Below are 57,671 nucleotides of genomic sequence, written 5' to 3' on the forward strand. Positions count from 1 at the left end.
AGCCCAGGCCGCCGCTGCGGCTCAGGCCGCCGCTGCGGCTCAGGCCGCCGCTGCGGCTCAGGCTGCCGCTGACGCGCAGGCCGAGGTCGAGGCCGAGGCCGAGGCTGCGGCGAACGCTCCCGCTCCCGCTCCCGCACCCGCCCCGGCACCGTCAGCGCCGGCCAACCCCAGCGGAGCCCAGGCGATCGCCCGCGATCTGATGGCCGCGCAGTACGGCTGGGGCGCCGACCAGTTCGGTTGCCTCGTGAGCCTGTGGCAACGGGAATCAGGCTGGAACCTGAACGCCTACAACTCCTCGAGCGGTGCCACCGGCATCCCGCAGGCACTGCCCGGCAGCAAGATGGCCACGGCGGGCGCCGCTGGCAGACCAACCCAGCCACGCAGATCACCTGGGGCCTGAGCTACATCGCGGGCCGCTACGGCACACCGTGCGCCGCCTGGAACCATTCCGAATCCTCAGGCTGGTACTGACACCGGTTGGGGAGACTCAGAAGATGTTCAGACCCCGGGCGCGGAACCGATTCCGCACCCGGGCCTGACGTTCGTCCTGGATGGCGGTCGGGTCAGTGCTGGTGGAACGTGCGGCTGATGACGTCCATCTGCTGCTCGCGGGTGAGCCGCACGAAGTTCACCGCGTAGCCGGAGACGCGAATCGTCAGCTGCGGATAGTTCTCCGGGTGCGCCATGGCGTCTTCAAGCGTGTCGCGGTTGAGCACGTTCACGTTGATGTGGTAGCCGGTCGCCGACGTGTACGCGTCGATCAGGCCGACCAAGCTCGTGATCTGCTCCTCCTCGTTGTGGCCGAGCCCGCTCGGCACGACCGTACTGGTCAGCGAGATGCCGTCCTGCGCGTCACTGAACGGCAGCTTGGCGACGCTGAGCGCGGACGCGAGGAGCCCATGCGTGTCGCGAGCATTCATCGGGTTGGCCCCCGGCGCGAACGGCTCGCCGGCCCGACGGCCGTCGGGCGTGTTGCCGGTGGTCTTGCCGTAGACCACGTTGGACGTGATCGTCAGGATCGACTGGGTGGGGATCGCGTCGCGGTAGGTCGGGTGGCTGCGGATCATATTCATGAACCGCTCGACGATGTCCACCGCGATGGAGTCGACCCGATCGTCATCGTTGCCGAAGAGCGGGAACTCGCCCTCGACGTCGTAGTCCACGACCAGGCCGGTCTCGTCGCGCACCGGGCGGACCGTGGCGTACTTGATGGCCGACAGGGAGTCGGCGACCACGCTCAGGCCGGCGATGCCGCAGGCCATGGTGCGGATGACGTCCTTGTCGTGCAAGGCCATCTCCAGACGCTCGTAGGCGTACTTGTCGTGCATGTAGTGGATGCAGTTCAGCGCGTTGATGTAGGTCTCGGCGAGCCACTCGAGCGTTTCCAGGTAGGCCGGGAAGACGGTGTCGTACGAGAGCACCTCTTCGGCGTTCGGCATGGTCTCCGGAGCGACCTGCTTGCCCGACACCTCGTCTTTTCCGCCGTTGATCGAGTACAGCAGCGCCTTGACGGCGTTGACGCGTGCACCGAAGAACTGCATCTGCTTGCCCACGCGCATCGGCGAGACACAACAGGCGATCGCGACGTCATCACCCATCGCGGCCCGGAGGATCTCGTCGGACTCGAACTGGATCGCCGAGGTATCGATCGAGACCTGGGCGCAGAAACGCTTGAAGCCCTCGGGCAATGACCTGCTCCACAGCACGGTCAGGTTCGGCTCCGGTGCGGCGCCGATGTTGTACAGCGTCTGCAGGAACCGGAACGTGGTCTTGGTGACGAGGGGACGGCCGTCTTCACCGATGCCGGCGAGGGATTCGGTCACCCACGTCGGGTCGCCGGCGAAGATCTCGTCGTATTCCGGGGTGCGCAGGAAGCGCACGATCCGGAGCTTGATCACGAGGTCGTCGATGAGTTCCTGGGCGCTTTCTTCGGTCAGCACTCCGGCGGCCAGGTCGCGTTCCAGGTACGCGTCGAGGAACGCCGCGTTGCGGCCGAACGACATGGCAGCGCCGTTCTGTTCCTTGACCGCCCCGAGGTAGGCGAAATACAGCCATTGCACGGCCTCCTTCGCCGTCACGGCCGGCTTCGAAATGTCGAATCCGTAGCTCGCGGCCATCTGGACGAGTTCCTTCAGGGCCCGGATCTGCTCGGAGTTCTCCTCGCGGGCGCGGATGATGTCCTCGGTCGAGGGCTCCATGTCGAGTTCGGCGCGGTCGTTCTTCTTGCTTGCGATCAGGGCGTCGACGCCGTACAACGGAACCCGGCGGTAGTCGCCGATGATCCGGCCACGGCCGTACGCGTCGGGCAGACCCGTGATCAGGTGGCTGTTACGCGCACGGCGCACCGCCGGCGGGTAGACGTCGAAGACGGCGGTGTTGTGCGTCTTGCGGTAGTCGGTGAAGATCTTCTCCAGCTCGGGAGACACGGGATAACCGTAGGTCTCGAGCGAGGTGGCGACCATGCGCCAGCCGCCGAAGGGCATGATCGCGCGCTTGAGCGGGGCATCCGTCTGCAGGCCCACGATGACCTCGTTGGGCCGGTCGATGTAACCCGGTGCGTGAGCGGTGATGGAGGCCGGGGTGGTCGCGTCGACGTCGTAGACGCCCTTGCGGCGTTCCTCGGGGAACATCTCGGACAGCTTGGCCCAGATCCCCTTCGTGCGCTCCGTCGCTCCCGCGAGGAAGCTTGCATCGCCCAGATACGGCGTGTAATTGCGTTGGATGAAATCGCGTAGGTCGATCGAATCCTGCCAGGGGCCGGAAACAAAATCCGGTCGAACGGGCTGGGGCCCGTTGTCGTTGCGGCGGACTTCTTCTGTACTGGTCATCTGGATTGCTCTCCTCGGGGGATCGAGTTCCCCGCCGCGAAAGTCCCTTCCGCAGTCGGGCCGTGAGAGCCGATCGCGGGCCGCCGACAGTACTCGTGCGCGCCCGGATCTCCTCTCTGCCTGCCACGGTACTCGCCTTGGAAGCTGCAAAACAGGTGGACTTTCGGTGCGGCCGGGGGGAGTGTCCACGAGGCCCAGAGGTCGAAGGAGCCCGGCGTAACACGGGAAACGGCAGCCTGCCCCGCCTCTAAACTGGCCGGATGACCGAACCCCGTGCACACGACGCCGTCACACGCCCCGAAGCCGGACGGCCGCCGGCCGACGCGGATGGCGCGGGGGCCACGGATGCGGTGACGCCGGCCCGGGCGCAGGCGCTGATCGATGCCCTGACGGAGCGCGTCGTCATCGCCGACGGCGCCATGGGCACGATGCTGCAGGAGCACAACCCCACCCTCGAGGACTACCAGCAGCTCGAGGGCTGCAATGAGATCCTCAACGTCAGCCGCCCCGACATGATCGAGGCCATCCACGGTGCCTACCTCGACACCGGCGTCGACGCGGTGGAGAGCAACACCTTCGGCGCGAACTGGTCGAACCTCTCCGACTACGGAATCGAAGACCGGATCGAGGAGCTCGCGCGTCTGGGAGCGGAAATCGCCCGTCGGAGCGTCGAGGCCTACGAGGCCCGCGACGGACGGATGCGCTGGGTCCTCGGTTCGATGGGCCCCGGCACCAAACTGCCCAGCCTCGGCCACACCACCTACTCCCACCTCAAGGCGACCTTCGCCGAGCAGGCGATCGGCCTCATCCGCGGCGGCGCCGACGCCTTCCTGATCGAGACCTCGCAGGACCTGCTGCAGACCAAATCCGCGGTGAACGGATGCAAGCAGGCGATCAGTGAGACGGGCATCCGTCTGCCGATCTTCGTGGAGGTGACGGTCGAGACGACGGGAACCATGCTGATGGGCAGCGAGATCGGCGCCGCCCTCACCGCCCTCGAACCGCTCGGCATCGACGCCATCGGCCTCAACTGCGCCACCGGCCCGACCGAGATGAGCGAGCACCTCCGTCACCTCTCCCGGTACTCGCACGTGCCCGTGATGTGTATGCCCAACGCGGGCCTGCCGATGCTGACCGCCACCGGTGCGAGCTACCCGCTCACCCCGGAGCAGCTGGCCACCGCACACGAACAGTTCGTGAAGGAGTTCGGCCTGGGCCTGGTCGGCGGATGCTGCGGCACCACCCCCGCGCACATGAAGGCCGTCGTCGACCGGTTGCGCGGCACCCCCGTGCCCGCCCGCAAGGTCGAGGAGGATCCCGGCGTCGCCAGCCTCTACCAGCACGTCAGCTTCGATCAGGACAGCGCCTTCCTCGCGATCGGGGAACGCACCAACGCCAACGGGTCGCGGGCGTTCCGGGACGCCATGCTCGAGGAGCGCTGGGACGACTGCGTCGACATCGCCCGGGCCCAGGTGCGCGACGGCGCCCACCTGCTCGACGTATGCATCGACTACGTCGGCCGAGACGGCGTCGCCGACATCCGCCAGGTCGTGTCCCGGCTTGCCAGCGCGTCCACCCTCCCGCTCGTGGTCGACTCCACCGAGCCCGCGGTGCTGCAGGCCGGGATGGAGTTGATCGGCGGCCGCCCGGTCGTCAACTCCGTCAACTTTGAGGACGGCGAGGGCATAGGCTCACGCTTCGGCCGGATCATGCCGCTGGTCAAGGAGCACGGCGCGGCCGTGATCGCACTGACCATCGACGAGGAGGGACAGGCCCGCACCGCGGAGCACAAGGTGCGCATCGCCACCCGGCTGGTCGAGACCCTCGTCACCGAGTGGGGGATGCGGGTCGAGGACATCATCGTCGACGCCCTCACCTTCCCGATCGCCACCGGCCAGGAGGAGACCCGCCGGGACGGGATCGAGACGATCGAGGCGATCCGCCGGATCAAGGCCCTCTATCCCGGCATCCACACCACGCTTGGCGTCTCGAACGTGTCCTTCGGGCTGAACCCCGCGGCCCGGTCGGTGCTCAACTCGGTGTTCCTGCACGAGGCCGCCGAGGCCGGACTCGACTCCGCGATCGTCAACTCCGCCAAGATCGTGCCCCTGGCCTCCGTGCCGGACGACCGGCGCAAGGTGGCGCTCGACCTCGTCTGGGACCGCCGCGAGTACGACGCCGAGGGCAACCTCACCTACGACCCGCTGGCCGCCCTGCTCGACCTGTTCGCCGGGGTCGACTCCGCCGCGCTGAAGGACGAGCGCGCCGCCGAGCTCGCGGCCCTGCCGGTGGGCGAACGCCTCGAACGCCGCATCATCGACGGCGAAGCTAAGGGGCTGGAGGGTGACCTCGACCTGGCGCGGGCCGGCGGCCTCAGCGCCCTCGACATCGTCAACGTGCACCTGCTGGCGGGCATGCAGGTGGTGGGCGCCCGGTTCGGCAGCGGCGAGATGCAGCTGCCGTTCGTGCTGCAGTCCGCCGAGGTGATGAAGACCGCGGTCGCGCTGCTGGAACCCCACATGGAGAAGACCGAGGCAGCCGGCAAAGGCACGATGGTTTTGGCCACGGTGCGCGGCGACGTGCACGACATCGGCAAGAACCTCGTCGACATCATCCTCACCAACAACGGCTACGACGTGATCAACATCGGCATCAAGAAGACCATCAACGAGATCATCCAGGCCGCTGAGGAGCGCAATGCAGACGTGATCGGCATGAGCGGGCTGCTGGTCAAGTCCACCGTGGTGATGAAGGAGAACCTGCTCGAGCTCAATTCCCGCGGCCTGGCCGGCAAGTGGCCCGTGATCCTCGGCGGCGCGGCCCTCACCCGGGCCTACGTCGAGGAAGACCTCGCGGGACTGTTCGAGGGCACCGTGCGCTACGCGCGGGACGCCTTTGAGGGCCTGGCCCTGATGGAACCGCTGGTCGCCGTCGCACGCGGCGCCGACCCGGCATCCGTCGGCCTGCCGCCCCTGAAGAAACGCATCCACAAGCGCAGCCTGCTGACCGTGACCGAGCCGGACGCGATGCCGGCCCGCTCCGACGTGGCCGCCGACAACCCGGTGCCCGTGCCGCCGTTCTGGGGCACCCGCATCGTCAAGGGGATCGCGCTGGCCGAGTACTCCGCGTTCCTCGACGAGCGGGCGACGTTCATGGGGCAGTGGGGCCTGAAGCCCAGCCGCGGGGAAGACGGCGCGAGCTACCAGCACCTGGTCGACACCGAGGGCCGGCCCCGGCTGCGCTACTGGCTCGATCGCATCCTCGCCGAGGGGATCCTCGACGCCTCCGTCGCCTACGGCTACTTCCCCGCCTTCAGCGAGGGCAACGACCTGGTCGTGCTGCACCACGGCGACGACCCGTCCGGCGTGCTGGGCGTGCCCGGTCTGCTCGCGCCCGACGGCGGCTCCGGCGGCCCGGTGGGCTCCGAGCGACTGCGCTTCGCCTTCCCCCGCCAGCGCCGCGACCGGCACCTGTGCCTGGCCGACTTCGTGCGCCCGCAGGGTTCCGGGCAGACGGATGTCGTCGCCCTCCAGCTGGTCACGGCCGGCGCGAACGTCGACACGGTCACCGCGAAGCTGTTCGCCGAGAACAAATACCGCGACTACATGGAACTCAACGGCCTGACCATGCAGCTGACCGAGGCCCTCGCCGAGTACTGGCACTCCCGGGTGCGGGGCGAACTCGGCCTGGGCGCCGAAGACCCGGCCGAGCTGGCCGGTATGTTCAAGCTCGAGTACCGCGGCGCCCGCTTCTCGCTGGGCTACCCGGCCTGCCCCGAGATGGAGGACCGCCGCAAGGTGGTCCAGTTGCTCAGGCCCGAGCGGATGGGCGTGGTGCTGTCGGAGGAGCTGCAGCTGCACCCGGAGCAGTCGACGGATGCGTTCGTGTTCCACCACCCGGAAGCGAAGTACTTCTCGGTGTGACGAGCCTGCCGGGCCTGCCCGGCTTGCCCAGCTTCGCCCGGCGCAGGGCGGCCAGTGCGGCCGGGCCCACCAGCACGATGCCGATCGTGGTGGTGATGGCACGAACGGTGTCCCAGGTGAGCGTCGAGGTCACCAGCGTGTAGAGCGCGAAGGAGGCGAGGTTCTCGCCGAGCGGGGCATCCGCCGCATAGGAGATGTCGGTGCCCGAGCCCACGGCGAAGGGCCAGAACCAGAGGTTCATCACCAGCCCGAACAGGTACGACGAGGCGATGCCGTAGGCCACGAGCATGGCTATCTCGAGCCGGGCGGTGCCGTTCCGCGGGGTGCCGATCCGTGGCGTACGGATGCGCGGCAGCAGCGCCGCCCCGGCCCCCACCCAGCCGCAGGCGAACATCTGGAACGGGGTCCACGGGCCGAACCCGCCCCACAGTGCCGAGGACACCGCGATGGTGAGCAGGCCGAGCAGGAACCCGAACCGGGCTCCGTAGGCGCGCCCGGCCAGGATCAGCAGGATGAACACCGCCTCGACGCCGCCCACCCCGGTTCCCGCGATGCGCACCGCGGCGCCGACCGCCGAGAGCACCCCGAGCAGGGCCACGGTCTTGGCCGTGTACATCTCCCGGTCGAGCGTGAGTGCGAGGGCCACGATCAGAGCCGGAACGAGCGCGAACGCCACGATCGGGGCCGCGGCCCTGGCGTCCTCCGGCAGCGCCGACGCGAAGAACGGCCAGGCGAAACCCGCCGCGGCCAGGAGGCTGCCGCCCGCGAGCAGCCAGGACGTCCACCGCGCACGCATCAGGGCCTCACCAGCGCCGGTTCGGTGGTGAGCCGGCCGGCGGCCATCACGAGCGTCTTCGTGGCCAGGGACCGGGCGAAGTCGCGGTCGTGGGTGGCGAACAGCACCGCCGAGGCGTCACTCGAGGCGCGGACCAGCGCGGAACCCACGAGCTCCCGCGCACGCGGATCCAGCCCGCGCGTCGGCTCGTCCACCAGCAGCACCCTGGGGCCGGCGGCCAGCTGGATCGCCATCACCAGGCAGAGGCGTTCGCCCGCCGAGAGATCCCGCGGATGCTGCTGCATCAGGTGCGCCGCACCGGCGTTGGCACCGGCCCCGATCCCGGCACCGAGCCCGAGCAGGTCCGCGAAACGGGCAGCGGTCCCGGGCCCGTTGCCCGGCTTCAGCTGGCGGTCCGCCCGGCTGCACTCCTCGGCCACGGTCACGGCGAAGAGCAGATCGTCGAAGTTCTCCGGCACCAGGGCCACGAACGCGCGCCGGGCTCCCGCACGCAGCAAGGAGACGTCCTGCCCGGCCACCAGCACGCTCCCGCGGGCCGAGGGCAGCGCGATCGCGCGGAGCAGGCTGCTCTTGCCCGCGCCGTTCCGGCCCTCGAGGGCCACCCGGTCGCCGGCCGCGAGCTCGAACGAGACGTCATCGACCGCCAGTTCGGTCCCGTGCAGAACCGTGAGATGACGGATGCCGGCGAGCGGCCCCGCAGGTCCGGCTGGGGTCGCGGGTCGCGCTGTCGTCCGCGCCGCCCGTTCCGCCGCGATCAGCGCGCTCGGACGCTCACCGGGGCCGAGGGTGCGCACGTCTGTTCCGCGGATCTCGAGCCAGGCATCCGCTGCGCTCTCCCATTCGCGGGTGTTGTGCTCGGCGACCACGACGCACACCTGCGCCTCGTGGGCCAGCCGGTCGAGTACCCGCACCACCCGCCCTCGCGCCGGGGCGTCCAGGTCGGCGAGGGGCTCGTCCACGAGCAGCAGGATCGGTTGGGAGATCAGGGCGGCGCCGATGGCCACCAGGCTGGCCTCGCCGGCGGACAGCGCCTCCACGGTGCGGCCCTGCAGGTGCTCGATCTGCAGCTGCGCGGCCACCTCGTGCACGCGCTGCTCCACGATCACGGCGGCGACGCCCCGCACGGTCAGGGCGAATCCGATCTCGTCCCGCACGGTCTCGGCCACGAAGGAGAGCCGCACGTTCTGGGAGACGAGCCCGACGAAGCCGGCCGTTTCGCGGGGGGGAGTGGCCGCGCGGTCCAGGCCGCCCACCTCGATCACTCCGTGCTGCCCGCCGTCGTGGAAGTGCTGGAAGAGTCCGCTCATGCTGTGCAGAAGGCTGGTCTTGCCCGATCCGGTCGACCCGGTGATCACGGTCAGCGTGCCGGGAGCGAGGCTCAGGGTGAGGCCCTCCAGCTGCCAGCCGCCGCCCGCGAAGCCGAGCGCGGCATCCGTCATCACCACCGGCCGCTCGCAGACGCCGGGGGCGGTGCGGGCGGCGGCGAACCCGCGGGACTCCATCGACGCGGCCAGGCAGAGCGCCCGCTCCACGGTTTGTTCGAAGACGGGCACGAGCAGTGCCGGGATCGACCGTTCGCCGCGGAGCGCACTGGCGGTGTGAACGCGCCGCACCGAGGCGATCAGCGCCGGGAACGTGGCCCACGCGATCACGAGCGACCGGGACAGGGCGCGCAGCGGGCCCCGGGCGGCGCCTCGGGCGAAGAAGCGCCGCACGTCGACGACGGCGTTCAGCACACCGAACGCGAGGATGACGGCGGCGAAGGGCAGCGCGCTCTGAGCCGCGTTCCAGAGGCCCCCCGTGCTGACGGGGCCGAGCAGCGCGATGTGCGCGAACGGCCCGCCGAGCGGAATGCGCGGCAGGTCGAGCAGCACCGCGCCGCCGCCGGATGCCCCGCCGAAGACGACCCGGTAGACGAACCGCAGGGCCACGAACGCGACCGCGAGCAACGCCGCGGAGCGCAGGGGGGCCATGCGGAGCCGCAACATCAGCTGCCGGGCGTGGGTGTCTCGGTGCCGGTCGTGAAGACGAGGCCGACGGACTGGCCCGGCTCCAGCTTGAGGCTGCCGAGACCCTCCGACGCGTACTCCCAGGAGGCGTCTGCGGTGGGCTTGACCCAGAGCGCCCAGTAGGCGGCGGCCGCCGGCATGGACTGGCAGGCTTCGGTGAAGGGGGCCTCTCCGTCGATCTCGATGGTCTCGGCGGCGGCGGGGCGGTCGTTGACGCGGCAGACGACCTGGTCGCCCCACTCCACGGTTCCCTCGGTCGTCACGCCGGCCGACTTCATAACCTCGCTCGCGGCAACGGTGCCGGCCGCGCCGGTGTCGACGCAGTCCGTGATCCGGGCGGCGTCGAGGGAGCCGAAGTCGACGACCACGCTCACCCCGGCACAGGAGCCGTCCGTGGGCGCGGCCGTGGCCGCGGAGGCGGCCGGGGTCGAGCCGGTCTCGGGAAGGCTGGTGGAGCATCCGCTCAATGCCAGCGCCCCCACCAGGGTCAGGGTGGCGAGTGCTGTCAGCTTCATGCGCTCAAGAATACCGAGGCCCCGGCGCCGGTCCCGCTCTGTTACGCGCTCTGTTACGCGCCGCGGCTCCCCGGCCCCGCCGTCCAGACCAGCCGCCAGACCAGCCGCCAGACTCGCCGAACCGTGAATAGCGCCCCTGAACGGACGAAAAACAGGGTCCGAAGTCACGGTTCGGCGGGGATTGGCGGGGATTGGCGGGGATTAGTGGAACCGGCCGGCGCTACCGTTACGCGGCGCGGCCGCGGCGCCGGCGTCGGAGCACGGCTTTGAAGGCGGCGTCGGCCAGGATGACCAGGACGGCGCCGGCCAGCGGGAAGAGCCAGGCGGCCGGGGGAGGCCAGCCGCCGCCCAGGAGCCCGCTCGCGGCCGGGATACCGAGGAAGGCCAGCAGCAGGAGCAGTTCGGCGGCGACCGCGGCCAGTAGGGAACGGTTGCCCAGGAAAGGGAGCCCCCACGCCGGGATCGCCTCACTGCGGCAGGCGAAGGCGTTCGCCATCTGAGCGACCACGATCGTTGCGAACGCCGTGCCCGACGCGGCGGCCAGGAGCCCGGGTGCGACCTGCTGCCCCCACGACCAGCCGCCCAGCACCAGCACCGCGGCAAACCCGCCGAGCGAGGCGGCCGCCTCGACCGGGCCGAGCACCCCGAACGCCCGCCAGACCAGCGGGCGGTCGATCAGCGACCGCGAGCGCACCGGGCCGAGCATGACGCGCTTGCTCGGCGGCTCCACCCCGAGCGCCAGCGCGGGCAGCATGTCGCTGCCGATGTCCAGGGCGAGCACCTGGAGCACCCCGATCGCCAGGGGGAACTGGCCGCCGGTCAACGCCCAGACCGCGAACGGCGCAAGCTCGGCGACGTTGTCGGTGAGGTGGTAGGTGAGGAAGCGACGCGCGTTGGCGAAGGTCGCCCGTCCCAGCCGCACGGCGGTCACGATGGTGCCGAAATGGTCGTCGAGCAGCACGAGGTCGGCCGCCTCCCGGGCCACGTCGCTGCCGCTCCGGCCCATCGCGACCCCGACGTCGGCCTCCCGCAGGGCAGGCGCGTCGTTGACGCCGTCGCCGGTCATCGCCACCACGTGCCCGCGCTCCCGGAGCACCCGGGTGATGCGGAGCTTGTCCGCGGGCGTAACCCGGGCCACGACGGCTCCCGCCCGGTGGTCGAGCAGTTCGCCGAGCTCGGCGTCATCCTCGGGAAGCCCCGAGCCCAGGACGGCGCCGCCCGGTTGCAGCAGGCCGACCTCCCGCGCCACCGCCTCGGCCGTGTTCGGGTGGTCACCGGTGACCATGATCACGCGGATGTCCGCGTCCCGGCAGGCCTGCAGCGCCTCGTGCACATCGGGCCGGGGAGGGTCTTCCAGGCCGAGCAGGCCGAGCAGCTCCAGGTCCGTTTCGACGGCCTCCTCGGTCGGGGTGGCCGACCAGGGGCGTCCCGCCACCGCCAGCACGCGCTGGCCGGTGGCCGTCATCCGCGACAGCGCGCGGTGTGCCTCCTCCGGCACTCGGGAGCACCGCTCGAAGACCCGCTCCGGCGCGCCGATGGTGCTGGCCCGGCCGGCCAGCACGGCGGAGCTCATCATCCGTTTCGCCGTGTAGGGCAGGCGGGTCACGGGCCGGCTCGGGTCGTCCTGCCACCCGCACCGCATCGCGAGGGCGAAGATCGCGGCGTCCAGCGGGTTGCCTTCGGCCTGCCACTTGCCGGCGTGCGACACGGCCCGTCCGGTCACGCAGAGCACGGCGGATGCCGCCAGGCCCGGCAGCAGGGTCGTGGCCTCGGCTGGCCCGGTGATGGTCGCCGTCGGCTCGTAGCCGTCGCCCTGCACCCGCACCAGGCCCCCGGGGGTCCAGATCTCGACCACCGACATCCGGTTCTGCGTGAGGGTGCCGGTCTTGTCGGTGCAGATGAACGTGGTCGCGCCCAGGGTCTCCACGGCGTCGAGCCGGCGCACCAGGGCCTGCTCGTGCGCCATGGTCTGGGCGCCGCGGGCCAGGGACAGCGTCACGGTGGGCAGGAGGCCCTCGGGGACGAGCGCCACGGCGACCCCGACCGCGAAGAGGAAGGCATCGACCGGCCGGAGCCCGATCACGACGCCGGCGATGCCCAGGACGACGCCCGTGGTGACCGCGAACACGGCCACGGTCCGCACCACCCGGTTGAGCGCGTGGGTCAGTGGGCTGGGCGGCCTGGTCGCCGAACGCGCCAGCGCGGAGATGGCGGCCAGGGTCGTCGTCGCCCCGGTGGCGGTCACCCGTGCCTCCGCCTCGCCCTGCACCACGAACGTGCCCGCGCTGAGGAGCTCTCCTCGGTCGTGCCGCACCGGCTCGCTCTCGCCCGTCACCATGGACTCGTCCACGCCGAGCTCGTTGGCCTCCGTCAGCTCCATGTCGGCCGCGATCCGGTCGCCGGAGCTGAGCAGCACCACATCATCGCGCACAAGATCAACGGGGTCGATCGTGCGCATGCGGCCGTCCCGGCGCACCCGGGTGCTGCTGGGCAACAGTGCCCGCAGCCGCTCGGTGGACCGGTCTGCCCGGTAGTCCTGGGCGAACGCGAAGACGGCGTTGAACACGATCACCACCACGATGGCGACGGCCAGCACGGGCGTGCCGGCGAGGAGGGCGAGCCCGGCGGCCGCCCAGAGCAGGAGCGCGAGCAGGTGCGTGAACTGGCGGGCGAGCTCGCGCAGGGGGGAGGGGCGGGCCAGTCGGGGGAGCAGGTTCGGGCCGTCCTGGGCGAGCCGTCGTGCGGCTTCCTCCGAGGTCAGCCCGCCTGTCTCCGCCATGGTGAAACCCCCCTCACCCGGTCATTGCAGGGCCGAGGTCAGCCGGGCGAGACCGTCCAGCGCCGTGGCCCGCCCGGGTTCCCGGTTCCAGTCCGCCAGGGTGAGTTCGCGGCTGAGCGTCCGGTAGCCCTCTTCGACCTCCCGCATCTGGGCGACGAACGAAGCGCCGCGCACCAGCAGCGACACCTCCAGGTCGAGGCTGAAAGAACGGATGTCCATATTACTCGACCCGATCACGGCCACGTCCTCATCGATGGAGAGGTGCTTGGCGTGCAGGATGTACGGCGCCGGATACAGCCAGATGCGCACGCCCGCCTGAAGGAGCGCGCCGTAGTAGGAACGCTGGGCGTGGTAGACGGGCCCCTGGTCGCCGATCTCGGACACGAAGAGCTGCACTTCCAGGCCGCGCTGGCACGACGACGTGATGGCGTACATCATGGCCTCGTCGGGAACGAAGTAGGGACTGGTGATGATGATGCGTTTCTGGGCGGTGTAGAGCGATGCGAGGAAGAGCCGCAGGTTGTTCTCGCCCTCGAAGCCCGGACCGCTGGGGACGACCTGGCACTCCAGGGCCTCCGGGGACGTGTCACGGGGAACAGCGGCGGCGGGAACCCGTTCGTCGAGCAGCTTCTCGTCGGTCTCGCTGTACCAGTCGGAGAGGAAGACGGCGTTCATACCGCTGACGGCGGGCCCGGTCACCCGAACCACCAGCTCCTGCCACTGGAGCCCGCGTTTCAGGTTCTTCGCGGAGAGATAGCTGCGATCGATCAGGTTCTGAGAGCCCATGAAGCCCACCCGCCCGTCGACGACCACGATCTTGCGGTGGTTGCGCAGGTCGGGCCGCTGGTATTTGCCCTTGAACGGCTGCACCGGCAGCATGAAGCTCCACATCACCCCGATTCGGTCGAGCTCGGCGAACGTCGCCGCATGGCCGACCGTGCGGATCGAGGCGATGTGGTCCGCCAGGAGGCGAACCGTCACCCCACGCTTGACGGCCGCCTCCATCGCGGCGAAGAAGTCCTTCGTCGTGTCGTCCAGGGACACGATGTAGTACTGCACGTGCACGAACGTCGTGGCGGCGTCGATCTCGGCGGTCATGGCGGCGATGGAGGCCCGGTAGTCGCCGATCAGGTGCGCAGTGTTGCCGCCGACGAGTGGCACGGCGCCGAGGCCGGTGTTGAGGGTGACCACCGATGCGAACCAGTCCGGCCACTCGGTCCTGCCGTCCGTGAGGTCCATGCCCGCGACACTGTCGGCGATCGACCTGTTGATCTCGGCCTGTTTCTCCATCCTTTTCTTCGGCAGTTTGGAGCTGCCCAGGAGCAGGAAGAACAGAATGCCGACGAAGGGGATCAGGAAGATCGCCAGCAGCCAGGCCATCGCCGCGGTCGGCTTCCGATTGCGCGGTATGACGATGATGGCGGCGATTCGGATCGCCAGGTCGACCAGGGCGGCGAGCACCGCGATCAGCAGGGGCATCTGTTGCGAGTCCACGTCGGCACTCTCTTCCGTTCGTCGGCCAGTCGATGACATGAACCTAGCGCGGGTCGGCCCCGCTCAATAGCGCCCGCACGCACCCCGCGGGCGGAGCCTCGAATCATGAAACGCGCGCTCGCGGTCGGCCTGGTGTCCGCACAATTCGTGCTGCTCGCGGCGCTGGCGTTCCTGCCCCACGGTTCTCTGTGGCCGGTCACCGTTGTCGTCGCCGTGGCCTCGGCCGCGCTCTGCCTGGCCGGCGCGGTTCTGGCCGTGCTGGGCGTGGTCGGTCTCGGTCCGGCGCTGACGGCCAGCCCGGTCCCGCGTGAACACGCGCCCCTGGTCACCACCGGCGTCTACGGGCTCATGCGGAGCCCGATCTATGCCGGACTCATCGCGGGCGCGCTTGGTCTTGCACTGATCGGCGCCTCGGTCGGGCACCTGGTGGCCTGGGTTGCCCTCCTGCTGCTCCTGGCCGGCAAGGCCCGGTGGGAGGAACGGATGCTGGTGGCCGAGCATCCGGACTACGCCGCGTACGGCGCCCACATCGGACGCTTCCTGCCGGCGGTGGGCCGGCTGCGCTCGCCGCGCTGATCCGGGATGACGCCGAGTGAAAGTATCGTCGTTCAGTTCTAAACTAAGCGGTAAATAGTTGACATTATTTCACACCTGTGTTCTGGATCGTGATATTCTGGTCGCATGGAGAACCTCAGAAATGAGAGCACCACGACGCTGGACGCCCTGGCCGCGTTCGACACCCTGACCGGCCCGGCGTTCCGGAACAGCGCCGGCGGTCCTGGCTTCGAGTTCGACGCCGAGGCCTTCTTCGACGTTGAGGAATTCGACGATGCCGGTTTGTACGCAACCGGTCTGCAGGCAGCCGGCCCGGCTGCGGGCGAACTGCGGTTCCTCGACCGCCGGGTCGGCATGCTGGCCGAGTTGGTCGGGGCGGCCGCGGCCGCCGATCGACTGCTGGCATCCGTGTCCGCGGCGCGGGCCGAGGCGGTGGAGCGCGTGCGGTCCTGGTGTTTCGAGACCGAGGCGAACGCGGAGCGTGAGCGGACCCGGCGCGCTCTGGTCGCGCGGGCGGTCGAGCACGGTGTGACCGCTGACGACGCTGACGACGCTGACGACGAGGTCGGCCGCCCGCATTCAGCGGTCTCGGCGGGTGTGCTGGGGTCAAGGTGGGATGCGCTCGAGATCGCCCATCGCACGGCGATCGCCGAGTTGGCCTGCGCGCTCCACGTGTCGCAGGCGGCCGCGTCGAATCTTCTCGCAAAGAGCGAGGCCCTCTCGGGGGCGTTCATGGCGACCCGGGACGCTCTGTCGGCCGGCCGGATCAGTTACGCGCATGCCCGGGTGCTGATCGAGCAGGCCAATTCACTGCCCGAGGAGGCCGGGGCGAGTTTCGAGGCCGAGGTGCTTCCGGTCGCGGAGCGGGTGACGGTGGCTCAGTTCGACCGGGTGGCCCGAAGGGTGCGGGAACGGACGCATCCGGAGTCGATCACGGTGCGCCGGCGAAAGTGCGAGGCCGACCGGGTTCTGGTGCTCGAGCCCGCGCAGGACGGCATGGGCTGGCTGCACAGTTATCAGCCGATGCCGGTGGCTCAGGCCATATTCACCCGGGTGAGCGACATGGCGGCGAGCCTGCAGGGGCTGGACGAGGAGCGCACCCTGGCGCAGTTGCGGGCGGATGTGTTCGCGGACCTGATGGTCGACGGGGTGACGCCGGCGGGCCTCGGCCGGGGTGTGCGGGCCACGGTGAACGTGACCGTGCCGGTTCTGACTCTGCTGGGCAAGAGTGAGGAACCGGGGCTGCTGGAGGGGTACGGTCCGATCGATCCGGAGACGGCCCGGTTGCTGGCGGCGGGGGCGCCGAGTTTCACGCGGATCCTGGTTCATCCGGAGACGGGGGTGATGCTCTCGGTGGGCCGGGATCAGTACCGGGTCCCGAAAGACCTGCGGCGGCTGATCGAGATCCGGGACGGGACCTGCCGGTTCCCGGGCTGCACCCGGCCGGCGGTGCGGGCCCAGGTGGATCACGGTCACGAGTGGCAGCACACCGGGGAGACCCGTTACGACAATCTGGCGTGCCTGTGTGCTCCGGATCATCGGTTGAAGACGCAGACGAACTGGACGGTGACCCAGCAAGCCGGGGGAGTGCTGGACTGGACGGCGCCGAGCGGTTTGAACTACCGGTCGGATCCGGCGGTCCCGTTCGAACCTGTGGAGCCCGCTGCGGACGTCGACCCACCGCCCTTCTGAGCAGGCGTTCTAGAAGAGAATCGCTGCGATCGTCCGGGCCACGACCACCAGGATCGTCGCCGAAGCCAGAGCCAGGGACGTGATCACCAGCCCACGCCCGCGGGCGCCCGCTGGAATCACCTGGAATGCCTGCATCGCGAACGACAGACCCAGCCCGGCGGCGATGGCGGCCGGGAACGGGAGCAGGACGGCGAGCACGACGCTGGCCGCAGACAGCCAGAATCCGGGCCTGCGACCGGGGGTCTTCGACCAGTCGAGGTGCGGTGCTCCGAGATTGAGGAGGTTGTTGCCCTCCATTTTGGCGCGCGGGTCGTCCACTGTGTTGCTCCTTCACGAGTCCTGGCTGTCAGTCTCACACGGACAAAGCCACGCAGCGGATCCAGGGTCGCTCGGATTCTCATTCCGCCAGTACCCCCTGGGGGTATAGTTGAACCATGTTCACAACCCAGCAGAATACCCAGCAGAACGACGCGACGACCACCGCTCTCCATGTCTCGGGCATGACCTGCTCGCACTGCGTCGCCGCCGTGACCGCAGAACTGTCGAAGCTCGGCGGCGCCGAGAGCGTGGACGTGGACCTCGTGGCGGGTGGCGTCTCCCTGGTCACCGTCGCCAGCACAGGTCCGCTCGATCCCGCCGCCGTCGCCGCCGCCATCGATGAGGCAGGCTACGAGCTCGTCTCAGAATCCGTCTGAGCTGACGCCGTGAGCACTGTCCCCGTGAGTCCGACACCGGCCGGTCCGATCCCTGCCGGTCCGATCCCCGCTGGTCCACGTCCAGCCGGTTCGAGCCCGGCGCGCGGTGAACAGGTCGACCTCCTTGTCGGGGGCATGACCTGCGCGTCCTGCGCGGCCCGGATCGAGAAGAAGCTGAACCGCATGCCCGGCGTCGAGGCGTCGGTCAACTACGCCACCGAGAAGGCCAGCCTCTTCGTACCGGAAGGCACCACGGTCGACCAGGCCATCGCCGTGATCGAGGAGACCGGGTACACCGCCGCCCGACCGCGGCCGCCGCAGGCAGAGCAGCCCGACGCTCCCGGAGCCCCCACCGCGCAGGACCTCGAGGTGGCCGCCCTGCGCCGGCGGCTGATCCTGTCCAGTGTCCTGGCCGCGCCGGTCGTGCTGATGTCGATGATCCCGGTGCTGCAGTTCACGAACTGGCAGTGGCTGGCCCTCACCCTTGCGGCTCCGGTCGCGGTCTGGGGAGCCTGGCCGTTCCACCGCGCAGCGTGGGCCAACCTGCGCCACGGCGCGGCGACGATGGACACCCTGATCAGCATCGGCGTGCTCGCCGCGCTCGGCTGGTCCCTGTACGCCCTGTTCTTCGGCATGGCCGGCATGCCCGGCATGACCATGACCTTCAGCTTCACCGCGAGCCCGGGTGGGGGAGCGGACGAGATCTACCTCGAGGTCGCCTCCGCCGTCACCGTGTTCATCCTGGCCGGGCGCTACTTCGAGGCTCGGGCAAAGAAACAGTCCGGCGCGGCACTCACGGCCCTGCTCGAACTCGGGGCGAAGGAGACGACCCTCCTGCGGGACGGCCACGAGATCACCGTGCCGACCTCGTCCCTGGTCGTCGGCGACCTGTTCGTGGTGCGTCCGGGCGAGAAGATCGCCACGGACGGCACCGTCGTCGACGGCAACTCGGCGATCGACGCCAGCATGCTCACCGGCGAGTCCGTGCCGGTCGAGGTGGGCCCCGGCGACGCCGTCGTCGGCGCCACCCTGAACTCGGGCGGCCGCCTGGTCGTGCGGGCCACCCGCATCGGCGCGGACACCCAGCTCGCCCAGCTGGGCCGCTTGGTCGAGCAGGCCCAGACCGGCAAGGCCGAGGTGCAGCGCCTCGCCGACCGGGTCTCGGCCATCTTCGTGCCGATCGTGATCGCGCTGTCCCTGGCCACCCTGGTCGCGTGGCTCCTGCTCGGCGCGGGCACCGTGGTGGCGTTCACCGCGGCCGTGGCGACCCTGATCATCGCGTGCCCGTGCGCGCTCGGACTGGCCACCCCGACCGCCCTGCTGGTGGGCACCGGGCGCGGTGCCCAGCTGGGCATCCTGATCAAGGGGCCGCAGATCCTCGAATCGACCCGCCGGGTCGACACCATCGTGCTGGACAAGACGGGCACGGTCACGACCGGCCGGATGACGCTCGTCGCGGCCGTGCCCGTGGCTGGCGTCGACGAGAAGGAACTGCTCACGCTCGCCGGAGCAGCGGAGACCGGGTCAGAGCATCCGATCGCCCAGGCCATCGTGTCCGGTGCTCGCGACCGGGTCGGAGCGCTGCCGGCCCCCGAATCGTTCGCCTCGACCGACGGGCTCGGCGTGCAGGCGCTGATCGAGGGACGGGTCGTGCTGGTCGGGCGGCCGCGCTGGCTGACCGAGCAGTGGGCCATCACCCTCCCCTCCGAGCTCCGCGCCGCGCTCGCCGTCGTCGAGGGCCAGGGCCGCACCGCGGTCGCCGTGGCCTGGGACGGCAAGGCGCGTGGGATCGTGGCCGTGTCCGACGTAGTCAAGAACACCAGTGCCGCCGCGATCGCGGAGTTCCGGCGTCTCGGCCTCCGACCCGTGCTGCTCACCGGCGACAACGAGACCGTCGCGGCCTCCGTTGCCGCCGAGGTCGGCATCACGGACGTCCGCGCCGGTGTGCTCCCGGCCGAGAAAGCAGAGATCATCCGGGCCCTGCAGGGTGAGGGACGCGTCGTCGCGATGGTGGGCGACGGCGTCAACGACGCGGTGGCCCTGGCCACCGCCGACCTTGGCATCGCGATGGGAACCGGAACCGATGTCGCCATCGAGGCCAGCGACCTGACCCTGGTCAGGAGCGACCTGATCGCGGCGGCCGACGCCATCCGGCTGTCCCGGCGCACCCTCGCCACGATCAAGGCCAACCTGTTCTGGGCGTTCGCCTACAACGTGGCCGCGATCCCGCTGGCCATGCTGGGGCTGCTGAATCCCCTGATCGCGGGCGGCGCCATGGCCCTGTCGTCGGTCTTCGTGGTGAGCAACAGCCTGCGCCTGCGCGGGTTCCGCGGTCTCACGCCGGGCGCGTAGCAGCGCCCGGCGTGCCGACCGGCGGGCCGGTGCGACTACGGTTGAGGAGGCCCGAGAAAGGAACCTCCACCATGAGCGAAATCGCGGGCGAACTGGCGCGGGTGCGCGAAGCATTCGACAAACCCACCCTGCGCCTGCTGGACCGCAAGTGGGCGCCGTTCGTGCTTGCCGTCTTCAAATCCTCCTTCAGCCGGGACCGGCGCAGCGTGCAGGCCGACCTGCTGCACACCCAGGTCGACGCCTACCTGGCCGACCTGCGCTCGGTCGGCAGCGACGTCCCCGGCCGAAACGGCCGTGCCCTCTGCGTGCAGTGGATGAACGACCAGTGGCTCTACCGTGAGACCGGCGAGGGCGACGAGGAACACTACTCCCTCACCTCGCACGCGCTCGAAGCGCTGCTCCTGGTCGACAGCCTGTCGCGGGATCGAGCCCTGATCAGCGAGTCCCGCCTGACCACGATCGTCGACACCGTGCGCCACCGCGCCACGCAGGCCAACCCCGACCGGGACGAACGCATCCGCCGGCTCGACCAGGAGATCGCCGAGAGGACGAGCGAACGGGACCGCCTCGCCGCCGGCGGGGAGATCGCGGCCGTGTCGAACGAGCAGATGTTCGAGGGGTACGCGAACCTGATCGACCTGATCAACCAGCTGCCCAGCGACTTCAAGCGGGTTGAGGAGTCGGTCGCCGCCATGCACCGGCAGATCGTGAACGACTTCCGCGGCGAGGAGCGCCCGATCAGCGAGGTGCTCGACGAGTACCTGTCCAAGACGGATGCCCTGATGTCCTCGACCCCGGAGGGTCGCGCCTTCGAGGGGGCCTTCACCCTGCTGCGCAACGATGAGCTGCTCCTGGAACTGAAGACCGACCTCGAGACGATCCTGCTGCACCCCTTCGCCCTCTCGCTCACGAAGAACGACCGGATCGGCTTCATGGGAACCGTGCGACTGATCCGCAAGGGGATCGATGACGTCCTGACCCAGCGCAACGGGCTGACGACCACCCTGCGGGAACACATCGTCAACCACGACGTGGTCAAGGACCGCGAACTGGAACGCCTGCTGCGGGAGATCAACAAGGAGCTCGCCACCTGGATGCAGTCCGCCGGGCCCCGGTCCACGGTGACCGCCGAACTCATGCCGGGCACGCTCGACGTCGAGCACCTCAGGGAACGGTTCTACGACCCCGGCGCGCACCTGCCGCCGCCGGCCCTGGTCGACGTCTCCGAGGATGCCCCGCCGCCGCCGAGCCTGGACGACATGCGCAAGCAGGGCGGCCCGCTGCTGGGGGAGCTGCGCGACGCCATCGTGACGGCCTTCAGCACCGGGGACGCGGCATCCGTCGGCGACGCTTTCAACGACCTGGACCCGAACCTGCGTCGCCCGGTCGAAATCCTGGGGATGCTGCAGATCGCCACCCAGATCGACGCGGTCAGCCGCGCCGTGACCCTCGAACGGTTCGAGACGGTGCGGCCCGACGGCTCCAGCCGCAGCTTCGACGTGCCGCGCATCATTTTGAACGAGGACGAAACCGCGGCGCTGTCCGCCCTGAACTATGGATCTGACAATGACGACTGAGCTGACCGACGACACTGACCTTGCCCCGGAGGAGGAGGCGCGCAGCTTCTCGCTGTTCGAGGGCGACGAGGGTGGGCTCACCGTCGAGCAGCGCCGCACGCTGGTGCTGCTGATGAAGCACCGCTACATCTCCGCGGCCCTGCAGCCGGCGGAATGGCAGACGCTGCTGGCGTCTCGGAAGCTGCTCAAGTCGCGTCTGAACGACGTCTTCCTCGACCTGCACGTGGACCTGCACTACGAGGTGGCCTTCAAACGGCAGGCCGTGTCCGAGGGCGGCGACCGTTTCCCGACCCTCCTGCACGACGTGTCGTACACGCGGGAGGAAACGATCCTGCTGGTGCTGCTGCGCCAGCGGTTCCGCAGCGAGCGCGCCAACGGCCACGAGATCGTGATCGTGGATCGGGACAACCTGGTCGAGAATGTCGCCCATTTCCGCCCCGAGCACGCCACCGACCGCTCGGGCGACGCCCGCAAGGCCGCGGCCGCGGTGGACAGCCTCGCGAAGGCTCGGGTGCTGCTGAAGACCAGCGACCCTGACCGGTTCCGCATCTCGGCCGTGATCGAGGTGCTGCTGCCGGTGGAGCGGCTGAACGAATTGCTCGAATGGCTGGTGGCGCAGAACGCCCTGGACGCCGAATTCGATCCGTCGGCCGACTCCACCGACCTGACCGAGACCCTGCCCGAGATCCTGACCGACGCCCGGGTGGAGGCCACCTCATGACCGATTCCCCGCTGTTCTACGCCGACGGCCTCACCGAGGGCACCACCCAGTGGCGCGCCGACTCGTTCCAGATGGTCAACTGGGGCGGATTCCAGGGCCACCACGAGATCACCTTCGCCCCCACCGCCACGCTCGTCTCCGGCGCGTCCGGCACCGGCAAGAGCAGCCTGCTCGACGCGTATCTGGCACTGATGATGCCCTCCGACACCCCCTTCAACGGCGCCTCGAACGACGCCGGCTCCGGGCGCGCCCGCAGCGTCGACCAGCGCAACCTGATGACCTACCTGAAGGGCAAGACCGACTCCAACCGGGAGGCGGGCACGGGGGAGATGCAGGACCAGGTGCTTCGCGGCGCCAACGAGTCCACCTGGGGGGCCGTGTCGATGACGTTCATCGACGACAACCACCGCCGTTTCACCGTGCTGCGGGCCTATTTCGTTCCCCGCGGAGCGAGCAGATTCGCCGATATCACGATGAAGATGGCCACCACGGACGGCTATCTCGACCTGCGCGACCTGGCCGGCGTGACCGAGTCGCGGTTCGACAAGCGGGCGCTGAAGACCCGGTTCCCGGAGATGGATGTCTTCGACACCTATGCGGCGTTCGCCCAGACCCTCTACACCCGGCTGGGCATCGGCGCCAACGGCGAGGGCGGCAAGGCCCTCCGCCTGCTTGCGCGCATCCAGGCCGGGCAGCAGGTCAAAACGGTCGACGGGCTCTACAAGTCCATGGTCCTGGAAGAACCGGCCACCTTCGCCGCAGCCGACAAGGCCGTCGACCACTTCGAAGACCTGGAACGGTCCTACGGGGCCATGGTCACGGAGGCGCAGAAGGCCAGGGTGCTGGAGCGGCTGCCCGACCTGCACAGCGACTACGAGACGGCGAACGGCCAGGCCGACCTGATCGACGTCTTCGGGGTGCACCGCTCCGGGGACACGCCCTTCGTGCTCTGGCAGCTCCAGACCGAGCAGGTCCTGCTCGAAGCCGCCGCCGACGCCAACCGGGCGGAGCGCCGCGACAACCAGGAGCAGGCGACCCGGGCACGGGATGCCGAGACCGAGTTGAAGGGCCGGGTCGCCAAGATCCAGGACCAGCAGCGAGCCAACGGCGGCGACGTGCTGCTGCGCCTGCAGAACGACCTCGCCCGGCTGTCCGACAAACGCGACGACGTGGCCGGCGACCGGGCGAAGTTCGACGAGCGCATCCGGCTCCTGAACGTGGCCATTCCCTCGCACGACGAATTCGTCGAAGCCCAGGGCATCGCCGACCTCTTCCTCGCCCAGTTCGCCACGACCGAGGCGAGCCTCGAGGCCAAACGGGTGCTGCTCCAGCGGGAGGCCTACCCGGTGGAAAGCCAGATCCGCACCCTGAAGCAGGAACACGGATTCCTGAGCGGGCGGGCGAGCCTGGTTCCCCAGCATCTGCACAACGCCCGCCTGATGATCGCGGAGGCCGCGGGGATCCCGGTCGAAGACCTGCCGTTCGTGGCCGAACTCGTCGACATCGCCCCCGGCGAGGACGAGTGGCGCCAGGCCGCCGAGGTGACCCTGTCCTCCGTCGTGCGCGTCATGCTCGTTGACGAGACTCGCCTGGCCTCCCTGAGTCGGGCCATCGACCCGCTGAGCATCCCGGTGCGGATCCACTTCGAAGGGGTGGCGCTCCGGCCGCACCAGGACATCGCCGGCGACGACCGTTACGTCTCCGGCAAGCTCGTGTTCAAGGACTCGCCGTTCAGCGGCTGGGTGCAGGACCGGGTGCAGTCCGAGAACCTCGACGCGCTGTGTGTCGAGACCCCGGCCGGCCTGTTCGGCGACGGCCCCCGGGTCACCCCGAGCGGGCAAACCCGCAACGGCAAGCGGGGCGCCCACGGCTGGAACAGCGACCAGAAGTCCATCATCGGCTTCTCCAGCCGGGCTCGCCTGCACGACATCGACGAGGATCTGCTGCGGCTGAGCGCGAACGCCGATTCCCTTGCGCGCGAGGCATCCGTTGTGGCCAACCGCATCGCGGACCTGCGCGGCAGGAAGGGCGCCCACCAGTACATCATCGACAGCGTGTGGCCGGCCATCGACGTGCCGGGCGCGGAGGCCCGCATCCAGGACAAGGAGGCCGAACGTGAACGCGTCCTGGCCGACAGCGACGTTCTGCGTGCCCTCAAAGACGAGGAGCAGAGGCTGTCGGTCGAGCTGGAGAGCGCCCAGAAGGATAAGCACGCCGCCGACCGTGACGGCCAGGGCCTCGTGGCCGAACAGGGGCGCCTCGTGGACCGGCAGGACGCGGTCAGCAACCGGCTGGACCGGATCGAACGTGAGCAGTCCGTGTCCCTGTCGGAGGAGCATGCCGCCCACCTCGACGCCCAGTTCGCCATGGTCGGTGACCGGAGCGACCTCGCCGCATTCGACGGCGGCGTCCGGCGTCTCCGCGACCGGCTGACCGAACAGTCCAGCCAGGATCGCGACAGCGCCACGAGCGCCCGCACCACCCTGGTCGGCATCTTCGAGACCTTCCAGAGTCGTTGGCCGGACCCGAACATCGGCGTCTCGCTGGACTCGTACACGAGCTACCGCGACATCCTCGACGCCGTCTACACGCTGGGCCTGCACGAGCGGCGCCAGGAGTGGAAGCGGCGCCTGTCCCTGTGGAGCGGCCAGGACCTCGTTCCGCTGGCGGGGGCGTTCAACACCTCCATCGAGGAGATCGAGGACCGGCTCCGTCCGATCAACGAGATCCTCACGACGCTGCCCTTCGGCGCCGGGCGCGACCGGCTGAAGATCGCCCTGCGCCGCCTGCACCGAGATGACGCGACCGCGTTCCGGAAGGAGCTCAAGGTCCTCTCCTCCGGCGCGACGGAAGAGTTCACCGACGATCAGACCGAGAGCCGCTTCAAGCGGCTGCAGGCCTTCATGCACCTGATCCGCCGGTCCGATGCGGGTTCCAGGGCCGCCGCCCAGCGCGACCTACTGCTCGATGTGCGCAAGCACGTGGAGATCACCGCGGTCCGGATCACGCCCGACGGCACCGAAGTCAGCACCTACTCGTCCCTCGGCGGCAAGAGCGGCGGGGAATCCCAGGAGCTCGTGGCCTTCGTCGTCGGGGCGGCGCTGCGGTTCCAGCTGGGCGACGAGAGCCGCACCCGGCCGCGTTTCGCTCCGGTCTTCCTCGACGAGGGGTTCGTCAAATCGGACTCGGAGTTCGCGGGCCGGGCCGTGGCCGCCTGGAAGGGGCTGGGCTTCCAGCTCATCATCGGTTCCCCGCTCGACAAGGTCACCGCCCTCGAGCCGCACATGGAGCTGGTGCTGTCGATGACCAAGAACAACAGCACGGGATATTCGTACGTCACCCCGCTGTCTTCGCCGGTGCTGTCCTCGCCGGTGGCCTAAGCCAGGCTCACCGTGCGAAACCCGATGTTCGCGGCGGCCGAGTCGGGGGTGTTGGAGGCCCGGGCGGAGTTGCGATAACGGTTGCAGTAGGAGTCGTGGCACAGGAAGGAGCCGCCGCGCATGATGCGTTGGCGGCCGGCGGCTGGGCCGGTCGGGTTCTTGCCGGGGGAGTGCGCGTAGAAGTTGGCGTCCCACCAGTCGGAGCACCACTCCCACACGTTTCCGACGCTCTGCCAGACGTCGTACGGGTTCGGCTCGAATTCCCGCACCGGCGCGGTGGTCAGCCAGCCGTCCGCTCGGGTGTTGACCGCGGGGAACTCGCCCTGCCAGGTGTTGCACCGGTACCGGTCGCCTTACTCGTCGCCCCAGGGGTACAGGCGCCCCTCGAGGCCGCCGCGGGAGGCGCACTCCCATTCGGCCTCGGTCGGCAGCCGCGCCCGGCCCAGGATATCCTCCAGCTCCGCCGCGAGGGCGAGGTGGAAGACGGCCGAGTAGCCGAACACCTCCGACTCGGTGCGGAAGCCGGTGTCGGCGACGAAGGCCGCGAAGGCCGAGTCGGTCACGGAGGTGGCGTCCAGCTCGAAACCGTCGACCCGGACGGGGTGCACCGGCCACTCCCCGTCCCCGGGGTTGCCGACGCCGCTCGAGTCGCCCATCAGGAAGACCTGGCCGGGAACGGATACCTGGCCGATCGGGTGTCTGAGCGGGGTGGTGGTCATCACGTCTCCATCTGCATTCGGGCGCTGCCGCGTTTTCGCGGCCAGTATCGCACGACTAGAATTTTGGGGAGTCATGCACCAGAAAGTGAGTGCCGCCCTGCCTCCCATCAAGCGAATCGTCGAAGAAGGCCTGCTGATCGCGCTTTCCGCCGTGGGCATGGCCGTGAAGAACGACATCATCGTCGGCGCGCTCCGCGACAACCTCGACTACGACCCGGCGGTCTACGCGGCCGCCGCCCGCAAAGAGCTGACCCTGGTCGCTCATCAGAACGAGGAATACGGGCTGCGCGTCGGCCATCTCCGGAAGACACTCACCAAGGCCCGGTGGTCGGCCGACATCACCGCCGACCAGCGACACGACATCAGCCAGCTGGCCCTCCGGCGGCGCGTGCACAAGAAGCTCGCCCTCGCCCTGATGCACGTGGCCGAGGACGACGAGCAGGTCGCCCGCATCGTCGAACGCGCCCAGCATGTGGCCAGCGACGAGATCAGCGCCGCCCTCTCTGCCCGCCTGATCCGGCTCGCCATCGACTCGCGGGATCCCGACTACGAACGGGAGCGCGCCGAACGCACCGAGATGTTCGTGCAGATCGACCTCGCGGTGCTGGCGCTGAACCACGGCGTGGCGACCGGCGCCGCCGAGAGCGACTACTAGCGTCGTTCGTGCGCGTCCGGGTAGATGCTGCGCGTCTCGGATCGGCGATTGTGGCTCGGCAGCCAATCGATGAGGTAGATCCTGGGCAGGATCTTCGCGACGGCCAGCACCGCATACATCACGGTATTGATCGCCACAGACGTGGCCAGGACGGCGAAGAAGTCGGTCTGCAGGAAGGTCTCGGGCAGGAGAATCCCGGTCGGAGCCCTGAGGTCAGCGTGCATGAGATCTTCTTCCCGGTGTCGTCGCAGTGAGACCGTCGCCGTTTCCCCAGCGTGCCTGACGGCCGAACGTGATGTCGAGGATGCCCTTGACGTACACGGCATCGAGGAACATATCAAAGAGGAGTTCCGGGAACAGGGTTGCGGCCAGGAGGCGCCCCCGCCACCCTTCCCGCCACACGGAAACGACGCGTTCAACGATGAAGAGCGAGCCCACCCCCAGCCAGAAGGGGAACACCACCATCGCGTCCACGGACAGCGCCGTCAGCAGCAGGAGGAACATGAACGAGGACAGCGCGATGACGCTGTAGCCGATGCCCAACTGTTGGGCCCAGTAGCGGAACGTGGGCGGCGTCAAGGTGTTGGCCCCGAGGTTTTCCAGGGCCCCGCGCTGCCACCGCAGTCGTTGCGCCCACAGGGTGCGCAAGTCGGGCATCAGTTCGGTGACGACCGTGCACCGGGCGGGAGAAATGATCAGCGCGCCGAGTGATCTGAGTGCGATCGTGAGCTCGTTGTCCTCCGTGAGCGCGGCCGTGTCGTAGACGTCCTCCAGTTTTCCAGGGATCGTGACGCTCCGATTCTCCGCCACCGCCCGCAGCGCGGCCGGGCGGAACAGGGACGCGGTGCCGGTGAGCACGAAGACGTGGCCGCGTCGATGCCGGATCTGGCGTGAGTAGCGAATGTATTCGTTGCGCTGGAGCTGGCCGAGCAGCCCGAAACCCTCTTCCCCGTAGAAGAGGCCCCCGATGGCCATGAGGGCTCGGTCATCGGTGAGGCGGTCGACCGCGGCGGCCAGAAATCCGTCATCGAGCCTGGTGTCGGCGTCCAGCACCATGATGACGTCGTTGTCGCGTTGCAGGGGAAGCAGCTGTTTCAGGATCTGGTTCAGCGCGCCGGCCTTCTTCTCGGTGTTTCCCACCGATTCGAAAACCTCGACCTCGTGAGCCCGGGCGATGGCGACCGTCGAATCGGTGCAATTGTCGGCAACGACGATCACCCGATCGGGCTGGTGCGACTGAGCGAGAAGTGCGGAGAGCGTCGCCGGCAACAACGCTTCTTCATTGTGCGCGGGGATGAGTACCGTCACGGTCACCGGGCCGGCGAACTGCCCCGGGTCGACGCCATGAGGAGTTTGGGTGCGAGCGGAGTGATCCGACGATTCGTTGAGCGATGTGACTTTCTCGCCGTCAGCCGCTCCAGCAGGCCGATTCCCGCCGCGAACAGGAGCGCCAGGGCAATGGCGGCGGTCAGGACGCGACCGGTCGGCGCCTCCAGGTCGTAGAACAGGCCCCAGATCCCGCGGAGGGAATGGGTGGTCGGGGGCGGGCCTTCCGACGGATCGGTCGAAGCGACCGCGAACCAGAGCAGGAGCGCGGCGCCGCCGGCGATCACGGCAACGGCAAGACCGACGACGCGGCTGAACAGATTGGCCCCCATATGGCCACCCTATCGGAGGATTCCTTGGGTCAGATTCCTCGGGGCAACGGCCTCAGCCCCGTCGGCTCGCCCGCCAGGCGCGCCAGGCGCCGGTGCACCACAGGGCCCAGAGCACCAGCAGCGGCTGGAACGCCAGCCGGATGCCGCGGCCGAGGTCGGAATCCAGACCGAAGGAATCCGTGCCGGTCACGAACTGGGAGATGTTGCCGGGGAAGATCGCCACGAAGAACGCGGCCACGATCCAACCGACCTGCGCCCGTCGCCTGGCCAGCGTCAGCAGCGCGATGCCGAGAACGATCTCGACGATCCCGGACGCGACCACGACGAAGTCCCCATCCGTGGGAACCCACTGGGGTACCTGGGCCAGGAACGCCGTTCTGTTCCAGGTCAGGTGGCTGATCCCGGCGAGCAGGAGGAACGCGCCGAGGATGAGCCGGGCGGTCGTGCGGGGGAGGGAAGCCGGGGCCGTCACGGCGGCTGCGGGCCGGGCGCTCACGCGCCGACCGCGGCCGCGATATCCGCGTCGGTGCGGGCGTTGAACACGCCCCACATGATGTGGGTCGGACCGCTGCCGTCGCTGCCCGGTGCGGCGGCCCGGCTGGTCCAGCGATGTCGGATCGCGGCTGCACCCAGAACGGTGAGGGAGGGGGCGATACGGGTCTTACGGAGCGTGCCGGCCATCACGCTTCCGTCGGGAGCGAGCCGCCAGCCACGGTCGTGGGCGAGGACCTGACCGACCTCCTCGTCTGTGAGCCAACGGGAAAAGCTGCGACCGGGCGGGTCGATGGCGGTGAGCTTCATGCTCGCAACTGTACTTCCTGCGTCATCCGTGTTGTCCTGCGCAGTGCTGTCCTACGCCATGAGCCCTTCGAGTTCGGCTTCCAGCCGTTCCACGTCCGCTCGGCGGCATAGCTCCGTGGCCGGCGTCATCGCCGTCGCGCTGCCGGCCGCGACGCCGGCCCGGAAGGCTGCCTCGACCGGGTGGCCCTGCGCGATGCGCAGCACGAAGGCGCCCAGGAAGCTGTCGCCCGCGCCGACCGTGCTCTGCACCTGCACGCGGGGCACCGGCAACCGCATGACGCCCGCGGCCGATGCCAGCACGGCCCCTGCCCCGCCGAGTGTCAGGGCCACGAGTTCCGCGGCCCCTCGGCCGACCAAGGTGGAGGCCACGTCGACCTGGCTCTCCTCGCTCTCGAGCGTGGCACCGGCATACTCGCCCAGCTCCCGCCGGCTCGGCTTGACCAGGTACACCCCTTCGGCGAGGGCTTCGGCGAGAGCGTCCCCGGACGCATCCACGATGCACCGGGCATCCCGCTGGTGCGCCAGGCGGGCAACCCGGGCGTAGAAATCGTCCGGCACGCCGGGAGGCAGGCTGCCGCTGGCGACCACGAAACCGTTCACCGGAATCGCCGCCTCGACGAGTGCCAGACAGGCGCGCCACTCGGCTTCGCCGAGTTCGGGGCCCTCCAGCACGAAACGGAACTGCTTGCCCGTGGTGGTCTCATCGACGGTGAAGTCTTCCCGGGTGCTGCCGGAGATCGGCACGACCAGGGTCGGAATGTGCTCGGCCTCGATCAGGCGGCGATACGCTTCCCCGGTGGGTCCGCCCGCGGTGTACACAGCCAGGGCCTGACCGCCCAGCCGTTGCACCACCCGGGCGACGTTCATCCCTCCGCCGCCCGGGTCCAGGCGCGAAGCGCCGCAGCGCAGCTTGTGTTCGCTGACCACCCGCTCGGTCGAGGTGCTCACGTCGAGGGCCGGGTTCACGGTGAGGGTCAGAATCGGTCGCGTCGACATCCCGGTTGTCTGTGTCTTCCTTGAGGCTTCCATGAAGCCAGCGTAAGATTCCGCGCGATCACCATGCCGCGCTATCCGGCTCCCTGGGGTGACAGCTTCGGCATGTGCACGGACAAATTCGGGGTGAGCTGGCTCGTCAATATCTCGCCGGCGCAGCACTAGCACCCGGATATCGGCGGGCCTACAGTCACGGGAGGCGCGCTGAGGAGGTGGAGTGGTCATGGCCGGAACGAAGGGCAGCACGGTCACACGGCCTTCCAGCGGTCGTGCGGCGACCGTGACCGTATGGGTTCTGGCTGCCCTGGCCCTGGCCGTCGCTGGCGCGGGCTTCGCCACCGCCAACCACATCGACAGCGTCACGAGGGCCGTGTTCTCGACCGAGCTCCAGGAGTTGCGCGGCGACCTGAGCGGGTCGGGCGTGGTGGCGGCCGAACTGAGCGCCCGGACCGACGGCGTCGCCGCCGCGATGGCGGCGGCTGTGCGTGCGGCCGAGGAACACATGTCCGCGCGCAACGAGCTGGTGGAAGGCTTCAATCGCGGCATCGACCAGTACAACTCCTCCGGCGCGGTCGACATCGTGCAGAGCGAGCTGCCGCCGCTGATCGACCGGTACCGGGGATCGGTCGCCGACCTGCACGACTGGCAGGAGCAACTGGCTGCGGCCGTCGATGCGCTCCACGGTGCGGTGCCATGAGTGACGGTGCCTGGCCGAACGGTGCCTGGAACAGCGGCAGCCCGGATGCCCCGGGGCCGGCCGAGTACGTCACCGTGCCGCTTCCGCCCACCCGGGGACCGGCCTTCTGGGTGGGGCTGGGCGTGCTGGTGATCGGCCTCGTCCTGGGCGTGGCCTCCGTGCCGTTCGTCAACTCCAGTGTGCAGCGCAGTCAAGCCCTGGGACGCTACGCCGAAGCCAGTACCAAGGCGGGTTTCGCTGCCACGCTGGGGGACGAGACCGTGGTCACCGCTCAGGAGCTGGCCGGTTTGACCCAACTGGATGCGGCGAGCGCACCCGCGATGAGGCAGTTCCTGCTGAGCGGGGACAGTTTCAGGTTCAACCTCTCCAACGAGGACGTGAACGGCCGGCGAAGTGCCGAGGAGGACGCGTACCGGCAGCTGGCGTCGTCGGCGGATCGTCTGGCCGACGTGCTGGCCGTCGACGGCGCGATCAAGGAGACCCTCAACGCGGCAGTTGCGGAAGGCGATACCCCTGGGGGTATACTGGGGTTTCCGCTAGATCAATGAAGGAGTGACCATGTGCAGTCCCATCCGTTGCAACCGTTGCAATAAAATCACCTGGACCGGCTGCGGTGAGCACGTCGACAGTGTCATGGCCGGCGTTCCCGCCGAGCAGCGTTGCACCTGTAACTAGTCCTGCCCCGCGCCAGCAAAGCGCGCGAGAGACTGACCGCCACCACTGGCGGCCAGTCTCTTCTGCGTGCGGCGCGGGTTGACAACCCGGGCGAATCTTATACCCCCGGGGGTATAAGGTGGAGTCATGAAAACCTTTTTCGCAGCCCTGGCCCTGGCGTCCGTCGCCCTGTTCGGCCTGACCGCTTGTTCCGCCGCCGCTCCTGCGGCTCCGCCCGTGGCCCTGGCCGCCGACGCCGTCGTGATCGACGTGCGCACCCCGGGGGAGTTCTCCGCCGGACACCTCGAGGGCGCGGTCAACATCGACGTCCAGTCTCCTGACTTCGACAGCCGGATGGCCCCCCTCCCGACCGACGGTGACTACCTCGTCTACTGCCAGTCCGGTAACCGCTCCTCCGCAGCCGCGGCCCGCCTGGCCGAGCTGGGCTACACCTCGGTCACGGACGGCGGCGGCATCTCCGCCGCGGCCTCGTCGACCGGCCTCGCGGTCGTGACCACGCCGTAGCAGCGACACCGCACCACGACCAAGCCGCACAGGGTGCCCACCGAAGTGGGCACCCTGTGCGGCTTTTCGCGTGCGATACCTAGCCGCCGAAGGCGACGAGGTGGCGCTCGGAACCCGCGAGCAGGTGCTCGTAGACAGCGAGCACGTCCGGGGCGGTGACGCCGTCCTGCGCGGCCGTGAGATCGGCGATGTCGGTCTTCTCGACCGTGCGTGCGGCCTCGAGCGCGGCATCCTGGCTGGCCGAACCATCGGCGAGCAGGGTGTCGTAGAGCTTCTGGGTGCTGTCGGTGGTGAACGTGCCGGCCTCGATCCCGTCGGTCGGGTCGGTCACGGCGTAGCGCTCGAGGAGCGTACGGACGGCGTCCAGGTGCTTGACCTCCGCCTTCGCGACCCTGCTGAATTCAGGGGTGTCGTACAGATCGGCGAAGGCGACGTACAGGTCGTGCGCCAGCTTCTCCTCCTCGGCCATGGCCGCGATCGCGGTCTTCTCCTCGTCGGTCATGGTGCCGCTGGCCACGTCGGCGATGCCGGCGCCCATTCCGGCGCCGCGATTCCCGGTGCCCTTCTCGGCGCCATTTCCGGCGCCCATGCCGGTGCCGGCGCCGTTGCCGTCGCCCATTCCGACGTGGTTCTCCTGGCCGTTCTTCATCATCTCCGAGTGGGCGTGCGGCTGGCTGGTGCTGGTTCCCGATCCGGCTCCCGGCCCCTGCCCGTCACCGTTTCGCGCATCACTGTTCTGGGCGATCGCGGGGACGGTCCCGGCGGCGATGAGGGCGGTGGCCACAGCGCCGGTGGCGATATAGGTGGCAATGATTCTCTTGCGCATGGTGTGCTCCTTTGACTGAGTTTGTTGTTGCTGTGATCAATCTCCCGCAGGGGCGTGCAGAGACTCTGGCAGGCGTGTGGAGACGGTGTGGAGATCCCGGCCGGCATCCGGCGCTCGGGGGCGGCCGGGAGTTATGGTGAGGTATGCCCACGGTGCTGGTCGTTGAGGACGAACGCGACATACGAGACGTGCTGCGCCGCTACCTGGAGCGGGCCGGATTCTCCGTGCTCACGACCGCGTCCGGGGCGGAGGCGCTGCGGTTGCTCTCCACGGCCGACCTGGTTGTGCTGGACCTCGGTCTTCCGGACATCGACGGGACCGACGTGCTCCGGGAGGTGCATGCCCTGGGCAATCTGCCCGTCATCGTGCTGACCGCACGCAGCACCACCGAGGATCGCATCCGCGGGCTCGAGCTGGGCGCGGACGATTACGTGACGAAGCCCTTCAGCCCCCATGAGGTGGTGTTGCGGGTGCAGGCCGTCCTTCACCGCTACAGCGGAGTGACCGCGGAGGCCGGCCCGGTCACCTACGGCAACCGGAGGCTGCGGATCGATGAGGGCTCACACCGGGCCTGGTTGGATGACACCCTGCTCGACCTGACCCCCACCGAGTGGGGTCTCCTCGCGGCCGTGGTTGCCGCCCCGGGCCGGGTCTACTCGCGCTATGAACTGGTGAACAGGGTTCGCGGCTACGAGTACGCCGGCTACGAGCGCACGATCGACTCGCATATCAAGAACCTCCGGCGCAAACTCGGGGTCGACGGGGCAGATGTCGTGGAGACCGTGCTCGGCGTCGGCTACCGCCTCGGGTTCGCCCAGGATCCGCAGTGAGCGCCGTGGGATCCGGGCCGCGTGTAGGCCTGGGATCGCTCGGCCGCCGGCTTCTGCTCGCCTTCGTCCTGGTCGCCGTCTCGTCGGTGCTCGTTCTCACCGCGGCCGCCCTGATCGGGGTCGACCGCGGCGAACAGGTCGCCCAGGCGGCCGAGCATCAACAGGTCGCGCAGTCGGCCGCTGCCGCCGCCGCCGACGCGTATCAGCAGGCCGGCGGCTGGGAAACGGCCGATCTGAGCCGTGCACTGGCCGTCGGCGAGGCCGCCTCCGGCCGCCTGGCCGTGCTCGATCAGGACGGAGCGACGCTGCAGAGCGCCACACACGGCTCCGGCGGGAACCCCGGCGGGCCCGGCCAGGGCAACGGGTCCGGGTCAGGTTCGGGCATGGGCCAGGTCGTCGTCACGGCGCCGATCGTGGTCGACGGCACCCGGGTCGGCACGATCCGGGTGGCCTTCGGGGGTTCCGCGGGCACCCGGGTGCTCGACGTGGCCTGGGCGTGGATCGCCGTGGCGGCCGGCGTCGCACTGGTCATGGCCATCGGTACGAGCTGGCTGGTCACCCGCCGGCTCGTGCGACCGATCCGCGGAATGACGGATGCCGCACGGTCGTTCACCGCCGGCGACCGCCAGGCGCGCGTGACCGGGACGGCGCCGGGGGAGCTGGGCGAGCTGTCCGTCGCGTTCAACGGGATGGCCGACGCGGTCGTGCGCTCCGACCGGGACCGGCGCAATCTGACGGCCGATGTGGCCCACGAGCTGCGCACTCCGCTGGCAGCGCTGCAGGCCGGACTGGAGGAACTCCGTGACGGTCTGGTGCAGCCGACCCCGGAGGGCCTGGCCGGTCTGCATGACCAGTCCCTCCGGCTGGGCCGGGTGGTGGCCGACCTCGCCGAGCTGTCCGCGGTCGAGACGGCGGGCCTGTCCCTGCACCTGGCCCCGGTCGACCTCGCCCGGTTGGTGCGGGAGGAGGCTTCGCTGCGCGAGCCGCAGTTGCGGGCGGTGGGACTGGGCGTGATCCTCGACCTGGCGGGGCCGGTATCCGTCCGAGCCGACGCCGACCGGGTGCACCAGGCGGTCGGCAACCTGCTGGCCAACGCGGCCCGGTACTGCCGCCCGGGGGACGAGGTCACCCTCGCGGTCACCGTCGAAGGCGCCGGTGGATCCAGTGGATCCGGTGGGCATGCGGTGCTCACGGTCGCCGACAGCGGCCCGGGAATCCCCGCGGATGAGCTGCCGTTCATCTTCGACCGGCTCTGGCGGGGGCGGGCCGCCGAAGAGGTGGCGGGCTCCGGGATCGGGCTGGCCCTCGTGCGCGAGATCGTCACCAGCCACGGCGGCACCATCGGGGCGACGTCCGCTCCGGGGCGGGGCGCCACGATCACGATCCGGCTGCCACTGAGCCCGGGCCGGTGACCGCTACGATGATGCTGTGAAGCCCTTTCTGCTGCTGGCCACGCGTCCCGAAGATGAGGCTGCCGACGACGAGTACGCCGGTTTTCTCGAGGCCGGGGGACTGGCGCCTGACCAGCTCCGGCGCGTGCGCCTGGAAGCCGGCCCGATGCCGCCGATCGTCCTGTCGGACTACTCCGGCATCATCGTCGGGGGCAGCCCGTTCAACGCGAGCGATCCGCCGGAGACGAAGAGCGCGCTTCAGCGCCGGATCGAAGGCGAACTCGGGGAGCTACTCGACCGGGTCCTGGCCGAGGACTTCCCGTTCCTCGGCGCCTGCTACGGCATCGGCCTGCTCACGAGCCACCTCGAGGGCACGCTCAACGGCGAGGGGGCGGAGGAGGCCGGGCCGACCATGATATCCCTCACCGAGGAGGGTTCGACCGACCAACTGTTCGCCCGGCTGATCCCGACCTTCGAGGCGTTCGTCGGCCACAAGGAGGCGTGCGCGGTCCTGCCGGCCGGCGCCGTGCTGCTCGCGACCGGGCGGGACTGCCCGGTGCAGGCCTTCCGGGTGGGACGCAACGTCTACGCCACCCAGTTCCATCCGGAACTGACCAATGCGGGCATCCTGACCCGCATCCGCATCTACCGCGAGTTCGGCTACTTTGACCCCAACGGGATGGACGAGGTCATCGCGGCGATCGACGCATCCGTCGTCACCGAGCCGGCCACCCTGATGAAGGCCTTCGTCGAACGGTTCGCCACCGAGGACTGATCTCCGCCTGCAGCCGGGCACGTGCGACCCGGCACTTGCGGGTTGGGCGCAGGCCGCCCATGCTGACGGCATGTGGCAGGTCATCATGATTGTGCTGGTCGGCTGGATCCTGGTCGGTCTCTCCGTGGCGCTGGTGATGATCCGGCGGGGCCACGACGTCGTAATCTGGCTCGTACTCGGCGTCGCCGCAGGCCCGTTCGCGATCGCCCTGGCCGGACTGGGGGCCTACCTGGAGCGGCAGATCCCGGTTCTCAAGACGGTGGAAATCACCGATCAGCCTCGCACCGATCAGCTCCTCACCGATCGGATTCGGATGCTGGCCGGCATCGACGGCTCCGACGCCGCCACCCATGCCGTCGTGGCCGCCGCGACCATGTTTGGGGCGCGGCTTAGCTCCGTCACGCTGCTGACGACCCTTGACTACGACACGGCGTTCGGCGCATCCGCCGCCCGGCTGGACCGGATCATCGGAGATGCCCAGGCCGCTGCCGTGCGCACCCTCTCGGCGATGGGCCTGCGTCCGCACAGCGCCCGGGCGAGCGGCGGGGCGGCCGAGCAGATCGCTCTCAGCGCGGCGTCCGGGCACTACGACCTGATCGTCCTGGGCTCGCATCGGCGCCGGCAGTCACCCCTCGGCAGCGTGACGAATCGGGTGGCCGAGAGGTCGCCGATCCCGGGTTTGATCATTCCTCCGGCCCGGCTTGCGGCGGCGACGACGACGGATGCGACGGGGCTTGGCACTCGGGAAAATACCCCGTAGGGTATAAAAATGCGAATCGGATGGAACGCCCTGCGACGCTGGCCCGCTCGGCGTTGGGGCGTGGCCCTGTTGAGCGCGATCGTGACGGTCCTCGTGATCGCGATCCCGACCGACCTGATCGACACGCCCTTTTTCGCCCGCGAGGTCCCCCCGACAATGTGGTCCTGGCCAGTGCTCCTGCTCAGCGCGATCCTGGCCGGCCTCGTCACCGCCACCTACGTCGCCTATCCGGACGGTGCGGAGCCCGGAAAGGCGGAGGGGCGCCTCGGCCTGGCCGGATGGCTGATCACCTTCTTCGCGGTCGGCTGCCCGGTGTGCAACAAGATCGTTCTCCTCGCGCTCGGCACCACCGGCGCCCTGCAGTTCTTCGAACCGGTCCAGCCCTACCTCGCCGCCGCGTCCATCGCGCTGCTCGGCTGGGCGCTCCGGGCGCGCCTCACCCGCGAAAATTCCTGCCGGCTCACCGCCGCAGCACCCGACAAGGAGTCAGCCACAGTATGAGCGTCACCGGAATCACCGGCATCACAAGCATCACGGTCCTGTTCGGAGAACTCCGATCCTGGTCGGTGCCACGCCGGCTGATTGCCGCCGGCGTGGCCGCCGCCGCGCTCGTCGGGCTGACCATCGTGTCGGGTACCCTCTCGGTGATCGATGGCGCGATTGTCTTCCCCGGTGCGTGGTGGGGGTATCTGCTCACCGTGGTCGGCTCGGGGCTGGTCGGCCTGGTCGTCGCCGGCTACGTCGACGCGCCAATCGGCGCGGAGGCCACCATGTGCGATCTGCGCTGGCCCGTGCTCGGCCTGATCGCACTGTCGCTCTCGACCGATCTGCGCACGGCGGTGCCGCTGCTCGAGGGATTCGTGCGCCCCGTGGTGGCGGTCGCGGCCGTGGTGCTGCTGGTGTGGGCCCTGCGCGAAAGGCTGCAGAGCGAGCACGACGCCACCACCGGTGCAGACGGTGAAGTGTGCACGACCTGCCGCCCGCTGTTCCCGCTGGCTCAGGGCCGTTCGGGGCAGTAATCCGGGGCGATGCCGGCCCGTAGAGTTGGACCATGAAACACGAACAGATCGACGGCACTCCGGCGGCGCTGGTGGAGTTGGCACGGCTACTCGGGGTCGACACCTCATTTTGCGGCTGGGACGGCGTGGAACGTCCGATCGAGAGCCGCACCCTCCGGGGCGTGCTGACCGCGCTGGGCGTCGCAGCCGGAACGGGCGTCGAGATCGAGTCGTCCCTGGCCGAGCAGCGCCTGGCGCCGTGGCGCCGGCTGCTGCCGCCGAGCGTCGTCATCCGCGAGGGCAGCGAATTCGAGCTGCCCGTCCACGCGCGCCAGGGCTCCGCCACATCGGTCTGGATCATCGCCGAGGACGGCGCCCGCTTCGAGGTGCCGCAGCACGGCGACGCGGGGGAGACGCGCGACGTCGACGGCCGGCCCGTCAGCCGGCTCGCCTTCACCATTCCGACCGGACTTCCCCTGGGCTGGCACACCCTGCACGCCGACGACGACGGCCGCACCGGGGAGGCCGTGCTCGTCGTCACCCCGGCCCGGCTCCGGACCCCCTGGCTCGCCGCCGGGCGCCGCGACTGGGGCCTGATGGCACAGCTCTACTCGGTGCGCTCCTCCCGCTCCTGGGGGATCGGTGACTTCGCCGACCTGGGCGACCTGGCCGCGATCTCCGGCTCCCAGTACGGTGCCGGCTTCGTTCTGGTCAATCCCCTCCACGCCTCCGAGCCCGCGCCGCCGGTCGAGCCCTCCCCGTACCTGCCGTCCAGCCGGCGATTCTTCCACCCGCTCTACATCCGGGTGGAGGACGTGGCCGAATACGCCTACCTCCCCGCCGAGGCGCGTTCGGTCGTGGAAGCCCTGGCCGCCCGGCAGCATCCGGCCAACCTGAACGTGGACCGGCTCGACCGGGATTCCGCCTACGCCGCCAAACTGACCGCCCTGGAAGCCATCCACGAGGTGCCCCGCAGCCCGGCCCGCGCGCAGCAGTTCGACACGTTCCGCGCCGAGCAGGGGCAGGGACTCTCGGACTTCGCCCTCTGGTGCGCCCTGTCCGAACGCTTCCCCGTCGACGCCGCGGAGTGGAGCATCGAGCCGCGCGGCCCGCAGGGCCCGTTCGCCGCCGCGCACCGGGACGGGCTGGCCGGACGGGTCGAGTTCCACAGCTGGTTGCAGTGGCTCTGCGACCAGCAGTTGGAGACCGCACAGCGGGCCGCGACGGATGCCGGGATGTCCATCGGCATCATGCACGACCTGGCCGTCGGCGTGCAGACCACGGGGTCCGATGCGTGGACCCTGCGTGACGTGCTCGCCCAGGGCATGACCGTTGGCGCGCCGCCGGACATGTTCAACCAGCAGGGCCAGAACTGGTCCCAGCCGCCGTGGCACCCGGGCCGGCTCGCCGAATCGGGCTACGCCGCCTATCGGGACATGCTCCGCAGCATCCTGCGTCACGCGGGCGGCCTGCGGATCGACCACATCCTCGGGCTGTTCCGGCTCTGGTGGATCCCGGCCGGCGGAGGCCCGGGCGAAGGCACCTACGTGCACTACGACCACGAGGCGCTGATCGGCATCCTGGCCCTCGAAGCCCAGCGCGCCGACGCGATCGTGATCGGGGAGGACCTGGGCGTCTTCCAGCCCTGGGTGCGGGACTACCTGGCCGAACGCGGCATCTTCGGCACCTCGATCCTGTGGTTCGAGCGGGACAACGGCGTGCCCGTGCCCCCGGAGCACTACCGCCAGCAGTGCCTGACCAGTGTGAACACCCACGACCTGCCGCCGACGGCCGGCTACCTGGCCGGCGACCACGTCACCCTGCGCGAATCGCTCGGCCTGCTGGGTCGCCCGGTGGCCGAGGAACGGGAATCCGACCGCGCCGAGCAGGCAACCATGTTCGCCGCTGTGCGCGAGCGGGGACTGCTGCCGACGACCGAGGACGGCCCGGCCCTTCCGGTGCAGCAGACGGTGGAGGCGCTGTACGCGTACACCGCGCTGACGCCGTCGTTGCTCCTGGGCGTGGCCCTGGTGGATGCGGTCGGGGAGAGGCGCACGCAGAACCAGCCGGGGACGACGGACGAGTACCCGAACTGGCGGATTCCGCTGGCCGGGCCGGATCTGGACCTCGTGCTGATCGAAGACCTGCCCGCGAACCCGCGGTTCGCAGCCCTGGTCAGGGCGATCACTCCCTGACCCTGCGGCGGCTGACCCGGTGGCCGGCCGGCCGTGGCGGAGCCGGCCAGCCGTGACTACAGTGTGGTCATGGCCGGCCCCGCCGTTCTCCTTCCCGTGCCGGGACCCCACGGCACCCGTGACGTGCGCATCACGAGTCCGGACAGAATCCTCTGGCCGGACCTCGGCCTGACCAAACTCGACCTCGCCCGCTATCTCGTCGACGTGGGTGAGGCCTTCACCCTGGCCAACGGGGACCGTCCGATCTCGCTTCAGCGCTTTCCCGGCGGCATCGACGGGGAGCAGTACTTCTCCAAGAACCCGCCGCAGGGGGCGCCGGATTTCGTGCGGTCGGTGACCGTGGTGTATCCCAGCGGCCGCTCGCATCCGCAACTCGTGATCGACGAGCCGGCGGCGGCCGTCTGGGCGGTCCAGATGAACACCCTCGTCTTCCACCCCTGGGCCTCCCGCGCGGGCAACCCCGACAACCCCGACCAGCTGCGGATCGACCTCGACCCGCAGCCGGGAACCGACTTCTTCGACGCCGTTCCGGTCGCCCGGGAACTCCGCATGGTGCTGGCGGAGGCCGGCCTGACCGCTTTCGTGAAGACCTCCGGCAGCCGCGGGCTGCACATCTTCGCTCCGATCGAGCCCACCCACGAGTTCCTGCACGTGCGCCACGCCGTGATCGCGGCGGCCCGCGAGCTCGAGCGCCGCCTGCCGCGCACCGTCACGACGTCCTGGTGGAAGGAGGAACGGGGGAAACGGGTGTTCGTCGACTTCAACCAGGCCAACCGTGACCGCACGATGGCGGGGGCCTACAGCCCGCGGCCGCTCCCGCAGGCGCCGGTCTCCTGCCCGCTCGCCTGGTCCGAGCTCGCACACGTCGCCCCCGGCGACTTCACCATCGTCACGGTGCCCGAGCGGCTCCGGCGCACCGGGGACCCGTGGGCGGATCTGCAGGCGCGCCCCGGCACGATCGACACCCTCCTCGGCTGGTGGGACCGTGACCTCGCCGACGGGCTCGGCGAAATGCCGTTTCCCCCGGACTTCCCGAAGATGCCCGGCGAGCCGCCCCGGGTGCAGCCCAGTCGCGCTCGCAAGCCCGGCTGAACGGTCGATCGGGCGCAGAGGCGCCTAGCAACGGCGCGGGGCCCGGTTTATCCTCGGGGAAAATGCCGAAGGCAGGGGAGTGATTGCCGTGAGTGTGGTCAACGTCAACGGGCTTCGGAAACAATACGGCGGACTGACGGTTGTCGACGACCTGTCTTTCTCCATCGAGCAGGGAGAGATTTTCGCCCTCCTCGGCCCGAACGGCGCCGGGAAGACCACGGCCGTGGAGATCCTCGAGGGGCACCGCACCCGCGACGGCGGAACGGTGGATGTGCTCGGGTTCGATCCCGAAACCGGCGGGCGGGCGTTTCGGGAACGCATCGGGATCGTGCTTCAGGAGGCAGGCTTCGACGAGGACTTCACGGTCGGCGAGCTGGTGCGCCTCTACCGGGGACTGTACCCGCGTCGGCGCGATGCCGACGCCGTGATCGGGCAGGTCGGGCTGGCCGAGAAGAGGAATGCGCGCGTCAAGACCCTGTCCGGCGGGCAGCGCCGGCGCCTGGACCTCGCGCTGGGCCTGGTGGGTGACCCCGAGGTCCTCTTCCTCGACGAACCCACGACCGGGTTCGACCCGTCCGCACGTCTGCGGGCCTGGGACCTGGTCGAGGGACTGCGGGAAATGGGTAAGACGGTTCTGCTCACCACGCACTACCTTGACGAGGCCGAGCACCTGGCGGACCGGGTGGCCGTGATCGTGCGCGGGCGGCTCGTGGCACTCGGCACGCCGGCCGCTCTCGCCGCCGAGCAGCACGCCGCCGTCGTCTCCTTCCGGTTGCCGGAGGGCGCCGAGCCGCGGGACCTGCCGGCCCTCGAGTCCCGGCCGTTGCCCCACGGGGCCGACTGGGAGGTGGCCACGGACCACCCCGCCGCGGTGGTGCACGCCCTGACCGGCTGGGCGCTGGGGCTGGGCAGCGAACTGCCGGCGCTGAGCGTGCGCCGCCCCTCGCTCGAGGACGCGTACCTGTCGCTGATCGGGGGTGCCGATGCGGCGGACGCGGCGGAGGCGGCATCCGGGGAGCCCCGGCCATGACCTCCGCCGCGACCCGGATCGACATCGGCCGCCCGGGCACGGTCCGCCTGGTCCTGGGACAGCTCGGCTATGCCGTCGTGGCATTGTGGCGGTCGCCGACCGTGCTGATCTTCACGTTTGCCATGTCCCTGGTCTGGCTCGTCGTGATCGGCATCGTCGCAGGCAACGAATACCTCGGCCCGGGGTCCGGCGTGCGCGTGATGCAGTTCGCCACCCCCGTCGCCGTCGCGATGGGAACCTTCTTCGGCACCTATCCCACCCTCGGAACGACACTGTAGGAGGCCAGGGACGCCGGCATCCTGAAACGCCTGCGCGGCACCCCGCTCCCGGCCTGGACCTATCTGGCCGGTCAGATCGCCGCGGCCGTGCTCTACTCGACGGCATCCCTGCTGCTCACGCTCGGCGTCGCCGTGCTGGGTTACGACGTGCAGCTCCGAGCCGAGGTCCTGCCGGCCCTGACGGTGACCCTGTTGGTGGGCATAGCCGCCTTCGCCGCACTCGGCCTGGCCATTGCCGCGGTGTCCTCGACCGCGGCACTGGGCCAGGCCCTGTCGATCGGCAGCGCCATCGTGCTCGCGTTCATCTCCGGCCTGTTCTTTGTGGGCGGCGAGCTCCCGGCCGGGCTGACCCGGATCGCATCCGTGTTTCCGCTGAAACCCTACGCGGACGCCCTCACGGACCAGTTCGACCCGTATGCGACCGGTGCCGGCTGGGACCTCCCGGCGCTCGGGATCCTGCTCGCCTGGGGACTGGCCGGTGCGGTCGTGGCTTCACGGGCCTTTCGCTGGGAACCGCGAGCGGATCGGCCGGGCGCCACGCGGGTGCGTGCCGCCCGCCGCCCCGGGGACGCGGCGACCGCGGCGACCTCAGCGACCTCGACTACCGCGGCGACCTCGGTCGGGCGTCCCTCGGCGGCGCGGCTGGTGTTCGACCAGGCGCGCGCCGCGAACCGCGCGACCTGGCGTGACCCGGGTTCGGTGCTGTTGGTGCTCGTGCCGGTCGGGCTCTACGGGCTGTTCCTGACGGTCTTCGGGGGCAGTGTCCAGCCGATGGGCGGCATCCCGTTCGCGATCTTCTACGCGGCGAGCATGATCACCTGGGGCACCGGCACGGCCGTGTTCATGAATATGCCTGAGGCCCTCGCGCGGGCCCGCGACCGAGGCGTGCTCAAACGACTGCGCGGCACCCCGCTTCCGGCGCGCCACTATCTGGCCGGCGGCACCGTGGCCGGGCTGGGCCTGACTCTCCTGGTAGCCGTGCTGGGCCTGACTCTCCTGGTAGCCGTGCTGGTGCTGTCCGTCGGCGCTGTCTTCTTCGGGCTCCGCATCCCCGCGGCCGGCCTCGCACTGGAACTCGTGGTGATCATCGTGGGAACCCCGTCGATCGCGGCCTGCGGGTTCCTGCTGGCGGCCCTGGTGCCCAATTCCCTGGCCGTCGGGGCGGTGGGCCTGATGGTCCTGTTCGTGCTGGCCTTCTTCTCCGACATCTTTTTGGTCGGCGCCGGGCCGGAATGGATGGGTGCCGTCGGCTCGGTCTTCCCCCTGAGGAACCTGCAGAACGCGCTCACGGCTGCCTGGGATCCGGCCGGACCGGTCGTGGCGTGGGGCAATCTCGCGGTGCTGGCTGCCTGGTCGGCCGGAGCCGGCGCGCTGGCCGTACGGTTCTTCCGGTGGGATCCCCGCCGCAGCTGACGGGTGTCGTATGCCGTTCCGGGTATTCGAACCGAGGAAGATGGATGGGTGACCAACCCCCAGAGCACCACCAGCTTCCGCGACGCGCGCGACCGACTCCTTCAGCTTCGGGACGTCCACGCGCAAGCCGCCGCCGAGTTCGAGTGGCCGGATGTGGGTGCTCACTTCAACTGGGCGACCGACTGGTTCGACGTGATGGCCGCGGGGAACGACAAGACCGCCCTGTGGATCGTCGAGGAGGACGGCCGTGAGCTGAAGGTCAGTTTCGCCGAGATGCTGGCCCGGTCTGACCAGGTCGCGACCTGGCTCACCCGGCACGGCGTCGGCCACGGCGACCACGTGATGCTGATGCTGGGCAACCAGGTCGAACTGTGGGAACTGATGCTGGCCATCATGAAGGTGGGCGCGGTCATCCTGCCGACCTCCACCGTGCTGTCCGCCCACGACCTGGCCGACCGGGTGGCGCGCGGGGGAGTCGGCCACGTCATCGCGAACGCTCACGACGCGGCCAAGTTCGACACGGTCGCGGGCGACTACTCCCGCATCTGCGTCGGCGAACCCGCGGAGGGCTGGGCCGACTACGCGGACGCCGATCTGGTCGTGGCGGAGAAGTGCGCGGTCGTCGTGGCATCCGATGACCCGTCCCTGATCTACTTCACGTCCGGCACCACCAGCAAGCCGAAGATGGTCGTGCACACCCAGACCTCCTACCCGGTGGGCCACCTGACCACGATGTACTGGATCGGGCTCCGCCCCGGCGACGTGCACCTGGCGATCAGTTCGCCCGGCTGGGGCAAGCATGCCTGGAGCAGCTTCTTCTCCCCGTGGATCGCCGAGGCGACCGTCTTCGTCTACAACTACGGCCGGTTCGACCCGTTCGCCCTCGCCGACCAGCTGCACCGCGCGAAGGTCACGACGTTCTGCGCCCCGCCGACCGTCTGGCGGATGCTGATCCAGTCAGACCTCGGCGTCAAGCCCCTGGGCCTGCGTGAGATCCTGGCCGCCGGTGAGCCGCTGAACCCGGAGGTCATCACCCAGATCCAGCGCGCGTGGGGACTCACCATCCGTGACGGCTACGGCCAGACCGAGACGACGGCGATCGTGGGGAACGCACCCGGGTCGATCCTCAAGGCCGGCTCGATGGGGCTGCCCCTGCCCGGGGTGGCCGTCACCCTGCTCGACCCGATCACCGGGGAGGTCACCGAGGAGGGCGAGATCTGCCTGGACCTGTCCCGCGCCGCGGTGAACCTGATGGCCGGCTATCACGGCGACCCCGAACGCACCGCCGAAGCCGTGCGCGACGGGTATTTCCACACCGGGGATGTCGCCAGCCGGGACTCCGACGGCTACATCACCTTCATCGGACGCACCGACGACATCTTCAAGTCCTCCGACTACAAGGTCTCCCCGTTCGAGGTCGAGAGCGTGCTGCTCGAGCACCCGGCGGTGGCCGAAGCGGCCGTCGTACCGGCTCCGGACGACACCCGGCTCAACATCGCGAAGGCTTACGTCGCCCTGGCGGCCGGCTGGGACGCCGACGGGGAGACGGCCCTCTCGGTGCTGCGCCATGCCCGCACCGGCCTGCCGCCGTACATGCGGGTGCGGCGGGTCGAGTTCTACGAGCTGCCCAAGACCAGTTCCGGCAAGATCAGGCGGGTCGAACTCCGGATGCGTGAGGACGCCGCCGCTGAACAGGGGGTGCGTCTGCCGGGCGAGTGGCGGGACGACCAGTTCCCCGAGCTGAAACGGTAGCGGCTGAAACGGTGGCGCGGAAGGCCGGCATCCCGCTAACGGGCTTCGATGCTCCGCGCGGTGACCTCCGCAGCCAGCGCCCTGATCGCCGCCAGCGGGATGGGAAGCCAGGACGGCCGGTTACGGGTCTCGTAGACCGCCTCGTAGAGGGCCTTGTCCAGTTCGAAAGCGTCCAGGAGCGCCTTCTGTTCCTGCAGGTCCGTCCCAGACCGGACGGCGTAGCCCTCGAGGAACGCCTGCCGGCAGGCGGAGGCCCAGTCATCGGCCTCCTCGGCCCGGTGCGCGGGGTAGGACTGCCGGGCCGTGCCGGCCACGTACGAGAATGAGCGCAGCATGCCGGCGACGTCCTTGAGCGGGACATCCGGCTGAGTGCGGTCCGCCAGCGGGCGCAGGGGTTCGCCTTCGAAGTCGACCAGAACCCAGCCGCGACCGGGCACCTCGAGCACCTGGCCGAGGTGGTAGTCGCCGTGGATGCGCTGCAGCCTCGGCCACGGCACGAGTCGGGCCCCCTCGAGCACGGCCTCGATCGCGGTGCGGAATCCGGCCAGGGCCGGCACTTCGGTGGCGGCGCTGAGAAACCGCTCGCGCATGCTGTCGAGTTCGGCCGCGATGACCGCCGGGGTGGCGTCGCGGGTGGGCATGACACTGGCCAGGTCCGCGTGCACGGCGGCGGTCGCCTCGCCCAGCTCTCGAGCCTGAACGGTGAAATCCGTTCCGGCCGCGGCTTCCCGCAGTGCCGAGCGCCAGGCATCCTCGACCCCGGGCAGGAATTCCTGGGCGAAGGCGAGGTGCCCCGTCAGGACCGTGCCGGGTGCGGCCGGGTCCTGCCAGTGGCCGACGACGCAGCCGACCGGTTCGGGCACATAGCGGGAACCGGCCCTGGCCAGGGCGGACTGCACCGAGATGTCCGGATTCTCACCGTCGTGCACCGCGCGGAAGACCTTGCAGATGATGGGTCGCGCCGGCCGGCCGTCGTCGCCGATGCAGTCGTAGATGATCGAGGTGTTCGACTGTTCACCGCTGAGAACGCGGCTGGACGCCATCGTCGGCGGCCGAAGAGCAGACTCGCCCTCGAACAGGAGTTCTCCCCGGGCACCCGGGGAGGATTTCTCCTCCAGGATGAAGCGCAACAGAGCCCGGGAATACGCGGCGTCGACGGGGCCGTCGTAGACGTAGGCATCGCCGAGCATCCCGATCAGCGCGTGCTCGCCGCCGGGCAGGGGGTTCACCCGTTCGGTCAGGGGCACCTGGTAGAGCGTGGGGGGCACGGCCGTGGAATCCACGACCAGTTCGGTGCGGATGAGCACGCCGGACTCATCCGTGGGGAGAGTCCACCTGCCGATTCCGACGAGGGCCGGAATGCGGCCCGTGCCGCCGAACCAGCGCTGGGCCGCGGCCCAGTGGTCGAGGGAGTCCGGAAGTGCAATTCCGCGACCATCTTCAGTCATAGCGCCAGCGTACGCCTGCGGGGGGTGCGCCGTGACAGCTCCCGGCCGGGACCGGTACGATCACCGCGCCGGTGGCTCAGGCCGGGACCGGGAGCTCCGGGCGGACCTCCGCGGACGCCGAGAGCAGGGACACGACCACCGTGTCGTTCTTGGTCGACTGACGGCCGATTTCGCCGAAGCCGAGGCGGGCGTGGAAAGCCAGGGACCGGGGGTTGGGCGGCGCGACGTTGACCTCGCAGAACACCCGGGAGACTTCGGCGGCGCGGGCGGCCTCGAAGATGGCCGCGTACAGCACCCGGCCGAGGCCCCGGTTCCGGGCGTCGGACGAGACCACGATGCGGTCGACGTAGAGGAAATCATCGGATTGGGCCGAGAACCAGCGATAGTTCTCGCTGGCATAGTCGGCGGCCACGGCGAAGACCACCGCGAAGCCGAGAATCTCGTCCGGCCGGCTGTCCTCCACCACCGCGATCGCCAGGCTGCTCGCCGCCAGGAGCGCGGCCAGACTGCTCTCATCGTGGGGGTTGACGGCCGGAACGGCGGTGTTGTTGAGCGCGAGCAGCGAGTCGGAGTCGTCGGCACGGAGGGGCCGGAGGGAATAGCGCATAGACAGGAGGATACCGAATGGGGACGGGCCGCACCGCGTGGCCGGTTCACCGGGGTGCGGAGCCGCGGCGGCTTTCGTGCGTCACCAGGATGAGGCAGAGCAGGCAGACGACCATCAGGATGGACATCAGAGTGGTGTAATCGGCAACCGAGTTGAGCCAGGCGAACACGACCGGCAGCAGGAATCCGATGTAGGTCAGGCTGTAGTACACCCCGGTCAGTCCGGCGAGGTTGGCGGGGGTCGAGATCCGTTGGATTTCGACCAGGCCGGCGACGATGCTGATCCCGTAGGCGGCGCCGAGCACCACGGCCGTGAGAAGGGCGAGAACGGGAGAGCGCACGATGGCCGTGATCACCGAGAACAGCACGCCCAGCAGCATCACCGACATGCCGGCCACGAGTGCCTGCCCGCCGGTGACCCGGTTGATGCGGGCCACCTGCGGCTGCACGAGGGCGCCGGTGCCGAGGGTGACTACGGTGAGGAGCGTCGCATAGGCCAGGTTGAAGTCGCCCAGCCGGTCTTCCACGAGCTTGGGCATGATCGCATAGGCGATTCCGGCGGCACCGAAGACCCAGGGCGCGGAGGGCGCGATCAGCCGCAGGAACCGGCGGTGACCGGCGAGCGGAACAGCGAGGTCCTGCCAGAACGGGCGGTGTGCCCGGTGGTGAGGAACGGTTTCGGGGGCCCGGGCGAGCCAGGGGAGAACCAGCAGGCTTAGAACGATGTGCACCAGGTACGGGGTCAGCGTCGGCAGCGGCCCCCACTGGGCCAGACCGCCGGCCACCCCCGCGCCGAGCCCGAAGCCGAGCGTGAGAGTGAGTGCGGGCCGCCGGGCGCCGGCGGTGCGGCCGGCTCGGCGGTCGAACGGCGGGCCGGAGAGCTCCTTGAGCCAGGCGGTTCCCACGCTCATGGCGACGCCCACGCTCAGGCCGGCCAGCAACCGTCCCAGCGAGAGCATGATGCCGCTCGTGAAGCCGAGGCCGAGAAGGATGCTGGCCGCGATTCCGATCAGCACGCCGGCAACCGACAGCGGTTTGCGGCCGTACCGGTCCGACAGCGCCCCCGCCAGCAGTAGTCCGGGGATCAGGCCGACCACGTAGAAACCGAGGAAGAGATCGGCCATCACGGCGGAGTAGTGGCCGAGCGACTCGTACATGTGCAGAAGGGGGGTGAAATGGTTCCCGCCCCAGGCCATGACGAAGAGGGCGGGTGCGGCGAGTTGCCAAGGTGGAACGGTACGGCGGGAAGTCATGAATCTTTCTGGAACGTGTGCTGCGGGGATGCGGAGGAAGATGCGGATGGACGGCGCGGAGGATCAGGGCGCGAGGTGCGCGTGATGACCGTCCTCCACGTGCTGGCGGAGGGCGATCTCGTAGGACGGGGTGTCACCGGCGCGCAGGTGCCCGGCCAGCACCCTGTGCTCGGCGACGAGTCGGTCGAGGTTGCGGGGATCCCGGCTGGCGGCCCGGTGGATGAGGCGCTCGAGCCGCGGCCCCAGCCGCGTGTACATGTCGTCGATGACCCGGTTGCGGGTCTCGTCGACGATGCGGGTGTGGAATCGGTGGTCTGCGCGGGCGAACGTGAGCAGGTCGCCGGCGGCGGCGGCATCCAGCTGCACCCCGATCAGGTCCTGCAGCTCGGCGTCCACGGCCGGGATGTCCTGCGGCCGCTCGGCCAGGCGGGGGACAGCGGCGGTCTCGAGCATCACGCGCACCTGAAGCAGCTCGGCCGTCTCTGCGTCGTCCACCGCGGTGACGACCGCGCCCTTCTTGGGGAAGAGCGTGAGCAGACCGTGCGCCTGGAGGGTGAGGAAGGCCTCTCGCACGGGGGTGCGGCTGACGGAGAGCGCCTCGGCGACCTCGCCTTCGGTGATGAAGGAGCTCGCCGGCAGTGCCCCCGAGATGATCCCCTCGGCCACCTTCGCGTAGACGCGGCCCACGGCGGAGGCACCCGCGGTGGAGGAGCCGGCCGTCGCCGAACCGGCGCCGGGCGCGCGGGACTCCAGGAGGAAACTCATAACTCGATTCTAGTCATAAATACATCAATAGATGCAAAGTTTTACGCAGTTTCGAGTTGTTTCGGGCACTTATCGGGACCCGGATCGGGAGTGGCCATCCTTTTAACCGCGCGCGTGCGTGGCACGCGAAAAAGCGCGGAAGAGCCAGAACGCGAGGAATACGCTGCCGGGCACCTCGACGGGAGTAGGGTTGAGACAGAGGGCAAGTCACGGTGCATCGTCGCATTAGCCGGAGCCTCGTGATCCTGCTCTCTGCGCCCGACCGCGGGAGAGACACTTCCGCGGAGGGCGTGTCTCGATCCCACGAGGAGAGCAATCTAGATGACGATTACTGACGGTGTTCGCAGCGACAAGGGAACGACGGAGACCGGCCTGCCGGCTTTCGTCTCCGGTCCCTGGCAGGACTCGATCGACCTGCGCGATTTCATTCAGCGCAATTACACGCCCTACACGGGCGACGCGAGCTTCCTTGCCGGAGCAACCGCCCGTACGACGGGGATCTGGGCCAAGCTGTCCGAGATGTTCCCCGAGGAACGCCGTAAGGGCGTCTACGACGTAGACGCGACCACGCCGTCCTCCATTACCGCTCACGCCCCGGGATACATCGACCAGGCAAACGAGGTCATCGTGGGCCTGCAGACGGATGCGCCGCTCAAGCGCGCGATCATGCCCTTCGGCGGCTGGCGCATGGTCGCCACCTCGCTCGAGACCTACGGCTATCCCGTGTCTCCCGAACTCGAGAAGATCTTCACCGACTACCGCAAGACGCACAACACCGCCGTCTTCGACGCCTACACTCCCGCGGTCCGCCGTGCGCGCAGCAGCCACCTGATCACGGGTCTGCCCGACGCGTACGGCCGTGGCCGGATCATCGGCGACTACCGCCGCGTTGCCCTCTACGGTGTCGACGCCCTGATCGCCGGCAAGAAGAACGACCGCGCCGAGATCGACATGGAGCCCTCGACCGAAGACGTCATCCGCGCCCGCGAGGAGAACTCGGAGCAGATCCGGGCCCTCAAGGAACTCGTGCAGATGGCGGCCACCTACGGCTCCGACATCTCCAAGCCCGCCGCCACCGCGCGCGAAGCTGTGCAGTGGCTCTACTTCGCCTACCTCGGTGCCGTCAAGGAGCAGAACGGTGCAGCCATGTCGTTCGGTCGCAACGCGGCCTTCCTCGACGCCTACATCGAGCGCGACCTCGCCGCCGGCACCCTGACCGAGGAAACGGCCCAGGAGCTCATCGACGACCTCGTGATCAAGCTCCGGATCGTGCGCTTCCTGCGCACCCCGGAATATGACGAGATCTTCGCCGGCGACCCGACCTGGGTGACCGAGTCCCTCGCCGGCATCGGTGAAGACGGGCGCCCGCTCGTCACCAAGACGACCTTCCGGTTCCTGCAGACGCTGTACAACATCGGCGCCGCACCCGAGCCGAACCTCACCGTTCTCTGGAGCGACGCCCTGCCCGACGGCTTCAAGCGTTTCTGCGCCCAGGTGTCGATCGACACCTCGGCCATCCAGTTCGAGTCCGACGAGATCATCCGCGCCGAGATGGGTGACGACGCCGCGATCGCCTGCTGTGTCTCGCCGATGCGCGTCGGCAAGCAGATGCAGTTCTTCGGTGCCCGCGTCAACGCCGTCAAGGCGCTGCTGTACTCGATCAACGGCGGAAAAGACGAGGTGTCCGGTAAGCAGATCGCCCCGGCCACCACGCCGAACGACGAAGAGATCCTGTCCTACGACACCGTCTTCCCGGCCTACCTGGAAACGCTCGAATGGCTCGCCGAGACCTACGTCACGGCCTTGAACTGCATTCACTACATGCACGACAAGTACGCCTACGAGCGTCTCGAAATGGCGCTGCACGACAAGGAGATCATTCGCACGCTGGCCTGCGGCATCGCCGGCCTGAGCGTGGTCGCCGACTCCCTGTCGGCCATCAAGTACGCCAAGGTCCGCCCGGTGCGCGACGAGACCGGCCTGGTTGTCGACTACACGATCGAGGGCGAATTCCCCCAGTTCGGTAACGACGACGACCGTGTCGACACCATCGCCGTCGACGTGATGGAGCGGTTCATGAAGATGATCCGCAAGCACCCGACCTACCGTGGCGCCATCCACACCCAGTCGATCCTGACGATCACGTCTAACGTGGTCTACGGCAAGGCCACCGGCAACACGCCGGACGGCCGCCGTGCGGGCGAGTCGTTCGCTCCGGGTGCCAACCCGATGAACGGCCGCGACACCCACGGAATGCTCGCGTCGGCGCTCAGCGTCGCCAAGCTTCCCTACAGTGAAGCGCAGGACGGCATCTCGCTGACCAACACGGTCATTCCCAGTGGTCTCGGCCACACCAAGGAAGAGCAGATCACCAGCCTGGTCGGCCTCATCGACGCGTTCACGTCGGCAACCGGCTACCACATCAACGTGAATGTGCTCAACCGCGACACGCTTGAAGACGCCATGGCACACCCGGAGAACTACCCGCAGCTGACGATTCGCGTCTCCGGCTACGCGGTGAACTTCGTTCGACTGACCCGCGAGCAGCAGATGGATGTCATCAGCCGCACGTTCCACTCGCACTAATTTCCACCGATCACACACCCGCGGCGACGCTGAGTAGGACGAGACAATGGCAGCAGTAAACCTCGGCCTACCCGGCGCCGGCCCGGCGATCGACCTGGTGGACGGTTCATCCGTCAGCAGTGAGCAGGCCGAACTGGCTGAACTCCACCACCTCGAGATGGAAGCGATCCACAACGGTTCCGTTGCCAGTGTCCACTCGTGGGAACTGGTCACGGCCGTTGACGGTCCTGGCACGCGCATGACACTCTTCCTGTCGGGGTGCCTGTTGCGTTGCCAGTACTGCCACAACCCGGACACCTGGAAAATGAAGGACGGGTTGCTCACTACCCTCGACGACCTCGTCACGCGGGTCGAGCGCTACAAAGGCGTCTTCGACGCGACCGGCGGCGGTCTGACCATCTCCGGTGGTGAACCGTTGATGCAGCCGGCGTTCGTGACGCGGATGTTCGAGGAGTGCCACAAGCTGGGCGTGCACACCACCTTGGACACCTCCGGGTTCCTGGGCAAGAGCGCGTCCGACAAGCTGTTGGACAACCTCGACCTCGTGTTGCTCGACGTCAAGTCGGGCATCCCGGAGACCTATAAAGAGGTGACCGGGCGCGAGCTCGCACCGACGATCGCTTTCGGTGACCGGCTGGCAGAACGCAATATTCCCGTCTGGGTTCGTTTCGTGCTCGTGCCGGGGCTGACGGATGCCGTCGACAATGTCGACGCCGTCGCCGAGATCGTGTCGCGCTGGCCGAATGTCGAGCGAGTCGAGGTCCTGCCCTTCCACCAGATGGGGGAAGACAAGTGGGACCGGCTGAAAATCCCGTATCCGCTGCACGGGGCCCATCCGCCGGATGAGGACCTGCTGGAACGAGTGCGGGGCCAGTTCGAGGCCCGGGGCCTGACGGTCTTCTGACCCGAAGGGATCGTCCAACCTGAACGACACAGAAAAGGCGCGGAATCTTACAGATGCTGCGCCTTTTCTGTGTCCCCAGTCAGGGGGCAAAGTGCATGCGTATCGATGAAAACGCTTGCAGGATTTCTAAACTGAGATCGGAACAGTGACACGGCTTTCGTGCCACGACGAGAGGCAAAACGATGACAACGTCAACGATCCCGGCAACATTCGGCCTGAGCACCGGGAAGGCGGGAATGGTCCGGCTGGTCGGCGTGCTCGGCATCATCGGCGGCATCCTTCTCCTCGTCGTCGGCGGACTCGGTTACGGCACGGTCAGCAGCCAACTCGGCGAAGAGAACATTACAGTCGCCGAAGACGCATCCTTCCTGGCCGGCGCTCCCGTCGTCGGGCCCTTCTCCGCGTTCGCGCAGGCCGACATCATCAACCACCGCGCCATGAAGGCCAGCGGCGGCAAGACCTACGCCCAGCTCGAGCAGGACGATCCGACCCGCCCCACGGTCATGACCGCCTCGCTCCTGCGCGCTTCGCTCTTCACCTCCATCCTCGCGTTCGGCGTCTCCGTCTTCGCAACGGCCATCGGCGTCCTGGTCGGCCTGTTCGGCTGGTCCATCCTGACCCTGGTCCCGGCCCGGTCGAAGACCACCACGGTCTAGTCAGCGTCCATCCGTCTCGAAAGGCCTGGCAGCATTCGCTGCCGGGCCTTTCGTCTGCCACCGATGGAGGGCGCCTGCAACCCCCTAGCGCCCCTCCGGCTCCCGCGGTTCCATGATCGGAGATTCGTGCACGCGTGGAACTGGGGTGGTGGAATGGGTAAGTCCGGCTTCGCGGAGCGGCGGACGGCAGGCGGAATCATCGGGGGCATCCTCGGCCTCGTGGCCATCAGCGTATCGGGGGGTCTGCTCGTCGGCGCCGCCGTCACGCCCGTCGTGGCCCTCACCGGCATCGCCACCAGCGACACCATCAACGTGTTCGAGAATCTGCCGAATTACCTCGCCATCGACCGGCTGTCCCAGAAGAGCAACATCTACGCCACGCACAGCGACGGCTCACCGGTGCTGCTCGCCTCCTTCTACGAGCAGAACCGGATCGAGGTCGCCTGGGAGAACATCAGCCCGTACGTCAAAGACGCCACCATCGCCAGCGAGGACCCGCGCTTCTACGACCACGGCGGTGTCGACGCGCAGGGCACCGCCCGGGCGGCCGTCAAGACCTTCCTCGGCGGTGAGACACAGGGCGGGTCGTCGATCACCCAGCAATTCGTCAAGAACGTGCGGGTGCAGAAGTGCGAGGTGATGACCGACCAGAGGATCCGTCAGCGGTGTTACGACGCGGTCACCGAGACCAGTCCGGACCGTAAGATCAAGGAGATGCGCCTGGCCATCGGGGTGGAGAAGAAGTACGCCAAGAACGACATCCTGCGCCAGTACCTCAACATCATCGGGTTCGGCGGCACCGTGTACGGGATCGAGGCGGCCGCGGAGTACTACTACAACACGAGCGCGGCCGCGCTGACCCTGCCGCAGGCGGCCAGCCTCGTGGCCATCGTGAACAACCCGGTCAAGTTCCAGCTCGACCTGCCGGCGAGCGCGACGAACGGCGTGGCCAACGGGTACGCCGCCAACAAGGAACGCCGCGACTACATCCTGCGGGAGATGCAGAAGTACAAGAAGATCACGCCGGCCGAATACCAGGCCGCGATCGCCGCTCCGATTGAGCCGGTGATCACTGAGCCGAGCACCGGCTGCCAGACCGCCGGCGGCAGCGCCTATTTCTGCGACTACGTGACGCACCTGCTCAGGAACGACCCGACGTTCGGGGAGGATGAGGACGCGCGCCTGCTCAACTTCCGCCGTGGCGGCTTCAACATCTACACCACCCTCGACCTGGACCTGCAGAACGCGGCCGAGACGACTCTGAAGGCCAATGTGCCGATGACCTACCCGGGCTGGGACCTCGGCGCCGTCATCACCAGTGTGGAGGTCGGCACCGGGCGGGTGCTGGCCATGACTCAGAACAAGCAGTACAGCCAGGATCCCGCCGTGACCGAGACCAGCGCCACCTACAGCGGCATCAACTACAACACCGACTACAACGAGGGTGGGTCGAGCGGTTTCCAGCCCGGATCCACCTACAAGGTCTTCACGCTGGCGGAGTGGCTGGCCACCGGACACCGGCTGGAGAACCGCGTCGCTTCGGCGCCGAGGTCGAACTGGGGCACCTTCGCCGACCACTGCCGCGGCCCACAGAACTACGATTCCCAGGGCTGGAACCCGAGGAACGACGAGGGGGAGAGCGGCGCCAACTACAGCGCGCTCGAAGCCACGCTCGGCTCCATCAACACGGGCTTCATCGGGATGGCGAAGCAGCTCGACCTGTGCAACATCCGGCAGCGGGCCGAAGCCTTCGACGTGCACGGCGCCGACGGTGGCCCCCTGGAACAGACCGCGGCATCCGTCATCGGCACGAACGAACTGGCGCCGTTGACCATGGCCGTCGCTTTCGCGGGCATCGCGAACCGCGGCACGACGTGTTCGCCGATTGCGATCGACCGGATCGTCGACTCCTACGGCAAAGAATTGCCCGTGCCGGCGTCGCGGTGCACCGAATCCGTGACCCCGGCCGTGGCCGCGGGCATGGTCTTCGCCATGAAGCGGGTGATGACGGGCGGCACCGCCACCGCGTCGTACGGCACCACCGTGCCGAAGGTCTCGATGATCGGCAAGACGGGAACCACGGACGGCGCCAAGGACACCTGGATGGCGGGCGCCAGTTCCCGGGTCGCGACCGTTGCGGCCGTGGTCAGTGTGACCGGGGACGCGAACCAGCGCGGCATCACCTTCGACAGCGGCTCGGCGGCCACCGCCCGGCACCGGATGTGGCCGGCCGTCATGTCGGTCGCCAACGCGAAGTACGGCGGGGTGGACATGCCCGAATCCGGTCCGGCCCCGGCCCCGCCGCCGCCCGCCCGCTAGCCTTCCGAGTCTGTGTCTGTGTCTGTGCCTGTTCCTGTGCCTGTGCCGGTGTCGGCGACGGCGACGAGCGCCTCATTGTGCTTGAGAAAGCCCGGCTTCCACGGCGGATCGAAGCGGGCGAAATAGGGGCGGCCGACCGGAGTCAGGCCCTCCCGGCGCACGGCGGCGAGAAGGGCGCCGCCGTTGTTCCCAAACCGGGCCTCGCTCCAGCCGCCGCTGAAACGGAGCGCGGCGGCCCGGTGTGCGGGAACCTGTTTGGTGCTGACCCGGCCGTCGCGGGGCACGGGGACGGCGGCCGGATCCATCCCGTCGGGCAGAACGAAGCTGACCGTGTGGCTGACCGGGGACGTCGCCTCCTGGAGCACCGGCGCGGTCATCGCGATGCGGGTCGCGGTCTGGTTGTTGCCGCTGATGTACTGGAACAACGGGCCGAACCCGCGATTACCGGCCCGCGCGAAATCGCCCTCGATCTCCATCTGGACCAGCACGTACTCGGGATAACGGCGGAGCTCGAAGTCCGGGAATCGGCGGAGCACCTCGTAGGGCTGGTGCTCTGTCATGAGCCGTTCTCTGTCATAAGCCGTTCCCTGTCATACGCCAGTGTAGGCACGGGTTTCCGGAGTGTCCTAGGCCCTCAGGCGAGGCCACAGGTGGTGCACATTCGTGGCGGACAGGGCCGCCAGCTCGGCGGCCAGTTCGCTCGCCCGATCGACGCGCTGTGCGGCCGCCTCGGCGGCGTGGCGGGTGCGCACCGTGCGGGCCACCTCCGTCAAATCCCACAGGTTCTCCCCGGTGACCGAGACTCCCTTCGTTCCCGAACGACGGGTGCGGCCGCGCACGAGCATCAGGCCGGCGTGGAAGACCGGGCCGCCGATCCGCTCCTGCGCGTCGTGGAAGAACACGACGTTCGACACCGGTCCGGTGCCGTCGTCGAGGCTGACGAACACCACCCGGCGCCCGCCCCGCATCGGCGGGGTGTTCGTCGCCCGGCGCACCCCGGCCAGCAGAACCTCGGTGCCGCCGGGGAGGTTGATCAGTTCGGAGGCCGGGGTGACGCCCAACTCGCTGAAGAGGGGGTAGAAGCGGGCCATCTGGTGCCCGGACACGGCCAGGGCCAGGTCTCGGAGCTCCAGGTCGGTCTGGCTGCGACCGCGTAGCTCGAGGGACGTCACCGCGTCGAAGCGGGCGCCCGCGTATTCGAGCACCGGCAGCTCGACCTCGAAGGCGAGCTGGTCGTCGGCGATGCTCACGGCCGTGCCGCGCAGCGACTGGATGTGGGCGAGCAGTTCATGCCGGCGGGTGCGGTCGTAGCCGATGAAGCTGTCGAGCGCCCCGACCCGGGCGAGCGCCTCGAACGTGCTGCGGCGCGGGCGCACGCGGTCGCGGAAGTCCTGCAGAGAAGTGAACGGCTGGTGCCGCACGATGCGGCCTCGCTCGGCGGCGGTCGAGCCGGAGAGCTCCGGCAGGGGCAGGCGGATGCCGCGGCGTTCGTGCTCGAGGTCTTCCACCCGGTAGATCAGGGTGCTTCGCTGCACGTCCAGGCCGAGGACCGGCACGCCGAGCAGTCGGGCCTCGGCCACGATCAGGTCTTTCGGCCACATGCCGGGGGCGTGCGTCAACAGTCCGGCCAGGAAGACCGCCGGATGATGCGTCTTCAGCCAGGCGGACTGGTACGTGGGCAGGGCGAACGCTGCCCCGTGCGCCTTCGCGAACCCGAAGCTGCCGAAGCCGGCGAGGACCTGCCAGATGCGGTCGATGGTCGGGGTGTCGAAACCG

The 57,671-nt window shown here is 69.2% G+C and carries 48 protein-coding genes and 2 pseudogenes (1 of these 50 running past the window's edge); 29 read left to right on the forward strand and 21 right to left on the reverse strand.

The annotated features are described in order from the left end of the window. Positions 1-471: pseudogene (locus E3T42_RS11670) on the forward strand (lytic transglycosylase domain-containing protein); the annotation flags it as partial. Positions 472-563: 92 nt separating this feature from the next. On the opposite strand, the gene pflB (E3T42_RS11675) reads toward E3T42_RS11670, so the two are convergent. Further along, positions 564-2,828, reverse strand: a complete 2,265-nt coding sequence (pflB, locus tag E3T42_RS11675; RefSeq protein ID WP_134403056.1) for a formate C-acetyltransferase — start codon at positions 2,826-2,828, stop codon at positions 564-566. A 260-nt stretch (positions 2,829-3,088) separates the two neighbouring features. On the opposite strand from pflB (E3T42_RS11675), the gene metH reads away from it, so the two are divergent. Then, entirely contained in the window at positions 3,089-6,751 is a 3,663-nt protein-coding gene (gene metH, locus E3T42_RS11680) for a methionine synthase (protein ID WP_134366308.1), read from the forward strand. Here metH and E3T42_RS11685 read toward each other — a convergent pair. From E3T42_RS11685 to cls, 5 genes are all read right to left on the reverse strand, one after another. Next, positions 6,639-7,547, reverse strand: a complete 909-nt coding sequence (locus tag E3T42_RS11685; RefSeq protein ID WP_134366307.1) for an ECF transporter S component — start codon at positions 7,545-7,547, stop codon at positions 6,639-6,641. The genes metH and E3T42_RS11685 overlap by 113 nt on opposite strands. Continuing rightward, entirely contained in the window at positions 7,547-9,520 is a 1,974-nt protein-coding gene (locus E3T42_RS11690) for an ATP-binding cassette domain-containing protein (protein WP_166787162.1), read from the reverse strand. Before E3T42_RS11690 ends, E3T42_RS11685 begins: the two co-directional genes overlap by 1 nt. Positions 9,521-9,534: 14 nt before the next feature. Next, the gene (locus E3T42_RS11695; protein WP_134366305.1) at positions 9,535-10,071 is read right to left on the reverse strand and encodes a hypothetical protein; all 537 of its coding nucleotides are present in this window, start codon (positions 10,069-10,071) and stop codon (positions 9,535-9,537) included. Between the two features lie 226 nt (positions 10,072-10,297). Further along, complete coding sequence (locus E3T42_RS11700; protein WP_134366304.1) at positions 10,298-12,850, reverse strand: cation-transporting P-type ATPase; 2,553 nt, start codon at positions 12,848-12,850, stop codon at positions 10,298-10,300. 21 nt (positions 12,851-12,871) lie between these two features. Then, positions 12,872-14,329, reverse strand: coding sequence for a cardiolipin synthase (gene cls, locus E3T42_RS11705; RefSeq protein ID WP_134366330.1), 1,458 nt, complete (start codon positions 14,327-14,329; stop codon positions 12,872-12,874). Between the two features lie 120 nt (positions 14,330-14,449). On the opposite strand from cls, the gene E3T42_RS11710 reads away from it, so the two are divergent. Together E3T42_RS11710 and E3T42_RS11715 are read left to right on the forward strand one after the other, a co-directional pair. Then, complete coding sequence (locus tag E3T42_RS11710) at positions 14,450-14,920, forward strand: isoprenylcysteine carboxylmethyltransferase family protein (protein ID WP_134366303.1); 471 nt, start codon at positions 14,450-14,452, stop codon at positions 14,918-14,920. 105 nt (positions 14,921-15,025) lie between these two features. Beyond that, positions 15,026-16,591: an HNH endonuclease signature motif containing protein gene (locus E3T42_RS11715; RefSeq protein WP_134403058.1), complete on the forward strand. Its 1,566-nt coding sequence runs from the start codon at positions 15,026-15,028 to the stop codon at positions 16,589-16,591. A 9-nt stretch (positions 16,592-16,600) separates the two neighbouring features. On the opposite strand, the gene E3T42_RS11720 is transcribed toward E3T42_RS11715, so the two are convergent. Continuing rightward, on the reverse strand, positions 16,601-16,909 hold the full coding sequence (locus tag E3T42_RS11720; protein ID WP_134366301.1) for a hypothetical protein: 309 nt from the start codon (positions 16,907-16,909) through the stop codon (positions 16,601-16,603). A gap of 116 nt (positions 16,910-17,025) precedes the next feature. On the opposite strand from E3T42_RS11720, the gene E3T42_RS11725 reads away from it, so the two are divergent. The 5 genes from E3T42_RS11725 to E3T42_RS11745 all read left to right on the forward strand — a co-directional run bounded on the left by E3T42_RS11725 (position 17,026) and on the right by E3T42_RS11745 (position 25,316). Beyond that, complete coding sequence (locus E3T42_RS11725; RefSeq protein ID WP_134366300.1) at positions 17,026-17,286, forward strand: heavy-metal-associated domain-containing protein; 261 nt, start codon at positions 17,026-17,028, stop codon at positions 17,284-17,286. Between the two features lie 135 nt (positions 17,287-17,421). Continuing rightward, the gene (locus tag E3T42_RS11730; RefSeq protein ID WP_134366299.1) at positions 17,422-19,638 is read left to right on the forward strand and encodes a cation-translocating P-type ATPase; all 2,217 of its coding nucleotides are present in this window, start codon (positions 17,422-17,424) and stop codon (positions 19,636-19,638) included. A gap of 71 nt (positions 19,639-19,709) precedes the next feature. Further along, the gene (locus tag E3T42_RS11735) at positions 19,710-21,215 is read left to right on the forward strand and encodes a DUF3375 domain-containing protein (RefSeq protein ID WP_134366298.1); all 1,506 of its coding nucleotides are present in this window, start codon (positions 19,710-19,712) and stop codon (positions 21,213-21,215) included. Then, entirely contained in the window at positions 21,205-21,936 is a 732-nt protein-coding gene (locus E3T42_RS11740; RefSeq protein WP_166787163.1) for a DUF4194 domain-containing protein, read from the forward strand. The genes E3T42_RS11735 and E3T42_RS11740 overlap by 11 nt, the downstream gene beginning before the upstream one ends. Next, a complete protein-coding gene (locus E3T42_RS11745; protein WP_160141005.1) occupies positions 21,933-25,316 on the forward strand; it encodes an ATP-binding protein in 3,384 nt (1,127 codons plus the stop codon). The genes E3T42_RS11740 and E3T42_RS11745 overlap by 4 nt, the downstream gene beginning before the upstream one ends. Here the strand turns inward: E3T42_RS11745 and E3T42_RS11750 are convergent. After that, positions 25,313-26,215, reverse strand: a pseudogene (locus tag E3T42_RS11750) (SUMF1/EgtB/PvdO family nonheme iron enzyme). The gene E3T42_RS11745 and the pseudogene E3T42_RS11750 overlap by 4 nt on opposite strands. Between E3T42_RS11750 and E3T42_RS11755 the strand changes: the two are divergent. Continuing rightward, positions 26,109-26,690: a hypothetical protein gene (locus E3T42_RS11755; protein ID WP_134366295.1), complete on the forward strand. Its 582-nt coding sequence runs from the start codon at positions 26,109-26,111 to the stop codon at positions 26,688-26,690. The pseudogene E3T42_RS11750 and the gene E3T42_RS11755 sit on opposite strands and share 107 nt — an antisense overlap. On the opposite strand, the gene E3T42_RS11760 is transcribed toward E3T42_RS11755, so the two are convergent. The 6 genes from E3T42_RS11760 to E3T42_RS11780 are packed head-to-tail and all read right to left on the reverse strand — an operon-like array spanning position 26,687 to position 30,145. Next, positions 26,687-26,914 carry a hypothetical protein gene (locus tag E3T42_RS11760; RefSeq protein ID WP_134366294.1) on the reverse strand — a complete coding sequence of 76 codons (228 nt, stop codon included), beginning with the start codon at positions 26,912-26,914 and terminating at the stop codon, positions 26,687-26,689. The genes E3T42_RS11755 and E3T42_RS11760 overlap by 4 nt on opposite strands. Next, positions 26,904-28,004: a glycosyltransferase gene (locus E3T42_RS11765; protein ID WP_241976078.1), complete on the reverse strand. Its 1,101-nt coding sequence runs from the start codon at positions 28,002-28,004 to the stop codon at positions 26,904-26,906. Before E3T42_RS11765 ends, E3T42_RS11760 begins: the two co-directional genes overlap by 11 nt. After that, positions 28,001-28,348: a hypothetical protein gene (locus E3T42_RS17330; protein WP_241976079.1), complete on the reverse strand. Its 348-nt coding sequence runs from the start codon at positions 28,346-28,348 to the stop codon at positions 28,001-28,003. The genes E3T42_RS11765 and E3T42_RS17330 overlap by 4 nt, the downstream gene beginning before the upstream one ends. 52 nt (positions 28,349-28,400) lie before the next feature. Further along, positions 28,401-28,844 carry a DoxX family membrane protein gene (locus E3T42_RS11770; RefSeq protein WP_174235665.1) on the reverse strand — a complete coding sequence of 148 codons (444 nt, stop codon included), beginning with the start codon at positions 28,842-28,844 and terminating at the stop codon, positions 28,401-28,403. Further along, a complete protein-coding gene (locus tag E3T42_RS11775; RefSeq protein WP_134366293.1) occupies positions 28,841-29,149 on the reverse strand; it encodes a hypothetical protein in 309 nt (102 codons plus the stop codon). The genes E3T42_RS11770 and E3T42_RS11775 overlap by 4 nt, the downstream gene beginning before the upstream one ends. Positions 29,150-29,200: 51 nt before the next feature. After that, positions 29,201-30,145, reverse strand: a complete 945-nt coding sequence (locus tag E3T42_RS11780) for a 1-phosphofructokinase family hexose kinase (RefSeq protein ID WP_241976080.1) — start codon at positions 30,143-30,145, stop codon at positions 29,201-29,203. 220 nt (positions 30,146-30,365) lie between these two features. Between E3T42_RS11780 and E3T42_RS11790 the strand changes: the two genes are divergently transcribed. The 3 genes from E3T42_RS11790 to E3T42_RS11800 all read left to right on the forward strand — a co-directional run bounded on the left by E3T42_RS11790 (position 30,366) and on the right by E3T42_RS11800 (position 32,018). After that, entirely contained in the window at positions 30,366-30,839 is a 474-nt protein-coding gene (locus tag E3T42_RS11790; RefSeq protein ID WP_134366291.1) for a hypothetical protein, read from the forward strand. Beyond that, positions 30,836-31,387 carry a hypothetical protein gene (locus E3T42_RS11795; protein ID WP_134366290.1) on the forward strand — a complete coding sequence of 184 codons (552 nt, stop codon included), beginning with the start codon at positions 30,836-30,838 and terminating at the stop codon, positions 31,385-31,387. The genes E3T42_RS11790 and E3T42_RS11795 overlap by 4 nt, the downstream gene beginning before the upstream one ends. A gap of 253 nt (positions 31,388-31,640) precedes the next feature. Continuing rightward, positions 31,641-32,018, forward strand: a complete 378-nt coding sequence (locus E3T42_RS11800; protein WP_134366289.1) for a rhodanese-like domain-containing protein — start codon at positions 31,641-31,643, stop codon at positions 32,016-32,018. Between the two features lie 79 nt (positions 32,019-32,097). On the opposite strand, the gene E3T42_RS11805 is transcribed toward E3T42_RS11800, so the two are convergent. Beyond that, on the reverse strand, positions 32,098-32,844 hold the full coding sequence (locus E3T42_RS11805) for a DUF2202 domain-containing protein (protein ID WP_134366288.1): 747 nt from the start codon (positions 32,842-32,844) through the stop codon (positions 32,098-32,100). A gap of 143 nt (positions 32,845-32,987) precedes the next feature. Here E3T42_RS11805 and E3T42_RS11810 point away from each other — a divergent pair, with 143 nt between their 5' ends. The 12 genes from E3T42_RS11810 to E3T42_RS11865 all read left to right on the forward strand — a co-directional run bounded on the left by E3T42_RS11810 (position 32,988) and on the right by E3T42_RS11865 (position 45,358). Beyond that, a complete protein-coding gene (locus tag E3T42_RS11810) occupies positions 32,988-33,674 on the forward strand; it encodes a response regulator transcription factor (protein WP_134366287.1) in 687 nt (228 codons plus the stop codon). Then, positions 33,671-35,086: a HAMP domain-containing sensor histidine kinase gene (locus tag E3T42_RS11815; RefSeq protein ID WP_134366286.1), complete on the forward strand. Its 1,416-nt coding sequence runs from the start codon at positions 33,671-33,673 to the stop codon at positions 35,084-35,086. The genes E3T42_RS11810 and E3T42_RS11815 overlap by 4 nt, the downstream gene beginning before the upstream one ends. A 16-nt stretch (positions 35,087-35,102) precedes the next feature. Continuing rightward, entirely contained in the window at positions 35,103-35,840 is a 738-nt protein-coding gene (locus E3T42_RS11820) for a glutamine amidotransferase (protein WP_134366285.1), read from the forward strand. A gap of 70 nt (positions 35,841-35,910) precedes the next feature. Further along, a complete protein-coding gene (locus E3T42_RS11825; RefSeq protein WP_134366284.1) occupies positions 35,911-36,600 on the forward strand; it encodes a universal stress protein in 690 nt (229 codons plus the stop codon). A 9-nt stretch (positions 36,601-36,609) separates the two neighbouring features. Continuing rightward, on the forward strand, positions 36,610-37,101 hold the full coding sequence (locus E3T42_RS11830; RefSeq protein WP_134366283.1) for a hypothetical protein: 492 nt from the start codon (positions 36,610-36,612) through the stop codon (positions 37,099-37,101). Beyond that, on the forward strand, positions 37,098-37,619 hold the full coding sequence (locus tag E3T42_RS11835; protein WP_134366282.1) for a hypothetical protein: 522 nt from the start codon (positions 37,098-37,100) through the stop codon (positions 37,617-37,619). Before E3T42_RS11830 ends, E3T42_RS11835 begins: the two co-directional genes overlap by 4 nt. Before the next feature lie 32 nt (positions 37,620-37,651). After that, positions 37,652-39,793 (forward strand): 4-alpha-glucanotransferase, encoded by a 2,142-nt coding sequence (gene malQ, locus E3T42_RS11840; protein WP_134403060.1) that lies wholly within the window; start codon positions 37,652-37,654, stop codon positions 39,791-39,793. 69 nt (positions 39,794-39,862) lie between these two features. Continuing rightward, positions 39,863-40,885, forward strand: coding sequence for a non-homologous end-joining DNA ligase (ligD, locus tag E3T42_RS11845; RefSeq protein ID WP_134366280.1), 1,023 nt, complete (start codon positions 39,863-39,865; stop codon positions 40,883-40,885). 79 nt (positions 40,886-40,964) lie between these two features. Beyond that, positions 40,965-41,915 (forward strand): ABC transporter ATP-binding protein, encoded by a 951-nt coding sequence (locus E3T42_RS11850; protein WP_198417462.1) that lies wholly within the window; start codon positions 40,965-40,967, stop codon positions 41,913-41,915. After that, entirely contained in the window at positions 41,912-42,193 is a 282-nt protein-coding gene (locus tag E3T42_RS11855; RefSeq protein WP_134366279.1) for a hypothetical protein, read from the forward strand. The genes E3T42_RS11850 and E3T42_RS11855 overlap by 4 nt, the downstream gene beginning before the upstream one ends. Before the next feature lie 18 nt (positions 42,194-42,211). Further along, entirely contained in the window at positions 42,212-43,606 is a 1,395-nt protein-coding gene (locus E3T42_RS11860; protein ID WP_255578700.1) for an ABC transporter permease, read from the forward strand. Positions 43,607-43,654: 48 nt separating this feature from the next. Beyond that, complete coding sequence (locus E3T42_RS11865; RefSeq protein WP_134366277.1) at positions 43,655-45,358, forward strand: AMP-binding protein; 1,704 nt, start codon at positions 43,655-43,657, stop codon at positions 45,356-45,358. A 35-nt stretch (positions 45,359-45,393) separates the two neighbouring features. Here E3T42_RS11865 and E3T42_RS11870 read toward each other — a convergent pair whose 3' ends face one another. The 4 genes from E3T42_RS11870 to E3T42_RS11885 all read right to left on the reverse strand — a co-directional run bounded on the left by E3T42_RS11870 (position 45,394) and on the right by E3T42_RS11885 (position 49,430). Further along, positions 45,394-46,806 (reverse strand): phosphotransferase, encoded by a 1,413-nt coding sequence (locus E3T42_RS11870; protein WP_134403062.1) that lies wholly within the window; start codon positions 46,804-46,806, stop codon positions 45,394-45,396. 76 nt (positions 46,807-46,882) lie between these two features. Further along, on the reverse strand, positions 46,883-47,413 hold the full coding sequence (locus E3T42_RS11875) for a GNAT family N-acetyltransferase (protein WP_134366275.1): 531 nt from the start codon (positions 47,411-47,413) through the stop codon (positions 46,883-46,885). A gap of 46 nt (positions 47,414-47,459) precedes the next feature. After that, entirely contained in the window at positions 47,460-48,665 is a 1,206-nt protein-coding gene (locus tag E3T42_RS11880) for an MFS transporter (protein WP_134366274.1), read from the reverse strand. A gap of 63 nt (positions 48,666-48,728) precedes the next feature. Then, positions 48,729-49,430, reverse strand: coding sequence for a GntR family transcriptional regulator (locus E3T42_RS11885; protein ID WP_134366273.1), 702 nt, complete (start codon positions 49,428-49,430; stop codon positions 48,729-48,731). A gap of 321 nt (positions 49,431-49,751) precedes the next feature. Here E3T42_RS11885 and pflB (E3T42_RS11890) point away from each other — a divergent pair, with 321 nt between their 5' ends. The 4 genes from pflB (E3T42_RS11890) (at position 49,752) to E3T42_RS11905 (ending at position 55,895) form a co-directional block, all read left to right on the forward strand. After that, a complete protein-coding gene (gene pflB, locus E3T42_RS11890) occupies positions 49,752-52,016 on the forward strand; it encodes a formate C-acetyltransferase (protein WP_134366272.1) in 2,265 nt (754 codons plus the stop codon). A 46-nt stretch (positions 52,017-52,062) separates the two neighbouring features. Then, positions 52,063-52,920, forward strand: coding sequence for a pyruvate formate-lyase-activating protein (gene pflA, locus E3T42_RS11895; protein WP_134366271.1), 858 nt, complete (start codon positions 52,063-52,065; stop codon positions 52,918-52,920). A 182-nt stretch (positions 52,921-53,102) separates the two neighbouring features. Further along, a complete protein-coding gene (locus tag E3T42_RS11900; protein ID WP_134403063.1) occupies positions 53,103-53,576 on the forward strand; it encodes an aromatic ring-opening dioxygenase LigA in 474 nt (157 codons plus the stop codon). A gap of 153 nt (positions 53,577-53,729) precedes the next feature. Beyond that, entirely contained in the window at positions 53,730-55,895 is a 2,166-nt protein-coding gene (locus tag E3T42_RS11905) for a transglycosylase domain-containing protein (protein WP_160141004.1), read from the forward strand. Here E3T42_RS11905 and E3T42_RS11910 read toward each other — a convergent pair. Further along, the gene (locus E3T42_RS11910) at positions 55,892-56,455 is read right to left on the reverse strand and encodes a heme-binding protein (protein ID WP_134403064.1); all 564 of its coding nucleotides are present in this window, start codon (positions 56,453-56,455) and stop codon (positions 55,892-55,894) included. The two genes, E3T42_RS11905 and E3T42_RS11910, sit on opposite strands and share 4 nt — an antisense overlap. 66 nt (positions 56,456-56,521) lie before the next feature. Continuing rightward, positions 56,522-57,671, reverse strand: the end of a protein-coding gene (locus E3T42_RS11915) for a DNA polymerase III subunit alpha (protein WP_134366267.1). 2,258 nt of this gene lie beyond the right edge of the window; only the last 1,150 of its 3,408 coding nucleotides appear in the window; the start codon falls outside the window, past its right edge; it ends in the stop codon at positions 56,522-56,524.

The organism is Cryobacterium sp. TMT4-10, assembly GCF_004403275.1.
Lineage (GTDB): Bacteria > Actinomycetota > Actinomycetes > Actinomycetales > Microbacteriaceae > Cryobacterium > Cryobacterium shii.

Coding starts and splice junctions, on each gene's coding strand:
- E3T42_RS11810 (WP_134366287.1), top strand. CDS start 32,988: ATGCCCACGGTGCTGGTCGTTGAGGACGAACGCGACATACGAGACGTG.
- E3T42_RS11730 (WP_134366299.1), top strand. CDS start 17,422: ATGACCTGCGCGTCCTGCGCGGCCCGGATCGAGAAGAAGCTGAACCGC.
- ligD (WP_134366280.1), top strand. CDS start 39,863: ATGGCCGGCCCCGCCGTTCTCCTTCCCGTGCCGGGACCCCACGGCACC.
- E3T42_RS11905 (WP_160141004.1), top strand. CDS start 53,730: ATGGGTAAGTCCGGCTTCGCGGAGCGGCGGACGGCAGGCGGAATCATC.
- cls (WP_134366330.1), bottom strand. CDS start 14,329: ATGCCCCTGCTGATCGCGGTGCTCGCCGCCCTGGTCGACCTGGCGATC.
- E3T42_RS11685 (WP_134366307.1), bottom strand. CDS start 7,547: ATGCGTGCGCGGTGGACGTCCTGGCTGCTCGCGGGCGGCAGCCTCCTG.
- E3T42_RS11700 (WP_134366304.1), bottom strand. CDS start 12,850: ATGGCGGAGACAGGCGGGCTGACCTCGGAGGAAGCCGCACGACGGCTC.
- E3T42_RS11855 (WP_134366279.1), top strand. CDS start 41,912: ATGACCTCCGCCGCGACCCGGATCGACATCGGCCGCCCGGGCACGGTC.
- pflB (WP_134366272.1), top strand. CDS start 49,752: ATGACGATTACTGACGGTGTTCGCAGCGACAAGGGAACGACGGAGACC.
- E3T42_RS11800 (WP_134366289.1), top strand. CDS start 31,641: ATGAAAACCTTTTTCGCAGCCCTGGCCCTGGCGTCCGTCGCCCTGTTC.
- E3T42_RS11805 (WP_134366288.1), bottom strand. CDS start 32,844: ATGCGCAAGAGAATCATTGCCACCTATATCGCCACCGGCGCTGTGGCC.
- E3T42_RS11710 (WP_134366303.1), top strand. CDS start 14,450: ATGAAACGCGCGCTCGCGGTCGGCCTGGTGTCCGCACAATTCGTGCTG.
- E3T42_RS11885 (WP_134366273.1), bottom strand. CDS start 49,430: ATGAGTTTCCTCCTGGAGTCCCGCGCGCCCGGCGCCGGTTCGGCGACG.
- E3T42_RS11835 (WP_134366282.1), top strand. CDS start 37,098: ATGAGCGTCACCGGAATCACCGGCATCACAAGCATCACGGTCCTGTTC.
- E3T42_RS11740 (WP_166787163.1), top strand. CDS start 21,205: ATGACGACTGAGCTGACCGACGACACTGACCTTGCCCCGGAGGAGGAG.
- E3T42_RS11795 (WP_134366290.1), top strand. CDS start 30,836: ATGAGTGACGGTGCCTGGCCGAACGGTGCCTGGAACAGCGGCAGCCCG.
- E3T42_RS11755 (WP_134366295.1), top strand. CDS start 26,109: ATGCACCAGAAAGTGAGTGCCGCCCTGCCTCCCATCAAGCGAATCGTC.
- E3T42_RS11830 (WP_134366283.1), top strand. CDS start 36,610: ATGCGAATCGGATGGAACGCCCTGCGACGCTGGCCCGCTCGGCGTTGG.
- metH (WP_134366308.1), top strand. CDS start 3,089: ATGACCGAACCCCGTGCACACGACGCCGTCACACGCCCCGAAGCCGGA.
- E3T42_RS11725 (WP_134366300.1), top strand. CDS start 17,026: ATGTTCACAACCCAGCAGAATACCCAGCAGAACGACGCGACGACCACC.
- E3T42_RS11745 (WP_160141005.1), top strand. CDS start 21,933: ATGACCGATTCCCCGCTGTTCTACGCCGACGGCCTCACCGAGGGCACC.
- E3T42_RS11715 (WP_134403058.1), top strand. CDS start 15,026: ATGGAGAACCTCAGAAATGAGAGCACCACGACGCTGGACGCCCTGGCC.
- E3T42_RS11880 (WP_134366274.1), bottom strand. CDS start 48,665: ATGACTTCCCGCCGTACCGTTCCACCTTGGCAACTCGCCGCACCCGCC.
- E3T42_RS11690 (WP_166787162.1), bottom strand. CDS start 9,520: ATGGCCCCCCTGCGCTCCGCGGCGTTGCTCGCGGTCGCGTTCGTGGCC.
- E3T42_RS11910 (WP_134403064.1), bottom strand. CDS start 56,455: ATGACAGAGCACCAGCCCTACGAGGTGCTCCGCCGATTCCCGGACTTC.
- E3T42_RS11870 (WP_134403062.1), bottom strand. CDS start 46,806: ATGACTGAAGATGGTCGCGGAATTGCACTTCCGGACTCCCTCGACCAC.
- E3T42_RS11760 (WP_134366294.1), bottom strand. CDS start 26,914: ATGCACGCTGACCTCAGGGCTCCGACCGGGATTCTCCTGCCCGAGACC.
- E3T42_RS11790 (WP_134366291.1), top strand. CDS start 30,366: ATGGCCGGAACGAAGGGCAGCACGGTCACACGGCCTTCCAGCGGTCGT.
- malQ (WP_134403060.1), top strand. CDS start 37,652: ATGAAACACGAACAGATCGACGGCACTCCGGCGGCGCTGGTGGAGTTG.
- pflA (WP_134366271.1), top strand. CDS start 52,063: ATGGCAGCAGTAAACCTCGGCCTACCCGGCGCCGGCCCGGCGATCGAC.
- E3T42_RS11900 (WP_134403063.1), top strand. CDS start 53,103: ATGACAACGTCAACGATCCCGGCAACATTCGGCCTGAGCACCGGGAAG.
- E3T42_RS11775 (WP_134366293.1), bottom strand. CDS start 29,149: ATGAAGCTCACCGCCATCGACCCGCCCGGTCGCAGCTTTTCCCGTTGG.
- pflB (WP_134403056.1), bottom strand. CDS start 2,828: ATGACCAGTACAGAAGAAGTCCGCCGCAACGACAACGGGCCCCAGCCC.
- E3T42_RS11825 (WP_134366284.1), top strand. CDS start 35,911: ATGTGGCAGGTCATCATGATTGTGCTGGTCGGCTGGATCCTGGTCGGT.
- E3T42_RS11695 (WP_134366305.1), bottom strand. CDS start 10,071: ATGAAGCTGACAGCACTCGCCACCCTGACCCTGGTGGGGGCGCTGGCA.
- E3T42_RS11780 (WP_241976080.1), bottom strand. CDS start 30,145: ATGTCGACGCGACCGATTCTGACCCTCACCGTGAACCCGGCCCTCGAC.
- E3T42_RS11735 (WP_134366298.1), top strand. CDS start 19,710: ATGAGCGAAATCGCGGGCGAACTGGCGCGGGTGCGCGAAGCATTCGAC.
- E3T42_RS11875 (WP_134366275.1), bottom strand. CDS start 47,413: ATGCGCTATTCCCTCCGGCCCCTCCGTGCCGACGACTCCGACTCGCTG.
- E3T42_RS17330 (WP_241976079.1), bottom strand. CDS start 28,348: ATGGGGGCCAATCTGTTCAGCCGCGTCGTCGGTCTTGCCGTTGCCGTG.